The organism is Streptomyces sp. CT34 (assembly GCF_000805335.1).
Lineage (GTDB): Bacteria > Actinomycetota > Actinomycetes > Streptomycetales > Streptomycetaceae > Streptomyces.
In genome coordinates, this window is the sequence record NZ_KN708638.1 from 5,189,853 (window position 1) to 5,246,343 (window position 56,491).

General features: G+C 72.2%; 52 protein-coding genes. 29 read left to right on the forward strand and 23 right to left on the reverse strand.

The window, feature by feature from the left end; all coding sequences use genetic code 11:
• Positions 1-550 (forward strand): phosphoenolpyruvate carboxykinase domain-containing protein (locus RZ84_RS41565; RefSeq protein WP_241777815.1); only part of this gene is annotated, 550 nt, incomplete at its 5' end.
• A 110-nt stretch (positions 551-660) separates the two neighbouring features.
• Here the strand turns inward: RZ84_RS41565 and RZ84_RS22755 are convergent.
• The 4 genes from RZ84_RS22755 to RZ84_RS22770 form a co-directional block, all read right to left on the reverse strand.
• A complete protein-coding gene (locus RZ84_RS22755) occupies positions 661-1,080 on the reverse strand; it encodes an SCO4983 family protein (RefSeq protein WP_043265841.1) in 420 nt (139 codons plus the stop codon).
• 84 nt (positions 1,081-1,164) lie between these two features.
• Positions 1,165-2,376, reverse strand: coding sequence for a pyridoxal phosphate-dependent aminotransferase (locus RZ84_RS22760; RefSeq protein ID WP_043270585.1), 1,212 nt, complete (start codon positions 2,374-2,376; stop codon positions 1,165-1,167).
• Between the two features lie 133 nt (positions 2,377-2,509).
• On the reverse strand, positions 2,510-4,141 hold the full coding sequence (locus RZ84_RS22765; protein WP_043265842.1) for an N-acyl-D-amino-acid deacylase family protein: 1,632 nt from the start codon (positions 4,139-4,141) through the stop codon (positions 2,510-2,512).
• 112 nt (positions 4,142-4,253) lie between these two features.
• Complete coding sequence (locus RZ84_RS22770) at positions 4,254-5,543, reverse strand: amino acid deaminase (RefSeq protein ID WP_043265843.1); 1,290 nt, start codon at positions 5,541-5,543, stop codon at positions 4,254-4,256.
• Positions 5,544-5,880: 337 nt separating this feature from the next.
• On the opposite strand from RZ84_RS22770, the gene RZ84_RS22775 reads away from it, so the two are divergent.
• The 5 genes from RZ84_RS22775 to RZ84_RS22795 all read left to right on the forward strand — a co-directional run bounded on the left by RZ84_RS22775 (position 5,881) and on the right by RZ84_RS22795 (position 11,417).
• A complete protein-coding gene (locus RZ84_RS22775) occupies positions 5,881-7,005 on the forward strand; it encodes a sugar kinase (protein ID WP_043265844.1) in 1,125 nt (374 codons plus the stop codon).
• 267 nt (positions 7,006-7,272) lie between these two features.
• Positions 7,273-8,040, forward strand: coding sequence for an IclR family transcriptional regulator (locus RZ84_RS22780; protein ID WP_043265845.1), 768 nt, complete (start codon positions 7,273-7,275; stop codon positions 8,038-8,040).
• A gap of 20 nt (positions 8,041-8,060) precedes the next feature.
• Positions 8,061-8,471 (forward strand): RidA family protein, encoded by a 411-nt coding sequence (locus tag RZ84_RS22785; protein ID WP_043265846.1) that lies wholly within the window; start codon positions 8,061-8,063, stop codon positions 8,469-8,471.
• Between the two features lie 219 nt (positions 8,472-8,690).
• Positions 8,691-10,250 (forward strand): GntP family permease, encoded by a 1,560-nt coding sequence (locus RZ84_RS22790; RefSeq protein WP_043270587.1) that lies wholly within the window; start codon positions 8,691-8,693, stop codon positions 10,248-10,250.
• A gap of 258 nt (positions 10,251-10,508) precedes the next feature.
• On the forward strand, positions 10,509-11,417 hold the full coding sequence (locus RZ84_RS22795) for a S1 family peptidase (protein WP_043265847.1): 909 nt from the start codon (positions 10,509-10,511) through the stop codon (positions 11,415-11,417).
• A gap of 125 nt (positions 11,418-11,542) precedes the next feature.
• Here the strand turns inward: RZ84_RS22795 and RZ84_RS22800 are convergent, their stop codons facing one another.
• Entirely contained in the window at positions 11,543-12,583 is a 1,041-nt protein-coding gene (locus RZ84_RS22800; RefSeq protein ID WP_241777816.1) for a chitinase, read from the reverse strand.
• Positions 12,584-12,896: 313 nt separating this feature from the next.
• Here RZ84_RS22800 and RZ84_RS22805 point away from each other — a divergent pair, with 313 nt between their 5' ends.
• The 13 genes from RZ84_RS22805 (at position 12,897) to RZ84_RS22865 (ending at position 23,435) form a co-directional block, all read left to right on the forward strand.
• Positions 12,897-14,102, forward strand: coding sequence for a hypothetical protein (locus RZ84_RS22805; protein WP_043265848.1), 1,206 nt, complete (start codon positions 12,897-12,899; stop codon positions 14,100-14,102).
• Positions 14,103-14,184: 82 nt separating this feature from the next.
• Complete coding sequence (gene cpaB / locus RZ84_RS22810; protein WP_043265849.1) at positions 14,185-14,904, forward strand: Flp pilus assembly protein CpaB; 720 nt, start codon at positions 14,185-14,187, stop codon at positions 14,902-14,904.
• 13 nt (positions 14,905-14,917) lie between these two features.
• On the forward strand, positions 14,918-16,357 hold the full coding sequence (locus RZ84_RS22815) for a CpaE/TadZ family protein (RefSeq protein ID WP_043265850.1): 1,440 nt from the start codon (positions 14,918-14,920) through the stop codon (positions 16,355-16,357).
• A gap of 3 nt (positions 16,358-16,360) precedes the next feature.
• Positions 16,361-16,744: a TadE/TadG family type IV pilus assembly protein gene (locus RZ84_RS22820; protein ID WP_043265851.1), complete on the forward strand. Its 384-nt coding sequence runs from the start codon at positions 16,361-16,363 to the stop codon at positions 16,742-16,744.
• Positions 16,744-17,265 (forward strand): TadE family protein, encoded by a 522-nt coding sequence (locus tag RZ84_RS22825; protein ID WP_043265852.1) that lies wholly within the window; start codon positions 16,744-16,746, stop codon positions 17,263-17,265. The genes RZ84_RS22820 and RZ84_RS22825 overlap by 1 nt, the downstream gene beginning before the upstream one ends.
• Complete coding sequence (locus RZ84_RS22830; RefSeq protein WP_043265853.1) at positions 17,262-18,602, forward strand: CpaF family protein; 1,341 nt, start codon at positions 17,262-17,264, stop codon at positions 18,600-18,602. Before RZ84_RS22825 ends, RZ84_RS22830 begins: the two co-directional genes overlap by 4 nt.
• The gene (locus tag RZ84_RS22835) at positions 18,599-19,546 is read left to right on the forward strand and encodes a type II secretion system F family protein (RefSeq protein ID WP_052230106.1); all 948 of its coding nucleotides are present in this window, start codon (positions 18,599-18,601) and stop codon (positions 19,544-19,546) included. The genes RZ84_RS22830 and RZ84_RS22835 overlap by 4 nt, the downstream gene beginning before the upstream one ends.
• Positions 19,547-19,601: 55 nt before the next feature.
• Entirely contained in the window at positions 19,602-20,495 is an 894-nt protein-coding gene (locus RZ84_RS22840; RefSeq protein WP_043265854.1) for a DUF5936 domain-containing protein, read from the forward strand.
• A 3-nt stretch (positions 20,496-20,498) separates the two neighbouring features.
• A complete protein-coding gene (locus tag RZ84_RS22845) occupies positions 20,499-20,942 on the forward strand; it encodes a hypothetical protein (protein WP_043265855.1) in 444 nt (147 codons plus the stop codon).
• Positions 20,943-21,325: 383 nt separating this feature from the next.
• Positions 21,326-21,493 carry a membrane protein gene (locus RZ84_RS39905; protein ID WP_043270593.1) on the forward strand — a complete coding sequence of 56 codons (168 nt, stop codon included), beginning with the start codon at positions 21,326-21,328 and terminating at the stop codon, positions 21,491-21,493.
• Between the two features lie 20 nt (positions 21,494-21,513).
• Complete coding sequence (locus RZ84_RS22855; RefSeq protein WP_043265856.1) at positions 21,514-22,185, forward strand: pilus assembly protein TadG-related protein; 672 nt, start codon at positions 21,514-21,516, stop codon at positions 22,183-22,185.
• 52 nt (positions 22,186-22,237) lie between these two features.
• A complete protein-coding gene (locus RZ84_RS22860; protein WP_043265857.1) occupies positions 22,238-22,819 on the forward strand; it encodes a hypothetical protein in 582 nt (193 codons plus the stop codon).
• A 10-nt stretch (positions 22,820-22,829) separates the two neighbouring features.
• Entirely contained in the window at positions 22,830-23,435 is a 606-nt protein-coding gene (locus RZ84_RS22865) for an OmpA family protein (RefSeq protein ID WP_043265858.1), read from the forward strand.
• A gap of 105 nt (positions 23,436-23,540) precedes the next feature.
• On the opposite strand, the gene RZ84_RS22870 is transcribed toward RZ84_RS22865, so the two are convergent.
• Positions 23,541-23,897: a DUF192 domain-containing protein gene (locus tag RZ84_RS22870; RefSeq protein ID WP_043265859.1), complete on the reverse strand. Its 357-nt coding sequence runs from the start codon at positions 23,895-23,897 to the stop codon at positions 23,541-23,543.
• Between the two features lie 41 nt (positions 23,898-23,938).
• Between RZ84_RS22870 and RZ84_RS22875 the strand changes: the two genes are divergently transcribed.
• Positions 23,939-24,676 (forward strand): prepilin peptidase, encoded by a 738-nt coding sequence (locus RZ84_RS22875; protein ID WP_107068156.1) that lies wholly within the window; start codon positions 23,939-23,941, stop codon positions 24,674-24,676.
• 208 nt (positions 24,677-24,884) lie between these two features.
• Here the strand turns inward: RZ84_RS22875 and mgrA are convergent, their stop codons facing one another.
• Positions 24,885-25,922, reverse strand: a complete 1,038-nt coding sequence (mgrA, locus tag RZ84_RS22880) for an L-glyceraldehyde 3-phosphate reductase (protein WP_043265860.1) — start codon at positions 25,920-25,922, stop codon at positions 24,885-24,887.
• 139 nt (positions 25,923-26,061) lie between these two features.
• Here mgrA and RZ84_RS22885 point away from each other — a divergent pair, with 139 nt between their 5' ends.
• The 4 genes from RZ84_RS22885 (at position 26,062) to RZ84_RS22900 (ending at position 31,552) form a co-directional block, all read left to right on the forward strand.
• A complete protein-coding gene (locus RZ84_RS22885; RefSeq protein WP_043265861.1) occupies positions 26,062-26,841 on the forward strand; it encodes an isoprenyl transferase in 780 nt (259 codons plus the stop codon).
• 544 nt (positions 26,842-27,385) lie between these two features.
• Positions 27,386-28,723, forward strand: a complete 1,338-nt coding sequence (locus tag RZ84_RS22890) for a PhoH family protein (RefSeq protein WP_043265862.1) — start codon at positions 27,386-27,388, stop codon at positions 28,721-28,723.
• 410 nt (positions 28,724-29,133) lie between these two features.
• Positions 29,134-29,829, forward strand: coding sequence for an aggregation-promoting factor C-terminal-like domain-containing protein (locus tag RZ84_RS22895; protein ID WP_043265863.1), 696 nt, complete (start codon positions 29,134-29,136; stop codon positions 29,827-29,829).
• A 145-nt stretch (positions 29,830-29,974) separates the two neighbouring features.
• Complete coding sequence (locus tag RZ84_RS22900) at positions 29,975-31,552, forward strand: AI-2E family transporter (RefSeq protein ID WP_043265864.1); 1,578 nt, start codon at positions 29,975-29,977, stop codon at positions 31,550-31,552.
• Positions 31,553-31,663: 111 nt separating this feature from the next.
• Here RZ84_RS22900 and RZ84_RS22905 read toward each other — a convergent pair whose 3' ends face one another.
• Positions 31,664-32,197, reverse strand: a complete 534-nt coding sequence (locus RZ84_RS22905; protein WP_043265865.1) for an alkyl hydroperoxide reductase — start codon at positions 32,195-32,197, stop codon at positions 31,664-31,666.
• A 5-nt stretch (positions 32,198-32,202) separates the two neighbouring features.
• The gene (locus RZ84_RS22910) at positions 32,203-32,757 is read right to left on the reverse strand and encodes a peroxiredoxin (RefSeq protein ID WP_043265866.1); all 555 of its coding nucleotides are present in this window, start codon (positions 32,755-32,757) and stop codon (positions 32,203-32,205) included.
• A gap of 140 nt (positions 32,758-32,897) precedes the next feature.
• On the opposite strand from RZ84_RS22910, the gene RZ84_RS22915 reads away from it, so the two are divergent.
• The 4 genes from RZ84_RS22915 to RZ84_RS22930 all read left to right on the forward strand — a co-directional run bounded on the left by RZ84_RS22915 (position 32,898) and on the right by RZ84_RS22930 (position 37,009).
• Complete coding sequence (locus RZ84_RS22915; RefSeq protein ID WP_052230108.1) at positions 32,898-33,857, forward strand: hydrogen peroxide-inducible genes activator; 960 nt, start codon at positions 32,898-32,900, stop codon at positions 33,855-33,857.
• 293 nt (positions 33,858-34,150) lie between these two features.
• On the forward strand, positions 34,151-34,666 hold the full coding sequence (locus tag RZ84_RS22920) for a hypothetical protein (RefSeq protein ID WP_043265867.1): 516 nt from the start codon (positions 34,151-34,153) through the stop codon (positions 34,664-34,666).
• 82 nt (positions 34,667-34,748) lie between these two features.
• Positions 34,749-35,594, forward strand: a complete 846-nt coding sequence (locus RZ84_RS22925; RefSeq protein ID WP_043265868.1) for a DUF4097 family beta strand repeat-containing protein — start codon at positions 34,749-34,751, stop codon at positions 35,592-35,594.
• 188 nt (positions 35,595-35,782) lie between these two features.
• Complete coding sequence (locus tag RZ84_RS22930; RefSeq protein ID WP_043265869.1) at positions 35,783-37,009, forward strand: cytochrome P450; 1,227 nt, start codon at positions 35,783-35,785, stop codon at positions 37,007-37,009.
• 16 nt (positions 37,010-37,025) lie between these two features.
• Here RZ84_RS22930 and RZ84_RS22935 read toward each other — a convergent pair whose 3' ends face one another.
• The 7 genes from RZ84_RS22935 to RZ84_RS22965 form a co-directional block, all read right to left on the reverse strand.
• A complete protein-coding gene (locus RZ84_RS22935; RefSeq protein WP_043265870.1) occupies positions 37,026-39,473 on the reverse strand; it encodes an ABC transporter permease in 2,448 nt (815 codons plus the stop codon).
• Positions 39,470-40,156, reverse strand: coding sequence for an ABC transporter ATP-binding protein (locus RZ84_RS22940; RefSeq protein WP_043265871.1), 687 nt, complete (start codon positions 40,154-40,156; stop codon positions 39,470-39,472). The genes RZ84_RS22935 and RZ84_RS22940 overlap by 4 nt, the downstream gene beginning before the upstream one ends.
• Positions 40,153-40,677, reverse strand: coding sequence for a PadR family transcriptional regulator (locus tag RZ84_RS22945; RefSeq protein ID WP_043265872.1), 525 nt, complete (start codon positions 40,675-40,677; stop codon positions 40,153-40,155). Before RZ84_RS22945 ends, RZ84_RS22940 begins: the two co-directional genes overlap by 4 nt.
• Positions 40,678-40,821: 144 nt before the next feature.
• A complete protein-coding gene (locus RZ84_RS22950) occupies positions 40,822-43,200 on the reverse strand; it encodes an FtsX-like permease family protein (protein ID WP_052230109.1) in 2,379 nt (792 codons plus the stop codon).
• Positions 43,197-43,883, reverse strand: a complete 687-nt coding sequence (locus RZ84_RS22955; RefSeq protein ID WP_043265873.1) for an ABC transporter ATP-binding protein — start codon at positions 43,881-43,883, stop codon at positions 43,197-43,199. Before RZ84_RS22955 ends, RZ84_RS22950 begins: the two co-directional genes overlap by 4 nt.
• Before the next feature lie 169 nt (positions 43,884-44,052).
• Positions 44,053-44,337 (reverse strand): type II toxin-antitoxin system antitoxin, encoded by a 285-nt coding sequence (locus tag RZ84_RS22960; RefSeq protein WP_043265874.1) that lies wholly within the window; start codon positions 44,335-44,337, stop codon positions 44,053-44,055.
• On the reverse strand, positions 44,334-45,314 hold the full coding sequence (locus RZ84_RS22965) for an SPFH domain-containing protein (protein WP_043265875.1): 981 nt from the start codon (positions 45,312-45,314) through the stop codon (positions 44,334-44,336). The genes RZ84_RS22960 and RZ84_RS22965 overlap by 4 nt, the downstream gene beginning before the upstream one ends.
• 273 nt (positions 45,315-45,587) lie before the next feature.
• Between RZ84_RS22965 and RZ84_RS22970 the strand changes: the two genes are divergently transcribed.
• Positions 45,588-47,891 carry a transglycosylase domain-containing protein gene (locus RZ84_RS22970; protein ID WP_043265876.1) on the forward strand — a complete coding sequence of 768 codons (2,304 nt, stop codon included), beginning with the start codon at positions 45,588-45,590 and terminating at the stop codon, positions 47,889-47,891.
• A gap of 70 nt (positions 47,892-47,961) precedes the next feature.
• Here the strand turns inward: RZ84_RS22970 and RZ84_RS22975 are convergent, their stop codons facing one another.
• From RZ84_RS22975 to RZ84_RS23000, 7 genes are all read right to left on the reverse strand, one after another.
• Complete coding sequence (locus RZ84_RS22975) at positions 47,962-49,425, reverse strand: catalase (protein ID WP_043265877.1); 1,464 nt, start codon at positions 49,423-49,425, stop codon at positions 47,962-47,964.
• Positions 49,426-49,615: 190 nt separating this feature from the next.
• A complete protein-coding gene (locus RZ84_RS22980) occupies positions 49,616-51,928 on the reverse strand; it encodes a SpoIIE family protein phosphatase (RefSeq protein ID WP_043265878.1) in 2,313 nt (770 codons plus the stop codon).
• Between the two features lie 87 nt (positions 51,929-52,015).
• Positions 52,016-52,699 carry a class I SAM-dependent DNA methyltransferase gene (locus tag RZ84_RS22985; protein WP_043265879.1) on the reverse strand — a complete coding sequence of 228 codons (684 nt, stop codon included), beginning with the start codon at positions 52,697-52,699 and terminating at the stop codon, positions 52,016-52,018.
• Between the two features lie 221 nt (positions 52,700-52,920).
• On the reverse strand, positions 52,921-53,646 hold the full coding sequence (locus tag RZ84_RS22990; protein ID WP_043265880.1) for a cytidylyl-2-hydroxypropylphosphonate hydrolase: 726 nt from the start codon (positions 53,644-53,646) through the stop codon (positions 52,921-52,923).
• A 229-nt stretch (positions 53,647-53,875) separates the two neighbouring features.
• Entirely contained in the window at positions 53,876-55,270 is a 1,395-nt protein-coding gene (locus RZ84_RS22995; protein WP_043265881.1) for a class II fumarate hydratase, read from the reverse strand.
• An 82-nt stretch (positions 55,271-55,352) separates the two neighbouring features.
• On the reverse strand, positions 55,353-55,610 hold the full coding sequence (locus RZ84_RS35165) for a DUF397 domain-containing protein (protein WP_052230536.1): 258 nt from the start codon (positions 55,608-55,610) through the stop codon (positions 55,353-55,355).
• A complete protein-coding gene (locus tag RZ84_RS23000) occupies positions 55,510-56,424 on the reverse strand; it encodes a helix-turn-helix domain-containing protein (protein ID WP_043265882.1) in 915 nt (304 codons plus the stop codon). The genes RZ84_RS35165 and RZ84_RS23000 overlap by 101 nt, the downstream gene beginning before the upstream one ends.
• Positions 56,425-56,491 lie beyond the last annotated feature (67 nt).

Sequence of the window (56,491 nt, forward strand, 5' to 3'; positions counted from 1 at the left end):
CGTTCCGCTGGTGACCGAGTCGCTGACCTGGCAGCACGGTGTCTTCCTCGGCGCGAACGTGGCGTCCGAGAAGACCGCCGCCGCCGAGGGCAAGGTCGGCGAGCTGCGCCGGGACCCGTTCGCCATGCTGCCGTTCTGCGGCTACAACATGGGCGACTACATGGCGCACTGGATCAAGGTGGGCGCCGACAAGGACCCGGCCAAGCTGCCGAAGATCTACTACGTCAACTGGTTCCGCAAGGACGCCAAGGGCCGCTTCGTGTGGCCGGGCTTCGGCGAGAACAGCCGGGTGCTCAAGTGGATCGTCGAGCGGCTGGACGGCAGGGCCGAGGGCGTCGAGACCCCCATCGGCGTGCTGCCCACGAAGGACGCGCTGGACACCGACGGCCTCGAACTCTCCGATGCCGACCTGGAGTTCCTGCTCACCGTCGACAAGGACATCTGGCGTGAGGAGGCGGCGCTGATCCCCGAGCACCTCAACACCTTCGGCGACCACACCCCCAAGGAGCTGTGGGACGAGTACCGCGCGCTGGTCGAGCGCCTCGGCTAGTCCGCGGCGCGGCCGTGTCGTGCGGCGCCCGTCCGGGGTCCCGTGCCCGGTGCACGGGGCCCCGGCCCGTTTCCGGCGCGCCGTCAGGGGCGGGCGGTCGGGGGCGGGCCTCAGGCCGTGGCGAGGTCCCGGCCGCCGGCCTCATGGGCGGCCAGCCGCTCACCGGCCAGGGCGATGGCCGCGGTGTCGTCCCGGGAGGTGGCGACCGCCAGGGCGTTCCCGGCGAGGGTGCGGGCGCGCTGCCGGAGGGCCGGCAGGCGAGCGGGGTCGCCGCCGGTGGGTTCGGCGCGCAGCGGGTGGTGGCCGCCGGTCAGCCGCGCGACCTCCTCGGCGATGCGGTCGGCCGCGTCGGAGAGCGCGGCGCGCTCGCCCTTGGACGTCGCCAGGGCGCGCAGCTCGTCGGTGACGGTGAGCAGTGCGGTCAGCTGCCCGGCCAGCCGGATGTCCAGCTCCTCCTCGCGGGAGCGGTGCGGGACCACCGGGGTGGCGGCCATGCTGTGGACCGACTTGGTGCGGATCGGTTCGTACATGGGACGGCCTCCTGGAAACATCTAGGAGGCCATCCTAGCTTGGACAGAGTCTAAAGTTGTGGGTTGTATAGAAGTCGCTGCGGTTCAGTACTGTCCGTAACCGTCGAGGAAGGCGCCGATTCGGGTGACGGCCTCGGCCAGATCGTCCTTGCCGGGCAGGGTGACCAGCCGGAAGTGATCCGGCTCGGGCCAGTTGAAGCCGGTGCCGTGGACGATCATGATCTTCTCGGCGCGCAGCAGGTCGAGCACCATCTGCCGGTCGTCCTTGATCTTGTACACCGCGGGGTCCAGCCGCGGGAAGGCGTACAGCGCGCCCTTCGGCTTGACGCAGCTGATGCCCGGTATGCGCAGCAGGGCCTCGTAGGCCGTGTCGCGCTGCTCCAGCAGCCGGCCGCCGGGGAGCACCAGGTCGTTGATCGACTGCCGGCCGCCGAGGGCGGTGGCGACCGCGTGCTGTGCCGGCATGTTGGCGCACAGCCGCATGTTCGCCAGGATCGTCAGCCCCTCGATGTACGAGGCGGCGTGCGCCTTGGGGCCGCAGACCGCCAGCCAGCCGCTGCGGTAGCCGGCGACCCGGTACGCCTTGGACAGGCCGTTGAAGGTCAGCGTCAGCAGGTCGGGGGCGAGCGCGGCGAACGGGGTGTGGGTGACGCCGTCGTAGAGGATCTTGTCGTAGATCTCGTCGGCGCAGACGATCAGGTTGTGCCGGCGGGCGATCTCCGCGATGCCGCGCAGCAGTTCGTCGTCGTACACCGCGCCCGTGGGGTTGTTGGGGTTGATGACGACGAGGGCCTTGGTGCGGTCGGTGACCTTGCGCTCGATGTCGGCGAGGTCCGGCATCCAGTCCGCCTGCTCGTCGCAGCGGTAGTGCACGGCGGTGCCGCCGGAGAGCGAGACCGAGGCCGTCCACAGCGGGTAGTCCGGGGCCGGGACCAGCACTTCGTCGCCGTCGTCGAGCAGCGCCTGCATCGACATCTGGATCAGCTCGGAGACGCCGTTGCCCAGGTAGATGTCGTCGACGGAGAGTTCGATGCCCTTGGTCTGGTAGTGCTGCATCACCGCGCGGCGGGCGGAGAGCAGACCCTTGGCGTCGCCGTAGCCGTGCGCCGTGCCGATCGAGCGGAGCACGTCCTCCAGGATCTCGGGCGGGCACTCGAAGCCGAACGCCGCCGGATTGCCGGTGTTCAGCTTGAGGATGCGGTGACCCGCCGCTTCGAGCCGCATGGCCTCCTCGAGGACCGGGCCGCGGATTTCGTAGCAGACGTTGGCGAGCTTCGTTGACTGGATCACCTGCATGACGGCCACTTTACGGGCGCGTACCGGCGCCCGCCCGGTGTTTTTCCCCACGTCATCCGCGGACGGCGTGGGGTTCCTCACGTGGGGTGACGGTCCGGGGCGGCTGCCGGAGGTTCCGCGCACGGCGGTCGGTTCAGCGCCGTCCCGGGGTCCGCCGGACCGCCCGGCCGGCCAGCACGTCCGTGCGCCGGCCGTCGGCCATGACGAAGCGGCCGTCGATCAGGACGTGCGGGATGCCGGCGGGCAGGGTGCGCGGGGCCTCGAAGGTGGCGCCGGCGGCGACCGTGTCCGGATCGAAGAGCACCAGGTCGGCGCGGTAGCCCTCGCGGACCAGACCGCGGTCGGGCAGCCGCAGCCGGGCGGCCGGGCGCGAGGTCAGATGCGCCACGCACTCCTCCAGGGACAGCACCCCGAGCTCGCGGACGTATCTGCCGAGGTAGTGGGGGAAGGTGCCGTACGCCCGGGGGTGCGGCTTGCGGCCCTGGAGGATGCCGTCGCTGCCGCCGGTGTGGACGCGGTGCCGCATGATCCGGCGGACGTTGTCCTCGTGGCCGACGTGCTGGAGGATCGTCGAGCCCAGCCGGTCGTCGATCAGCAGCCGGCGGGCGGTGGTCCAGGGATCCTCGCCGCGCTCGGCGGCGTGCGCGGCGACGGTCCGGCCGATGTGGCCGGCCAGTGCGGGGTCGGCGACGCCGGAGATCTCGATGGTGTCCCAGGCGATGGGGACGCCGTGGCACCCGTCGGACCCCGTCACCTCCAGGGCGTGCCGGATGGCCGCGGCGGTCGCGTCGTCCCGCAGGCGCGCGAGAACCGCCTCGGGGCCGCCCTCACCGGCCCAACTGGGCAGCATCGCCACGAGAGTCGTGCAGCCGGGGGTGTACGGATAGGTGTCCAGGGAGATGTCGGCGCCGTCGTCCAGGGCCTCGTCCAGCAGGGCCAGCAGCTCGGGCGCCCGCCCCTCGTTGACGCCGAAGTTCATGGTGGCGTGCGCGAGATGCAGCGCGCAGCCGGCCGCGCGGGTGAGGGCGATCATCTCGGCGTACGCCTCCAGGGCGCCCGCCCCGTAGGAGCGGTGGTGGGGGCAGTAGTAGCCGTCGTAGCGGGCCACCACCCGGCACAGTTCGGTCAGTTCGGCGTCCGAGGCGTACATGCCCGGGGTGTAGGTGAGGCCGGAGGACAGGCCCACGGCGCCCTGCTCCAGGCCCTCGGCGACCAGCCGCCGCATCCGCGCGAGCTCGCCGGCGGTGGCGGCGCGGTCGTCCCAGCCGACGGCGAGCATCCGTACCGTGCCCTGGGGAACGAGGTAGGCGGCGTTGACGGCGATGCCGGCGCCGTCGAAACCGTGGTCGAGGCGGTCGAGGTACTCGCCGACGGTGCGCCAGGTGAAGGCGACCGAGGTGTCGCCGGGCGCCCCGCCGTTCCAGCCGGTGATCTGGGCGCGCACCTCGGCGAGCGTGCGGTCGTCGACCGGGGCGTACGACAGCCCGTCCTGGCCGAGGACTTCGAGGGTGACGCCCTGGGCGACCTTCGCGGTGTGCGCGGGGTCGCGGAGCACGGCGAGGTCGCTGTGGGCGTGCATGTCGATGAAGCCGGGGCAGAGGGCGAGGCCGGTGCCGTCCACCACGCGGGCGGCGGCCGGGCGCGGGCCGCCGTCCGTCTCGCGGTGGATCTCGGCGATCCGGCCGCCGGCCAGGGCGACATCGGCGCGGTAGGACGGCCCGCCGGACCCGTCGACGACGCGTACGCCGCGGAGCACGGTGTCCATGGGCGGGCCGCCTTTCCGGAGGGTGGGTCAGGGGCCGACCCGGAGGCGGGGTCGGGGTGGGATCAGGGTTTTTCCGGGGGTGCCGGGGCCGGCGGCGGCACCCCCGCGGGTATCAGAAGAACGTGCGGATGAAATCGACGACGGTGCCGTCCGCCTCGACCAGCGGAATCAGCTGCCACTTGTCGAAGGAGGTGCAGGGGTGCGACAGACCCAGGCCGACCCAGTCGCCGACCTCCACGTCGCCGGCGTGCTCGGTGCCGAGCCAGGCGTGCTGGTCGGACAGTCCGGTGACGGTGATGCCGGCCGCGGGCCGCAGCGTGCCGTCCCGGCCGGACCGGACGACCTGCGCCCGCGGCAGGCCGAGGTCGTACGGGGCGTCCCGCTTGCCGGCGTTGAGGAACGCCTGCTCGGGAGTGGGGCGGGAGACGACCTGGGCCCAGAGGCGGAACGCGGGCTGGAGGGCGCCCTCTTCCGGTACGCGGTTGAAGGGGGTGAGGCGGCGGTAGTGGTCGTCGTCGTGCGAGACGTAGGCGCCCGAGCGCAGCAGCTTGAGGACCGGCGCGGAGAGTTGCGGGAGCTCGGCGAAGACGTCGGAGACCGCGTCGAACCAGGCGCTGCCGCCGGCGCTGACCACGATCTCGTCGAGGTCGGCGAAGCGGCCGGAGGCGTCGAACTCCGCGGCCAGCCGGACCAGTCGGCGCAGCCAGGCGGTGACCTTCTCGTGGTCGGCCTGCGGCACCTCGCCCTCGTAGCCGGCGACGCCGACCAGGCGGAGGGTGTCCACGCCCGCGATGGCGTCGGCGAGTTCGAGGCATTCGGCCTCGGTGCGGACCCCGGTGCGGGCCCCCTCGCCGGCGCCCAGTTCGATGACGACGTCCACGGGGCGGCTGGCCTCCGCGGCGCGCAGGGCGGCGTCCATCAGCTCGATACCGCGCAGCGAGTCGACGTAGCAGATGAAGCGGAAGTCCGGGTCGGCGTCCAGTTCGCCGGCCAGCCAGCGCAGTGCGGCGGCGTCGACGACCTCGTTGGCCAGGAAGATCCGCTGGATGCCGTAGTCGCGGTAGACGCGGGCCTGGTGGGGGACGGCGGCGGTGATGCCCCAGGCGCCGTGCTCCAGTTGGCGGGCGAAGAGCTGCGGCGCCATACAGGTCTTGCCGTGCGGGGCGAAGGCCAGGCCGTGCCGGGCGGCGTAGGTCTCCATGAGGGCCAGGTTGTGCTCGACGGACTCGGCGGAGAGGGCCAGGACGGGGGTGGTGAAGCCGCCGGTGAAGAGGTTGCGGCGCTCGGCTGCCAGGTCGCCGAGGGTGCGCCCGTCGGCGTCCGGGGGGAGTGCCTTGAAGCGGTGATCGACCTTCTCGTCCGCGAGGTTCTTGAGTCCCTGCGCGAGCCGCCCGCCGGCCATGGAGCCTCCTCGATCAGTATGTTGCATGCTCTGCAACACCCGTTGCGCATATCGCTTATAGCTGTCTAACATCCGAGCCATCGCCCGGTCAATGGTGGCGAAACGCGGGGAACGGCGCCGAGAACGGCGTGCGGAAATGACGCCGGGAAGCCTGCCGGGAACGGCAGTTGACGACGGGCGGGGCGGCCCGTCGGGTGCCCGGCGGAAGTCCGGGCGGAACTCCCGTGGCGCGGCCGGACCCTGGCCCGCCCCGGCGGCACAACGGCGCAGCGGCGCAGCGAGACGGCGGTGCAGCGACACGGCGGCACAGCGGCACAGTGAGGGAGCGCAACCGATCGTGACCAGGTCCTCGAACGCCGGCGGCACCCCCGCTCCGGACGGCACCGCCGCCCCGGACGCCGATGTCGTCTGCCTCGGCGAGTCCATGGTCACCTTCCTGCCCACCGCGCCGGGGCGGCTCGCCGACGTGCCCGCCTTCGAGCGCGCCATCGGCGGCGCGGAGTCCAACGTCGCCTGCGCCCTGGCCCGCGCCGGCCACACCGTCCGCTGGATCTCCCGGGTCGGCGCCGACGGCTTCGGCGACCATCTCGTCGGGGCGATCGGGGCGTACGGCGTCGACACCGGCGGCGTCCGGCGCGACCCCGCCCGCCCCACCGGCATCTACTTCCGCACCGCCGGCGACCGCGACACCGACGCCCATGAGGTCGCGTACTACCGCTCCGGCTCCGCCGCGTCCGCGATGTCGCCGGCGACCATGGACCTGGCCGCGCTGCGCGCCGGCCGGGTGCTGCACCTGTCCGGGATCACCGCCGCGCTCTCCGGCGACTGCCTCGCCCTGCTGCGCGAACTCACCGCCCGCCCGGCGGCGGACGGCCGCCCGCTGGTCTCCTTCGACGTCAACCACCGCCACCGTCTGTGGGCCGACGCACAGGGGCCGCGGGTTCTGCTCGACCTGGCGCGCGGCGCCGACATCGTGTTCGTGGGCGAGGACGAGGCCCGGGACGCCTGGGGGCTGCACGGCGGCCGGGCCGTGCGCGCGGCGCTGCCGGAGCCGGAGATCCTGGTCGTCAAGCGCGGGAAGGGCGGCGCGACCGTCTTCCGGCGCGCCGGCGGGCCGGGCGGGCGCGCTGCCGGGCCGGGCGGGCGCGGCGCCGGCGACGACGTGGTCGGCGTTCCGGCCCTGAGGGTCGACGTGGTGGCCGCCGTCGGCGCGGGCGACGCCTTCGCGGCCGGGTTCCTCTCCGCCACCCTCCGCGGCCTGCCGCTGCGCTCCCGGATCCGGCACGGCCACCTGTGGGCCGCCGCCGCCCTCACCGTCACCGGTGACCTGGCCGCCCCGCCGTCCCGGGCCCTCGCCGACCGGCTCGCCGGGCTCGACGACGCCGCCTGGGGGACACTGCACCTCGGCCCCGGCTGGACGGACGCCATGGAGGCCGTGGACCGGGAGGTGTGTACGCCGTGAACGAGCGCAGCGAGAGAACTGCCGGGAGTTGCGTCTCCGTGGGGAGGTGCGTCTCCGTGGGGAGGTGCGTCTCCGTTGGGAGGTGCGCCCCCGTCGGGAGGTGCGTCCCAGTCGAGAGGCCCGCCCCCGTCGCATACGGGGCCGGGCGAAGCGAGGCAGGCACATGAGCGAGCGTGGTGAGCGAATCATGGAAGGGTGCGCGCTGAGCGAATGCGAGCCGAGCGAAGCGTGGGGGTACCCCCGGTCGGAGACTGGGGGAGTGTCGGCATGAGCCAGACCGTCGACCGCGCGCTCAGCATCCTGCCGCTGCTCGCCGAGGGCCCCGCCGACCTCGGCCGGGTCGCCGACCGGCTCGGCGTGCACAAGTCCACCGCGCTGCGGCTGCTGCGCACCCTCCACGAGCACGGTCTCGTCTACCGTCAGCCCGACCAGCGCTACCGCCTCGGCGCCCGGCTCTTCGCGCTCGCCCAGGAAGCCGTCGAGCACCTCGACGTCCGCGAGATCGCCCACCCCCACCTCGTCGAGCTCAACAAGCAGTGCGGGCACACCGTCCACCTCGCGGTCCACGAGGAGAACGAGGTCCTCTACATCGACAAGGTCGAGAGCCGCTATCCGGTCCGGATGTACTCGCGGATCGGCAAGCCCGTCGCGATCACCGTCGCCGCGGTCGCCAAACTGCTCCTCGCCGACCTGCCCGAGCCCGAGCGCCGCGCCCTCGCTTCGAGGCTCGACTACCCCCGCCACACGTCCCGTTCGACACCCGATGCCGCGGCCTTCCTGGCCGAGCTGGCCAAGGTGCGCGAACAGGGCTGGGCCACCGACCTCGGTGGCCACGAGGAGTCCATCAACTGCGTCGGCGCCCCGATCCGCGGCGCGGACGGCCGCGCGGTCGCCGCCATGTCGGTCTCCGCGCCGAACGTCGTCGTCAGCGCGGAGGAACTCCTCACGCTGCTCCCGCTGGTGCGCCGGACCGCCGACGCCATCGGCCGGGAGTACTCCGGTACCGCCAACGCCGGCCCCCGGCCGGCCCCATGAAGGACGTCCGAAGGACACGCATGAGCGAGAAGACCGCCCTCACCCCGGCCACCCACACCACCCCGCCCGCCAAGTTCTCCCACGGCGTCAAGAAGGGCAACATCCTCCAGGTCGCCGGCCAGGTCGGCTTCCTGCCCGCCGTCGAGGGCCGGGCCCCCACCCCGGCCGGCCCCACCCTGCGCGCGCAGACCCTCCAGACCCTCGCCAACGTCAAGGCCGTCCTCGAAGAGGGCGGCGCGAGTTGGGACGACGCGATGATGGTGCGCGTCTACCTCACCGACGTCGCGCACTTCGCCGAGATGAACGAGATCTACGACGCCTACTTCGAGGAGCAGGGGCTCAAGGAGGCCCCCGCCGCCCGCACGACCGTCTACGTCGGTCTGCCCAAGGGCCTGCTCATCGAGATCGACGCCCTCGCGGTGCTGGGCTGAGGCACCGGATTCCCCGGGCCTGACCCATCGGATTCCCCGGGCCTGACCCACCGGACAGGCCCTGGCCCGGCCGGCCGTCGGCGCTGACCTCCGCGCACCGTTCGCCGCACGGCACGGCGTCCCGTACCACCGGGACGCCGTGCCGCGGTCCCCCCTGCCTGGACCGTGCTCACCAGGGCCAACCCGGTCTCCGGGCCCCTGCCCGACAACGGAGTCACCATGTTCCTCGCTGCCGCGGCCCCCACCCCACCGTCCCCGCCGCACACCGGCGGACTGCTCGCCCTGATACCGGGCACCGCGGGGCTGCTGACGGTCGCCGCCCTCGGTATCGCGCTGCTCCTCGTCCTGATCATCAAGGCCCGGCTCCAGCCATTCGTCGCGCTGCTGGGCGTCTCCATCGCCGTGGGACTCGCCGCCGGCCTCTCCGTCACCGAACTCTTCGGCACGGTCCAGAAGTCCGATGTCGTCTCGCTGATCGAGTCCGGTATGGGCGGGATCCTCGGGCATGTCGCCATCATCATCGGCCTGGGCACCATGCTCGGCGCGATCCTCGAAGTCTCCGGCGGTGCCGAGGTGTTGAGCTCCCGGCTGCTGGCCCTCTTCGGCGAGCGGCGGGCCCCGTTGGCGATGGGCCTGACCGGCCTGGTCTTCGGCATCCCGGTCTTCTTCGACGTCGGCATCTTCGTCCTGGCACCGATCGTGTACGCCGCCGCGAAACTCCCCCAAGCATCTCCGACAGGCTCCGATGCAGGGGGGACCCCCACCAGCCGGTCCATGGTGCTGTACGCCATGCCGCTGCTGGCCGGGCTCTCCATGACGCACGCCTTCCTGCCGCCGCACCCGGGTCCGGTGGCCGCCGCCGGACTCTTCAGGGTCGACCTCGGTTGGCTCATCCTCATGGGCGCGGTCTGCGGTCTCCCCGCGGTCCTGGCCGCCTGGGGCTACGCCGCCTGGATCGGCAACCGCCTCTTCGTCCCGGTTCCGCACGAGATGGCCGAGGCCGCCGCGGAGGCCAGGGCCGCGGTCGACGCCGAGCGGACCGCTGCCGGGGGCCGGCACCGGGAGAAGCCGGTCTCCCTGGCCACCGTCCTCGCCGTCATCGGTACGCCGCTGGCGCTGATCCTCCTGGCGACCTTCTCCTCCGTCGTGCCGGCCCCTCCCCCAAGTACTTCGACAAGCTCCGTGCAGGGGGGACCCCCACCACTTGCGCTCTCGGTGATCGAGTTCTTCGGCCACCCCTTCGTCGCCCTGACGATCGCGCTGCTGCTCGCGTACTACCTGCTCGGCATCCGCCGCGGCTGGTCCCGCACCTCCCTGGAAGCGGTCTCCACCGCCTCTCTCAAGCCAGTTGGCAACATCCTGCTGGTGGTCGGCGCGGGCGGGATATTCGGCGCCGTGCTCAAGGGCAGCGGGGTGGCCACCGCCCTGTCCGACACCTTCCACGACGTCGGACTGCCGGTCATCGTGCTGGCCTACCTGCTCTCGCTCGTGCTGCGGGTGGCCCAGGGCTCGGCGACGGTCGCGATCGTGACCACGGCCGGGATCGTGTTGCCGCTGGTGGCGGGACAGGGGCTGTCCCAGGCCCGTCTGGCGCTGGTCATCACGGCGATCTCTGCTGGCTCGATCTTCGCCTCGCACGTCAACGACGGCGGGTTCTGGATGGTGTCGAAGTACTTCGGGATCTCCGAGCGCGACACCCTGAAGTCGTGGACCGTACTGGAATCGGTACTGTCCGTCGTCGGATTCGCGATGGCCGGGGTCGTCAGCCTGCTCGTCTAGGGGCAACGCCCTGGCCAGGAGGACGAGTTCGAGGAGGGGGCGCGCGGCCCGGCCGAGGTGGCGGAGGGGCGGGTGCGGGGTAAGGAGAACGTGGTATGCGCCGTACGCGGCGCCGGGTATCCGTCAACTTGCCATCGATTACCGGAAATTTGTTGCCGGCCGGACCGCCGCGGCCAACAATGCGCACGACAAAGCCGAAGTGGCGGCACGGAATTGTCGCCAACGGACTTCGGAACAGAAGCTGAGAGGACCCCCCACATGTATCGACCTCTCGTCGGCACCCTGGCCACCACCGTGCTGGGAGCCGCAGCCCTGGTGAGCGGTGCCGCACCCGCAGGCGCCGCACCCGCGGGTGCCGCACCGGCGGGCACCGCCCCGCACCACGCGCCGGCGCACCACAAGCCGGCGCTCCGGACGAAGGCGGTCGACTTCGCCGGCACCGTCGCGCTGGACGACTGCTCCGGCTCGATCGTCAAGATGCCCACCTCGAAGGAGAGCGACCCGGCGCTGGTGATGACCAACGGCCACTGCCTGGAGAGCGGTATGCCCTCCGCGGGTCAGGTCATAGTCGACCAGCCGTCCAGCCGCTCCTTCACCGTCCTGGACAAGTCGGCGGGTGAACTGGGCCAGATCCAGGCCACCAAGGTCACGTACGCCACGATGACCAACACCGATGTAACGCTGTACCAGACCGGCTCGACGTACGCGGAGATCGCGCAGAAGTACGGAGTCAAGCCGCTGGAGCTGGCCACCGACCACCCGGCCAAGGGCGCCGGGATCACCGTGGTGTCCGGCTACTGGAAGAAGACCTACACGTGCAGCATCGACGGCTTCGTGCCCACCCTCAAGGAGGGCGACTGGAGTTGGAAGGACTCGGTCCGCTACACCCCGGAGTGCAAGACGATCGGCGGCACCTCCGGCTCGCCGGTGGTCGACAACAAGACCGGCAAGGTCGCCGCGATCAACAACACGGGCAACGAGAACGGCGAGCGGTGCACCGAGAACAACCCCTGCGAGGTGGACGACCAGGGCAATGTGACGGTCCACAAGGGCACCAACTACGCTGAGGAGACCTACGGGATCCCCAAGTGCTTCGGCGCCGGCAACAAGCTGGACCTGAACGCCGCGGGCTGCACGCTCCCCAAGCCGTCGGGCGTCCGCCGCTGACCCGCGGGCCCGGCCGGGGGTAGCCCGCAGCGGCACCGGGGGCAGCCCCGAGCGGTACGGAGCCAGGTCCCGCGCACCGGGTGCGCGGGACCTGGCCATTGGGGGTGGCGTCCTGGGGAGCCGGGCTACGGCAGGCCGTGGACGTGCCCGCCCACCTGGCTCGCGAACTCGTTGCCGTTCGCGGCGTCCCAGTTCGTGGACCAGGCCATCGCGCCGCGCAGCCCCGGATAGGTCCTGGACGGCTTGAAGGAGCCGCAGTTGGTGCCCGCGGTGAGGCAGTCCAGGGCGGCGTTGACCACCGACGGGGCGACATGGCCGCTGCCCGCCGCGCTGGCCGAGGCCGGTACGCCGATGCCGACCTGGGACGGGTCGAGCCCGCCCTGCAACGGGATGCAGGCCAGCGAGGTCAGGAAGTCCACCGAGCCCTGGGAGTGGACCTTGCCGTCGCACCCGTTCATCGAACCGCTGTTGTAGTACTGCGTGTTGACGACGGTCAGGAAGTCCTTGATGCCCAGGGCCGTCTTGAAGTACTCGGTCTGCGCCGACTGCATGTCGACGGTCTGCGGGGCCATGGTCACCACGACGTCGCTGTGCTTGGCGTGGATGGCCTTCAGGGCCTGCGTCATGTAGGTGGAGTTGACGCCGTTCTCCAGGTCGATGTCGACGCCGTTGAAGCCGTACTGGTCCATCAGGCCGTTGATCGAGTCGGCGAAGTTCCCGGCGGAGGCGGCGTCGCTGACGGACACCGAGCCCTTCTCGCCGCCGACCGAGATGACCACCGACTTGCCGGCCGCCTGCTTGGCCTTGATGTCCGCCGTGAAGTCGGCGGCGGAGGCGTAGCCGACGGCCGGGTCCAGGTTGAAGGTGACCGCGCCGGGCTTTCCGGCCGCGTCGGCGAAGGCGACCGCGATGATGTCGTAGGCGGGGTCGACATCCTTGAGTTTCTGCACCTTTGCGCCGTTGTTGAAGTTCTGCCAGTAGCCGGTGACGGCGTGCTTGGGGACGGCGGCGGGGCGCCCGGCCGGGTGCCCGGCGGGGTGCGCTCCGTACGCGCTCGCGGTGCCCGCCGCGGCGGTGCCGGCCGTTGCCAGCAGCGCGGCGGTCAGCCCGGCCAGCAGCCTTCCGGCGGCTCCTGCTGTCCCTGTTCCTTTTCGTGCGCGGACCACGACTGCCTCCGTGTGGGGGGAAGTTGGGGGTGGTGCGGTTGCGCGCTCAGGGGCCCCTGGGCTTGCCGTACAAGGTGGTCCAGACCAATGCGGCTGTCAAGGGTCCGTACGGAAGCGGGTGTTCCGATGGATGCCGCTTCGGCGGTATGCGGTGTTTCCCTGTCGGGCAAGCGGCCGAGACGAGTAGCCCAGAACGTGTTCTCCGGGACGTATCTCTGTGGATAAAGTGCTGAGCGTATGGCGCCGATGGCGCAGAGCTGTGCCGATCCGCGGTCCCGGGAGCCCCGGAGGCCGGAGGAAGTGGGGGAGCGACGTGCCGACCGCGATTGCAGTCACCAGCCCGGATCTCGCGCTGCCCGCGACCGACCGGCAGACCCCCGCCGCCGTCGTGCTGCGGGCCCCGCATCTCCAGCCGCTGGACGAGGCGTTGACCGAGACCAGCGCCGTGCTGGAGCACCACGGGCATCTCGTGGTGCTGTATTCCTCGGCCTGCCCGCCGGAGCACATCAGACGGCTGCACATGCTGCGCGCCGTGCTGGAGAGCGACCGGATCGCCATCCTCCGCACCGCCCTGCCGCCCCTCGGCGTGGCCGTCCTCGCCCGCCAGCTGCGCCAGTTGTCGCTCTACGGCCTCAGCCCCGGCGTGCTGGCCTGCGCCGCCCGGCTGCTGGCGCACTACGTCCACGCGGGCGCCCTGCTGGGCAGCGTGAGCGGGCTGGACCGGGTCGAGGTGGACCTCCGCTCGCACATGAAGTCCTGGCTGCCCGGCGCCCACTTCGCCGTACTGGCCAACCCCCGGCCCCAGCTGCTGCACCTGGACCGGCACGGTACCCAGACCGGACTCCGGCCGCCCGGCTTCGCCACCCAACTCGCCGTCGCCCGCGGCCAGCTCACCGCCGACTGGGTCACCTCCGCGCTGGCGCCCTCCTGGCAGGTGCAGGGCGTGTACGAGGCGCGGCTGCCCGCCGAGTCCGCCCGCTGGTGGGGCACCCAGAAGCTGATCGAGTTCGCCGCCGCCATTCCGGATCCGTCCCTGCTGCACCAACTCGTGGCGTCCGTACGGCGCGAGGAGTGCGGCTGGTGCGGCCGGGAACTCATCGGCGACCGCTGCGCGTTCTGCGCGGCGCCGCTGGCCCGGGACCGGGCGGGCGGCGGCCCGGGGCGCGAACCGGCCGCCATAGCCGGGGCGCCGGCCGCCGCCACGGCACCGGCGCCCGCACCGCCGCCCACCGCCCCGCCCGACTGCCCCGCCCCCGCCGACCACGCCGCCGCGCCGCTGCGGCAGCGCGGGCTCTCGCCGGTGGCGCCGTACGGGGTCCAGGGCGGCCGGGGACCCGGCGATCCGCGCGGCGGAGCCGGCCGGATCGACGTCCGCGGACCCAACATCATGAGCGGCACCGAGGAGCCGGCGCCCGGCGCACCGCAGCCGCCCGGCGGCTGGGACCTGCCCGGCCACCCCGATCTCCCGGGCCGCCCGGACGCCCCGGGAACCGCGCGGGCGGTGGCTCGCGTGCGCTGAACCGCCCGGCAGCCGCCGGCACCTGACCCACCACCGACCGCCCGACCGCCCGCCGCACCGTCCCGATCGAGGTCCCCCACCCATGAACTCACGCCAGCGCCGCGGAGTGATCCTGCTGCTCCTGTCCGTCCTCTGTGCGGTCGGCGCGTTCGTCGGCGTGCTGGCGGTGATCCGGAACGTCGAGTCCGAGATCGGCCCGCAGAAGACCGCGTACCGGCTCAAGACGGACGTCGCGGCCTATAAAACGCTGGATCCCGGGCAGTTCGAGGAGGTGAAGATGCCCCAGCGGTGGCTGCCGCCCACCGCCGTGACCGACCTGGACAAGGTCAGCGGCAAGATCGCGGTGACCCCGCTGAAGAAGGGGTCGCTGCTCCAGGACGACATGATCGTCGACCGGCCGGCGCTGAAGGCCGGACAGCAGGAGATCGCCATCATGATCGACGCGTCCACCGGCGTGGCCGGCAAGATCAACCCCGGTGCCCGGGTGAACATCTACGCCACCTTCGACGGCCGGCGCCCCGAGGACAAGCCGGTCTCCAAGGTCATCGTGGCCGGCGCCCAGGTCATCGACGTCGGCAAGCTGACGCCCCTGGAGGCCAAGGACCCCGGCAACACCACCGCCGGCACCCGCCAGGCCGGCCAGGCCGTCCCGATCACCTTCGCGCTGGACACCGAGGACGCCCAGCGGGTCGCGTACGCCGAGTCGTTCGCCTCCCACGTGCGGCTCGCCCTGCTCGCCCCCGGCACCGAGGCCACCATCCCGCCGGCCGAACGCACCTACACCCTCGACGGCGACAAGTGACCCGGAGGCACAGGTGACCATCCGCATCCTCCCGGCAGTCGGCGACCCGGACGCCGCGCGGGCCGTCTCCGCGCTCCTCGGCCAGCTGCCGGACGCCGAACCGGCGCCCGCGGTCGCCGACTCCACCGCGCTCCTCGACGCGCTGGCCGGGGCCGCAGGGCCCGGAGCGGGCGCGCCGCCCGCTGGCCAGGGCCCGCCCCCCGCCGGTGCGCCGTCCGGCGTCGAGGCGCTGCCCGAGGTCGTCCTCGTCCACGAGCGGATCGGCCCGGTGCCGGCGCTGGAGCTGATCCGCGAGGTGGCGCTCCGCTTCCCCGCCGTCGGCGTCGTACTGATCACCACGGACGCCGGGCCCGCGCTGTTCTCCGCGGCGATGGACGCCGGCGCCCGCGGCATCGTCGGACTGCCCCTCGGCTACGACGAGTTGGCCGCCCGGGTGCAGGCCGCGGCCCAGTGGGCGGCCGGGGTCCGCGTCCACCTGGGAGGCGGCCCGGACGCGGCCCCCGGCCCGGCCGGCACGCTGGTGACCGTCACCGGCGCCAAGGGCGGGGTCGGCACCACCGTCGCCGCCGTCCAGCTGGCGCTCGCCGCGCGGGCCGCGGGCCGCAGCGTCGCACTGGTCGACCTGGACCTCCAGTCCGGCGACGTCGCCTCCTATCTGGACGTCCAGTTCCGCCGCTCGGTCGTCGACCTGGCCGGGATCCAGGACATCTCCGGCCGGGTGCTCCAGGACGCGGTCCACGCCCACCACACCGGACTCGGGCTGCTGCTGGCCCCCGAGGAGGGCGAGCGCGGCGAGGAGGTCGACGACCGGGCGGCCCGCCAGATCGTCACCGCGCTGCGCTCCCGCTACGAAGTGGTGATCGTCGACTGCGGTTCCCAGATGCAGTCCGCCAACGCCGCGGCCGTCGAACTCGCCGACGTGGCACTGCTGGTGGCGACCCCGGACGTGGTCTGCGTACGGGCCGCCAAGCGGCAGGTGCGGCTGTGGGACCGGCTCCAGATCCGCAAGGCCGAGGACACCGTCACGGTCCTCAACCGCCTCACCCGCAACACCGAGATCCAGCCGCCGCTGGTCGCCAAGGCCACCGGCACCCAGGTCGCCAGGACCGCGGTCCCGGCCGCCTTCAAGGAACTCCAGCCGTGCGTCGACGCCGGCCGGATGCAGGACCTCGACGGCCGCTCGGTCGTCAAGCAGGCGCTGTGGACGCTCGCCGGCGAACTGGGCCTGGTCGACGCACCGGCCGCCCGGCAGGGGAGAGGGGGCCACCGGGCGCGCCCGACGCTGACCGGACGCAAGCGCAAGGCCATCACGGCGGGCGCGGCGCCGGGATCCGCCCCCGGCCCGGCCCCGGCAGCGGCGGGTGCGGGCCGGTTCGGCGTCCGGCGGGGCGCCCCGACCCCGCCCGGCGGACCGGGCCCGTTCGATCCGGCCAGCCCGTACGAGGAGGGCTGACCGGTGCGGCGTCCGGTGGGCGGCAGCGACCGCGGCCAGGTCACGGTGGAGTTCCTCGGGGTCCTCCCGCTGATCCTCCTGGTGCTGGTGCTGCTCTGGCAGTTCGCGCTGGTCGGCTACACCTACTCGCTCGCCGCCGACTCCGCCGACCGCGGCGCGCGGGCCGCCACCGCCACCGAGGGCGGCGGCGCCGGCGCCTGCCGCACCGCCGCCGAGCACGAGCTGCCGCGCGCCTGGCACGACGGCGCCGAGACGGACTGCCGGACCGGGGCGGGCCTGTGGAAGGCGACGGTCCGGATCAGGGTCCCGGTGCTCTTCCCGGGCGCCGGCCGGTTCCCGTGGACGGTCACCGGCACCGCCGGCGCGGCCGAGGAGGCGCGAGGGTGATGGCCCGGAACTCCCGTATCCCCGCCCGGAAGTCGTGCCTCCCGGCCGGCCGCCGTGCCCGCTCCCGGGGGTGCGACCGGGGCTCCGCCTCCATCGAGTTCCTCGGCGTCCTGCCGATCCTGCTCGTGCTGGCCCTCGCCGTCATCCAGCTGGGCCTCGCCGCCTACGCCGTCCAGCAGGCCGGCACCGCCGCCCGCGCCGCCGCCCGCACCGCCTCGATGGACCGGGCCGACCGGCAGGCCGATCCGCAGGACGCCGGCCGGGCCGCGCTGACCGGCTGGGTCGCCGACCGCGCCTCGATCACCGTCGGCGGCTCGGGCGGCACGGTCCAGGCGACCGCGACCGTGCGGATCCCCTCGGTCATCCCCGGCACCGACCTCGGCTCCGCCAGCCGCACCGCCACCATGCCCCGCTCCGAAGGAGCGCCCGGAGCGTCGGCGCAAGCACCACGCACAACGACAGGAGCGCCCGGAGCGTCGGCGCAACTACCAACAACAGCGGCAGGAGCGCTACCGCGATGAGCCTCAAAGCCAGAATCGTCGCACCCGAACCGGCCGGTGAGGCACGCCAGGACGGCCATCTGGTCGCTGTCTACCGCGCCAAGCTGCTGGAGGAGATCGACCTGGCCGAGATGTCCTCACTGGCCGCCGTGGAGCGCCGCTCGCGGCTGGAGCGCGTTCTGGGGCACATCATCAGCCGCGAGGGCCCGGTGCTGTCCACCGCCGAGCGCGCCCAGCTCATCCGCCGGGTCGTCGACGAGGCGCTGGGCCTGGGCGTGCTCGAACCGCTCCTCGAAGACGCCTCGGTCACCGAGATCATGGTCAACGGCCCGGACCAGGTGTACGTGGAGCGGTCCGGCCGGGTCGAGCTGGTCCCGGTGCGCTTCGCCTCGCACGAGCAGCTGATGCAGACCATCGAGCGGATCGTGTCCACCGTCAACCGGCGGGTGGACGAGTCCCATCCGATGGTCGACGCCCGGCTGCCGTCCGGCGAGCGGGTCAACGTCATCATCCCGCCGCTGGCCCTCAACGGCGCCACCCTGACCATCCGCCGCTTCCCGCGCGCCTACACCCTCGCCGAACTCATCGGCATCGGCACCCTCGACGAGCAGATGCTGATGCTGCTGGCGGGGCTGGTGCGCGCCAAGTTCAACGTGGTGGTCTCCGGGGCCACCGGCGCCGGCAAGACCACCCTCCTCAACGCCCTCTCCGGGCTGATCCCGGACGGCGAGCGGATCATCACCGTCGAGGACGCCGCCGAACTCCAGCTCCAGCAGAGCCATGTCATCCGGCTGGAATCCCGCCCGCCCAACGTGGAGGGCAAGGGCCGGATCACCATCCGCGACCTGGTCCGCAACTCCCTGCGGATGCGCCCCGACCGCATCATCGTCGGCGAGGTCCGCGGCGGGGAGACCCTCGACATGCTCCAGGCGATGTCCACCGGCCACGACGGCTCGCTCGCCACCGTCCACGCCAACAGCGCCGAGGACGCCCTGATGCGGCTCCAGACGCTCGCCTCCATGTCGGACGTCAGCATCCCCTTCGAGGCGCTGCGCGACCAGATCAACAGCGCCGTCGACTGCATCGTCCAGCTCACCCGGCACGCCGACGGCTCCCGCCGGATCAGCGAGATCGCCCTCCTCGACTCGCGCGGCCACGAGGACTACCGGATCGTCACGGTCTGCCGCTTCGCGGCCGAACCGATGGGCGCCGACCGCGTCGTGCACGGCGTCTTCCGCTACTTCCCGCTGCCCCGCCGGTTCGCCGAACGCCTCTTCATGGCCGGCGAGCCCACCCCGCCCGCCTTCGGCGTGGCGGCCACCGACGACCAACTCGCCACCCGGAAGGCCACCACATGACCGGCGGGGACCCCCCCCCCCCGCTCGCCATCGGGGCCACCGTGCTGTGCGGTGCGCTCGCCATCGCCGGCGCCCGGACGTACGCGTCCGGGCGCGCCCAGCGGCAGGCCGTCGTGGACCGGCTCGCGGACGAGCGCCGGCTGCCGGTGGCCGGCCGGCGCCGCCGCTTCCCCTCCGTCGACCGCACCCTGCGCAACACCCGCCTCGGCCGCCGCCTCGCACTGCGGCTGACCGCCACCGGCCTGGACCTCACCCCCGGCGAGTTCTTCGTCTACATGGTCGCCGCGGTGCTCGTCCTGTGGGTGGTCGCGCAGGCCGTCCTCGCCCCGTTCTTCGGCCCGATCGCCGCGCTGGTCGCCGTCTGGGCCGCGTTCGCCTTCCTCAACTGGCAGCGGCAGAAGCGGATCGAGAGGTTCATCAACCAGCTCCCCGAGCTCTCCCGGATCCTCGCCAACGCCACCCAGGCCGGCCTGGCGCTGCGCACCGCCCTGGGAATGGCCGCCGAGGAGCTGGAGGCCCCGGCCGGCGAGGAGCTCGCCAAGGTCGCCGACAAGCTCGCCGTCGGCCACTCCGTCGACGAGGCCCTGGGCGAGCTGGCCGAACGGCTGCCCTCGCGCGAACTGGTCGTGCTGGTCACCACGTTGGTGCTGGCCAACCGCGCCGGCGGCACCGTCGTCGGCTCGCTGCGCAACCTCACCAAGACCCTGGAGGAGCGCAAGGAGACCCGCCGCGAGGTCCGCACCCAGCTCTCCCAGGTCGTGGTCACCGCGTACGTCGTCCCGCTGCTCGGCATCGGCACCCTGCTGCTGATGAACCGCATCGCCCCGGGCGCCATCGACCGGATGACCTCGTCCTTCCTCGGCCAGCTCGCGGTGGTGGCGGCCTTCGTCCTCTACGGGCTCGGCTTCTTCTTCATCCGCCGCCTCTCCAAGATCGACGTGTAGCACCCGCCCCCGACGTCCCGCCCCCCGACGCCCAGGTACAGAAGCCGGTCTCGCCATGACACTCGGAATACTGCTGGCCCTCGCCCTCGCCCTCTCGGTCGCCGGCATCTGCTGCGGTATCGCGCTCTACCGCCGCGAGGCCCGGCTCCCGCCCGACCTCGCACTGTCCCTGGAGGTCGGCTCGACCCGTACGACGGCCGTCGGCTCGGCCGTGGACCGTACGGGGATGCGCTACGCCCCGTTCGTCCTGCGGCTGATGGGCGACAAGCGGGTCGCCAGGGTCCGCCGGCGGATCGACCTCGCGGGCAACCCCGGCGGGCTGACCGTCGACCGCTACGCCGCCCGCCGGGCCGTCTACGGGGCGCTGGGCTTCTTCGGGGCGCTGGTGATGTTCCTGCGCGGCCAGCCGCTGCTGGGCGTGCTGATGGTGCTGTTCGGCCTGTTCTGGACCGAGGTCGGCATCTGGGCGGCGATCCGGCAGCGCAAGGACACCATCGAACGCACGCTTCCGGACTTTCTGGACGTGCTGGCCGTCGTGGTGAGCGCGGGGCTGGGGTTCCGCCAGGCGCTCGACCGGGTCGCGGAGAAGTACGAGGGCCCCTGGGCCGATGAACTCCGCATCACGCTACGGCAGATGGACATGGGCGTCAGCCGCCGCGCCGCCTTCGAGGAGCTGCGCAAACGCAACGACTCCGAACAGGTCGCGCAGTTCGTCACCGCCCTGCAGCAGGGCGAGGAGCTGGGCTCGCCGATCGTCGAGACGCTGATCCAGATCGCCGACGACATGCGCCGTACGGACGCCCAGAACGCACGCCGGCGGGCCGCCCGCGCGGTCCCCAAGGCGACCATGGTCGTCACCACGTTCATGGTCCCGGCCACGATGATCCTGCTGATCGCCGGCTTCTTCCTCGGATCCGGCACCAACTTCGGCTCGCTGATGGGCCGTTGACCCATGGACCCCACCGCGTCCCGCACCGCGACCCCCTCCGTGGCCTGGCGCCGCCGGACCGGCCTCGGCGTCCCCGGTCTGGTCCTCCCCGGCGCCGGTCTCGTCGTCCTCCAGGCCGCCGCCTTCGCCCACGACACCTCCCACAACTGCCACTACTTCGGCCCGTCCTTGCGGATGCACATCGCCGCCTGGGCCGGTCTGGCCTGCGGTCTCGCGGCGCCGGCCGCCTGCGCGCCGCTCTCCCGCGGCGCGGTCCGACGAGGCCGGCGCCCCCAGTGGACCCGGGCCTTCGGGGTCGCGCCGGCCTTTGTGATCCTGGGCGTACTCCCGCTGTTCCTGGAGGCGTTCGGGGTATGGGCGCTGTACGCCCCCGACCCGTCCGGCGGCGACGACTGTGCGGGGCTGGCGTACGCCCTCGGCGGCGCGTTCCGGTATCCGGCCGGATGAGGACGGTCGCGGCGCCCGCTTCTCGCCAACGCCTTCGCAGGAGCAACGAGTTGTGCCACAGTGGAGGCGCCGGGCGGGGCCGCGCGCGCCAGGGGCGCGGCGCGACCGGCCGGACCGCATGGGCATGGACGCCGGGGCAGTGAGAGACGTGTCAGGTGTTTCCGGAGGGGGAACGGGGGTGGCCGAGGTGCCGCGCAGTGGCCGAAACGCACCGGGGTATCCACCGCTCGTGGTTTCGACCGAGGATGAGGTTCGGAATCCCTGTTCCGGGAACGCTGTTCCGGCGTACTTTTCTCGTGTCACGCGCGCGGACGACCGTGCCGGCGCCACGGGGGCAGACCAGCCGGACCAGATCGGGACGGCGGCCCATGGAGGGGAAGACGATGGCGAAGCGGATCGTGGGGAACGACGACCGGGGACAGACCTCGATCGAGTACCTCGGCATCATCGCGGTGGTCGTGGCCATCGTGCTGGTCCTGTCGACCACGGACTTCGGCAGCCAGATCGCGAACGCCATCGCCAACAAGATTTCCGACGTCGTCGGAATCTAGGCGCAGCCGCCGCCACTCCCGTGCCGGCCACCCTCACGCGCCGCCGCCGGCGCGACGCGGGGCAGACCCTGCCGATCTACATCGTCGCGATCGGGGGCCTGCTCTTCCTCGCGCTCGCCTTCTTCGCCGTCGGCCAGGCGGCGGCCACCCGCAACGGTGCCCAGACCGCCGCCGACGCCGCCGCGCTCGCCGCCGGCCAGAAATACCGCGACGAGCTCGGCAGGAGCTTCCTCGACGCGCTGCGCAACGACGCCGGCGACCCCACCGCCTGGCAGGACCTCCTCAACGGCCGCGGCGCCCCCTCCGCGGCGGCCTGCCGCAGCGCGGACTGGTACGCCGGACGCAACGACGCCGCGGTCTCGTCGTGCACCCCGGACTCCTGGCCCACCTCCTTCGCGGTCACCGTCAAGACCCTGAACACGGTGGGCCGTTCGGTCATCCCGGGCACCGAGAACGAACACGCCGCGGCCCGCGCGAAGGCGATCGTCGAGCCCCGCTGCACGCTCGGCGGGCCCACGCCCCCGCCCGGCCGGCAGCCCACCCCCACCCCCACACCCGGCGGCGACGGCAAGGGCACCGGGTCCGCCCCGGTCACCCTCACCTGCGACGGCAAGGGCCGGACGCTCGACCCCGCGCACCCCAGCGATCTCCCCGCTGCCGCCGACCTGTTCTCCGTACGGCTGGCGCAGTGAGCCGCCCGAGCGCCCCCGGCCCCCCCGACCTCACGATCAAAGGAACCCTGCCATGAGCATTCGGCTCCCCACGAAGGCCGCCAGGCGAGCGGTCGCCCTGGCGAGCGCGGTCGGCCTGGCTCTCGTCGCGGCCGGCTGCGGCGACGGCGGCGGCGCGCAGGCGTCGGACGGCAAGAAGCCCGCGGCCCACGCCTCCACCCGGAAGGACGGCGGCGCCGGCAGCCCCGCGGCCGACTCCACCAAGGTCATCGGCGAGATGAAGGGCGCCGACGGCATAGTGGTCACCCTGCACTCCGTCATCCGCGACCCCGGCGGCTTCGTCACCGTCAACGGGACCGTCTCCAACCACGGCACCCGCCCCTTCAACGCCATCGGCTGGGGCCCCCACGAGACTGAGCTGAAGTCCCGTTCGTCCATCTCCGGCGCCACCCTCGTCGACGAGGCCGGCAAGAAGCGCTATCTCGTCCTGCGCGACACCAATGGCGAATGCCTCTGTACGACCGGCCTCAGCGGCCTCATGCCGGGCGCCAGCCGGCCCGTCTTCGCACAGTTCCCGGCGCCGCCCGCCAAGGTCACCGAGGTCGACTTCCAGTTGCCGACGATGCCCCCGGCCACCGTCCAGATCACGGATTGAGCCGCCACCGATGACCGCCTCCCGTAGGGCCCTCACGGCCACCGCCGCGCTCCTGCTGACCGTCGCGCTCGCCGCCCCGGCCGCGCACGCCGACCCGCCCGGCATCACCGAGGGCACCGACGCACCCGTACGCATCGACCCCACCAACCCCAACCTGCGGATGGTCCAGGGCGCCAAGCTCGCCCCGCCCAAGGTCCTCAACATCAAGTCCGTCGTCGAGAGCGACGACGGCTCCGAGCGCCGCCAGGACACCAACGCCAACGTGACCTTCGCGCTCCAGGCCGAGGTGCTGTTCGGCAAGGACAGCGCCGAGCTGTCGCCGGACGCGCTGTCCCGGATCGGCGCCATCGCCGACGAGGCCAAGAAGCAACACGCCACCAACCTGCGGGTGTTCGGCTTCACCGACAACCTCGGCTCCGCCGCGCACGGCCTGGTCCTCTCCAAGCAGCGGGCCAACGCCGTCCAGCGCGAACTGGCCGACGACCTCGGCTCGTCGGTCACCTTCCAGATCCGCGGCTACGGCGAGCAGTACCCGATCGCCGACAACAGCACCGAGGAAGGCCGCAAGAAGAACCGCCGCGTCGAGGTCAGCTTCCCACGCGGCACCGGCTCGTGACGAGGCACGGCACCGTGGCGGGGCGCGGCACCGGCTCGTCACCTGGCCCCGGCGCAGCCTTGCTCCTTCCCGGGAAGGCTCAACAGGCGTGCGTCCCAGGGGCGTTCACCCGCCCTCCGCGCCCAGCCGCAGCCGCACGCCCCGGCGCACCCCCCACCGCGCCATCGCCCCCGCCTCCGCCTCCAGCACGTGCCGCGCCCGCAACCGCGGGCGCCCCAACCGCCCCGGCCGCATGGTCCGTACGCCGAGCACCGTGAAATCCCGCCCCAGATACGCGACATCGATCGCGAACCGCATCCCGAAGGTGTGCACCCCGCTCGCCGGTGTCAGCAGCAGCGCCCCGGCGACCCCGTCCCGGCCCAACAGCCCCCGCGTACGGGCCCGGTGCGAGGCCGCGACCTCCACCGGGACCTCGACGTCCGCCCCGTGCAGCACACCCCGGCCGTTCTCCCTGCGCGCCATGCCCGCCGTTCTATCAACCCGCGCGCTCTAGGGTCTGTCCGGTGTCCGTCCTTCTGATGATTCTCGCCGCCGCCTACGGGGCCGCCGCCGGGCTGCTCCTGCCGCGGCCCGCGCACCGGATGTCCGTGGAGCCGCAGGACGACTGGCGCGCGGGCTGTCCCGCGGGCCATCCGATCACCGGTGTGCTGCGGGGCTGGCTGGGCCCCGGCCGCTGCCCGGCCTGCCGGGCACCGTACGGTCCCGGGGCGCTGCCGACCGCGGCGGCCGGCGCGCTGGTCTGCGCGGCCCTGGCGGCGGTCGCGGGCGCCCGCCCGGAACTCGCCGGCTGGCTGCTGGCGGCACCGGTGGCCGTGCTGCTGGCGATCGTCGACTGGCGGGTACGCCGCCTCCCGGACGTACTGACCCTCCCGCTGGCCGCGCTCCTCGCCCTGGCCCTCGGCCTCGCCGCCTGGTGCACCGGCGCGCCCGGCCCCTGGCTCCGCGCGCTGCTCGCCGGCGCCGCACTCGCCGCCGGCTACCTGGTCCTCCATCTCGTCAACCCGTCCGGCCTCGGCCTCGGCGACGTCAAGCTCGCGATCGGGCTGGGGGTCGCCCTTGGGTGGTACGGCTGGCGCACGCTGATCACCGGAGGCGCGGCCGGAATCCTGCTGGGCGCCCTCTACGGCGCGGGCCTGCTGCTCACCCGCCGATCCGGCCGGAACACGACCATGCCGTTCGGCCCCTTCATGATCGCCGGCGCCTTCTGCGCCCTCCTCCTGGGCGCCGCCGCGGTCCGCTGAGCCCCGGCTGCCCGCTCCCGCCGCCGGCCCGAGCCACGCCGCGAGCCCGCGCGATGCACGAAGCACCCCTCTCGCGGGGTTATGGTGGAAACCCCCCCTCGGGCCGGTCCGTATCCCCCCCCACGGACCGGCCCGCTTTTTTGCCCGCTCCGTCGCCGCCCCGGAACCTGGCCGAAAACCGGCGCCCACCGGCCCCGCCCGGGTCCGCTCAGCTCCGGCGGGCCCAGATGTTGATGCCCTCGGTGGTGCGCGCGAACGCGTCGATCTCGGCGAGCTCGGCATCCGTGATCTTGGGCGCGTCGAGGGCCGCCACATTGGCCTCCAGCTGGGCGACGCTGCTGGCGCCGATCAGCGCCGAGGTCATCCGCTCGTCGCGCAGCACCCAGTTCAGCGCGAGCTGGGCCAGGGACTGGCCGCGGCGCTCGGCGATCTCGTTGAGGCCGCGCAGCCGGCGTACCACCTCTTCGGAGAGCAGGTTCGGGTCCAGGGACTTGCCCTGGGAGGCGCGCGAGCCCTCGGGGATACCGTTCAGGTACTTGTCGGTGAGCATCCCCTGCGACAGCGGGGCGAAGGAGATGCAGCCCATGCCCTCGTCGGCCAGCGTGTCCAGCAGGCCGTCGTCCTCGATCCAGCGGTTGATCATCGAGTACGAGGGCTGGTGGATCAGCGGGCGCACCCCCATGCCGCGCAGCAGCCGGGCCGCCTCGCGGGTCTGCTCGGCGTGGTACGAGGAGACGCCGACGTAGAGCGCCTTGCCCTGCTGGACGGCGGACGCCAGTGCGCCCATCGTCTCCTCCAGCGGGGTGTCCGGATCGAAGCGGTGCGAGTAGAAGATATCGACGTAATCGACGCCCATCCGCTTCAGCGAGGCATCCAGCGAAGAGAGGAGATATTTCCGCGAGCCCCATTCGCCGTATGGGCCGGGGTGCATCAGATATCCGGCCTTTGTCGAGAGAACGATCTCGTCGCGGTGGCCGCGGAAGTCCTGGGCGAAGATCTTTCCGAAGTTCAGCTCGGCGGACCCGGGCGGCGGCCCGTAGTTGTTGGCCAGATCGAAGTGGGTGACGCCCAGGTCGAAGGCGCGGCGCAGGATGGCCCGCTGGGAGGCGAGGGTGCGGTCGTCCCCGAAGTTGTGCCAGAGTCCGAGGGAGATAGCGGGAAGTTTGAGGCCGCTGCGGCCGGTACGCCGGTACTCCATGGAGGCATAGCGTGAATCCGCGGCGCGGTAGTCAGTGCCAGTGGTCATGCTCATCTCCCTATCACGGACTTGTGACCTACCTGATTGGGCTGTTGAGACAGCCGAGAAGTAAAGTTGGCCCCTTAGGCGACGGGGCGATGGCCATCGGCACGGAGGGGCTGGACCACACATGCTGCGATCTTCCGGGATGCGCATCCCGTATCCGCCTGCACTGCGCGATCTCGTCTACCGGCTGTACGCCCGCCGGGTGGAGGGACGCCTCGACCACAGCCAGGTGCCGAAGCACATCGGCGTCATCCTGGACGGCAACCGGCGCTGGGCGCGCGCCGACGGGCGGACCACCGAGCAGGGCCACCAGGCCGGCGCGGCCAAGATCGACGAGCTGCTCGGCTGGTGCGCCGAGACCGACGTCGAGGTCGTCACGCTCTGGCTGCTGTCCACCGACAACCTCGACCGGCCCGAGGACGAGCTGACCCCGCTGCTGGGGATCATCGAGAACACCGTGCGCGACCTGGCCGCCGACGGCCGCTGGCGGGTGCACCACGTCGGCAACCGCGATCTGCTGCCGGACGCCACCCAGCGGGTGCTCAAGGAGGCCGAGCAGACCACGCTCGGCAACAAGGGCATCCTGGTGAACGTCGCGGTCGGCTACGGCGGCCGGCAGGAGATCGCGGACGCGGTGCGGTCGCTGCTGCTGGAGCACGCCGAGCGCGGCACGTCCTTCGAGGAGCTGGCCGAGATCGTCGACATCGACCTGATCTCCGAGCACCTCTACACCCGCGGCCAGCCGGACCCGGACCTGGTGATCCGGACCAGCGGCGAGCAGCGGCTGTCCGGCTTCATGCTCTGGCAGAGCGCTCACTCGGAGTACTACTTCTGCGAGGTCTTCTGGCCGGCGTTCCGGAAGGTCGACTTCCTGCGCGCACTGCGCGACTACGCCGCCCGGCACCGGCGCTACGGCTTCTAGACACGTCCGGGGCCGTCCGACCCCGACCCACCGGACAGACCCCGGGCCCGTCCGACCCCCTGGGACGGGCCATGGAACGGGCCATGGGACAGGACAAACGGGCCATGGGACAGGACACCGGACCGGCCCCAGGGGGAGGACTTCCGGACGCCCCCTGACGCTCCCTCGGACGGCTGCTCCCCGCGGGTGCTCCTGGCCCGCGGCCGGGTCGCTTCCGGTGGCTTCGCCCGCGTTCCCGCCGGTCAGCCGTCACCTGTAACCAAAGGTTCATCGAGCGTGCGTCATATGCCGTGGCATGGGTGCGGGGGTTCGAGGGAATATCCCTTCCAGGTCGGCGTCCGGAAACAAGCCATCGGGCGCCGGATCTCAGCGGACGGCATGGGGCCGTCCGCCCGGGAGGCCCTTTGCGCATCACGGAGGATCGTGCGTACCGCACGGACGACGCGAGGGGCCGGCGTTCGGCCCGCGCAGCGCGGCCAGAACCCGGTCCCGTCCCCGGCGACGCCGTCGCACCCCAACCTCATCCGAGGGGGTTCGTCCACCCGTGGTGAACAGCAAGAAGCGCCGTGAGAACGACCGGCGCACCTATGTCCTCGACACCAGCGTCCTGTTGGCCGATCCGGCCGCCATGTCCCGCTTCGACGAGCACGAGGTGGTGCTGCCGGTCGTCGTGGTCACCGAGCTGGAGGCCAAACGGCACCACCCCGAGCTCGGGTACTTCGCGCGGCAGGCGCTGCGCCGGCTGGACGAGTACCGGGTGCAGTACGGGCGGCTGGACGCCCCCATCCCCATCGGGGAGCTCGGCGGGACGCTCCGGGTCGAACTGAACCACTCCGACCCGGGACTGCTGCCCGCGGCCTTCCTGAACGGCCACAGCCGGCTGGGCGACAACGACTCGCGGATCCTCGCGGTCGCCCGCAACCTCCAGGCCGAGGGGTTCGACGTCACGGTCGTCTCCAAGGACCTGCCGATGCGCATCAAGGCGTCCTCGGTGGGGCTGCTGGCCGAGGAGTACCGGGCGGAGTTGGCGATCACCGACTCCGGCTGGACGGGCATGGCGGAACTGGCCATCGCCGCCGACCAGGTCGACGACCTCTTCGCCGCCGAGACCGCAGACGTACCGGGCGCATCCGAACTTCCGGTGCATACGGGACTGGTGCTCCAGTCCGAGCGCGGCAAGGCGCTCGGCCGGGTCACGGCGGAGGGCGCGGTCCGGCTGGTGCGCGGCGACCGGGAGGCGTTCGGGATCCACGGCCGCAGCGCCGAGCAGCGGATCGCGCTGGATCTGCTGCTGGACCCGGAGGTCGGCATCGTGTCGATGGGCGGGCGGGCCGGCACCGGCAAGTCCGCGCTGGCGCTGTGCGCCGGGCTGGAGGCGGTGCTGGAGCGCCGGCAGCACAGCAAGGTGATGGTGTTCCGCCCGCTGTACGCGGTCGGCGGGCAGGAGCTGGGTTACCTGCCGGGCAGCGAGGCGGAGAAGATGAGCCCCTGGGCCCAGGCCGTCTTCGACACGCTGTCCGCGGTGACCACCAAGGACGTCATCGAAGAGGTGGTCGGGCGCGGCATGTTGGAGGTGCTGCCGCTGACCCATATCCGCGGGCGGTCGCTGCACGACGCGTTCGTCATCGTGGACGAGGCCCAGTCGCTGGAACGGAACGTCCTTTTGACGGTTCTGTCCCGTATCGGCGCCAACTCCCGGGTCGTACTGACCCATGACGTCGCCCAGCGAGACAACCTCCGGGTCGGGCGGTACGACGGGGTGGTCGCCGTCGTCGAGAAGTTGAAGGGCCATCCGCTGTTCGCCCATGTCACGCTCAACCGCTCCGAGCGTTCGCCGATCGCGGCGCTGGTGACCGAAATGCTGGAGGACGGCAGGATCTGACCTGTTGTGATGGCGGCGCCGCCCGGCAAAGCGTAGGAGCTTAGCCGGGCGGCGTTCGTCTGCGCTCGGATATCCGGAAATCCCCGGCGGTAAACGAGGTGTGAGCTTTCACACCCGGCGGAGAATTGATTCCCGGTAGCCCGTTCGGGCAGAGTCTGGGTCCTGTCAGGCCCCGCATACGGCCCAACAGCACCCTCCGGGGTGTAGTGGACGACCCGAACTTCATAGCGAGTTGCCGTATGCCGCCCGAGCACCACGCGGACCCCCGAGGGGGACGTACCGGGCCAGTGCCTCCCGTGGCCAGCCGGCTCCCCCCCGCTCAACGGGGGCCGGAACAAGGGGAGGTCAGCGCCAGGGGCACGATTGCGTCCGCGAGGTCACCTAAGCGGGCGATGCTGGAAGGAAAACGTGTGAGCCGGATCTCGGTCCGGGGATTCGCCGTGGCGTCCGCCACCGCGGTCACCACCGTCGGCGCCGTGGTCGGCGTCGCATCGGGCAGCCAGGCATCGGTCGGCAACACCGAGGCCACCGCCGCCGACGCGACGATCGCCGACATCCCCGCGGGCCAGCAGGCCCAGGTGCAGACGGCTTCGCTGACGCAGCAGGCGGACACCGCGTCCACCCAGGCGGACGCGGCAGCGCTGAAGTCCGCGCAGGAGTCGGCCCGTAAGGCAGCCGCGGAAACCGCGCAGAGCAAGAAGGACGCCGCGGACCAGGCGAAGGCCAAGAAGGACGCCGAGCAGCGCGCGAAGGAGCAGGCCGCGTCCCGCTCCGCGGTGCGCGACGCCAGCGACTTCCTGGTCAAGGCGTCGTACAGCATCGCCGAGACGCAGGCGATGGCCCGCCAGATGATGGCCTCCGACCAGTTCCAGTGCTTCAGCCACATCGTGAGCAACGAGTCCGGCTGGAACTACCGCGCCACCAACTCCTCCTCGGGTGCCTACGGCCTCGTGCAGGCGCTGCCCGGCTCGAAGATGTCCTCCGCGGGCTCCGACTGGCAGACCAACCCGGCCACCCAGATCAAGTGGGGCCTCAACTACATGAACGACCGCTACGGCAGCCCCTGCGGTGCCTGGTCGTTCTGGCAGGCGAACAGCTGGTACTAGGCCGCCCGGCAGCTGGTACTGGCCCGCGTGGCAGCTTCACAGCGCTCCGAAACCCCCGAACGCGACGCGTCGGGGGTTTCGCGCATCCGGCACAGGTAACGTCGTTACGTCAGTTGTGCCGCGAGGGCGGGGAAGAGGAAGCGACATGTCCAGATTGCCTCAGTGGGTCGGCGGGCTAGGTGCCGGTCTGACGCGGCTCTCGCAGCGGCTGGAGGAGCAGCGCCGCCGTGCGGAGGCCATGGGGGTCCCCCCTGGAGGGAGCTTGTCCGACTCCTCGGGGGAGGTGGACGACCCGGGTGAGCTGTCGCCCACCGGGCCGGCGGGCGGCCTGGGCGGGTACCGCGTCCGCGCGGCGGTGGACGGCGAACCGGCGGGCGGCCGGCGGGCCGACATGCTCACCGCGACCCGGACGCGGCTGCCGGACGCGACCGACGGCGTACCGCGGCCCGGGACGGCGGAGGCGGCAGAGCCGGCTGCACCCGCCGAGCCGGCGGAGAGCGCCGCGCCGGCCGCCGCCCGGGCGCCGGAGTCGGTCCCCGCGCCGCCCTCGTACGCCCCGGCCGTGGCGGCGCCCCCGGACCCGGTGGCGGCGGTGCCGTGGGGGGTCCGGGTCGCCGCCGAGGCCGGCTGGCGGCTGCTGGTGCTGGCCGGGACGCTGTGGGTGCTGGCGAAGGTGATCACCACCATCCAGCTGGTGGTGCTCGCGTTCGTCGCCGCGCTGCTGATCACCGCGCTGCTCCAGCCGACCGTCGCCTGGCTGCGCCGGCGCAACGTGCCGCGCGGGCTGGCGACCGCGCTGACCTTCATCGGCGGCTTCGTCGTCATGGGACTGGTCGGCTGGTTCGTGGTCTGGCAGGTCCAGGACAACATCGACTCGGTCTCCAGCCGGATCCAGGAGGGCATCACCGAGCTCAAGGGCTGGCTGCTGAACAGCCCGTTCCATGTGACCACGAGTCAGATCAACCACATCGCCAAGAACCTCCAGGACGCGGTCGGTGCCAACACCGAGGCCATAACGTCCGCCGGACTGGAGGGCGTCACCGTCGTCATCGAAGTGCTCACCGGCATCCTGCTGGCGATGTTCACCACGCTCTTCCTGCTCTACGACGGCAAGCGCATCTGGAACTGGCTGCTCAAGCTGGTCCCGGGCGCGGCCCGCGAGGGCGTGGCGGGCGCCGGCCCGCGGGCCTGGCGGACGCTCACCGCCTACGTCCGCGGCACGGTCCTGGTGGCGCTGATCGACGCGTTCTTCATCGGCGTCGGCCTCTACTTCCTCAACGTGCCGCTGGCCGTGCCGCTCGCCGTCTTCATCTTCCTCTTCGCCTTCATCCCGCTGATCGGCGCGGTGGTCTCGGGCGCGCTGGCGTGCGTGGTCGCGCTGGTCACCCAGGGCACCGGCGTCGCGCTGCTGGTGCTGGCGGTGGTGCTGGCCGTGAACCAGATCGAGAGCCATGTCCTCCAGCCGTTCATCCTCGGCCGGGCGGTGCGGGTCCATCCGCTGGCGGTGATCCTGTCCGTCGCCGCGGGCAGCCTGATCGCCGGTGTCGGCGGTGCGGTCGTGGCGGTGCCGCTGGTGGCCGTCACCAACACCGTGGTCGGCTATCTGCGCGCGTACTCCAGGGAGCAGGCGCTGCGGATGACGGTGCCGCCGCGCGGTGCGACGGCGATCGCGGTGGCGCCGACGCCGTCTCCGGTGCGTACCGAACGGCGCGGGGAGGAGTAGGGCCGGTCCGAGGGCCGGGGGCGGACCGGCCCTCGTCCACGGCTGCCACAACGCGCGGAACCCCGCGGACGCGATGTCCGCGGGGTTCCGCGCGTTGCGAGGGGTTGCCGATTACTCGGCGAGCGCGGCCTCGGCGTCGAGGGTGGCGCCGACGGCCTGGAGGACGGCCGCGATCTTGACGGCCTCCTGGATCGTCTCGCGGTCGACACCGGCCTTGCGGAGCACCTGCTCGTGCGAGTCGAGGCACATCCCGCAGCCGTTGATGGCCGAGACGGCCAGCGACCACAGCTCGAAGTCGACCTTGTCCACGCCCGGGTTGCCGATGACGTTCATCCGCAGACCGGCGCGCAGGGTGCCGTACTCCGGGTCGGAGAGCAGGTGGCGCGTCCGGTAGAAGACGTTGTTCATCGCCATGATGGCGGCGGCCGACTTGGCGGCCGTGTACGCCTCGGCGGAGAGGTTCGCCTTCGCCTCGGGCTCCAGCTCACGCAGCACCTTGGGGGAGCGCGAGGCGATGGCACAGGCCAGCACCGTGCCCCACAGCTGCTGCTGCGGCAGTTCGGAGTTGCCGATCACCGAACCGAGGTTCAGCTTCAGGTCCTTGGCGTAGTCCGGAACGGCGGACTTGAGGTCATCGAGAGCCATGGGTGTCACTCACCAGCCAGCAGCGCGACCGGGTCCAGGGTGTCCTCGCCCTTGCTCCAGTTGCAGGGGCACAGCTCGTCGGTCTGGAGCGCGTCGAGGACCCGGAGGACCTCCTTGGGGTTACGGCCGACGGAGCCGGCGGTCACCATGGTGAACTGGATCTCGTTGTTCTGGTCGACGATGAAGACGGCGCGCTGCGCGAAGCCGTCCTCGCCCTCGATGCCCAGGTCGCGCATCAGCTCGTGCTTGGAGTCGGCGAGCATCGGGAAGGGCAGGTCGGTCAGGTCCGGGTGGTCCTTGCGCCAGGCGTGGTGCACGAACTCGGAGTCGCCGGAGAAGCCGAGGATCTGCGCGTCACGGTCGGCGAACTCGTCGTTCAGCTTGCCGAACGCGGCGATCTCGGTCGGGCACACGAAGGTGAAGTCCTTGGGCCACGCGAAGACGATCTTCCACTTGCCCTCGTAGGTCTTGTGGTTGATCTGCTCGAATTCCTTGCCCTTCTCCAGCGAGACACAGGCAGTCAGGTCGAACTCGGGGAACTTGTCACCGACAGTGAGCACGCGCTCTCCTTGTTGCAAGAAAGTCCCTTTTGGGGTCTTTCGGGTCTTTCCTTGAGGCTTGGACGGGTTACACAGTGCCACAGCAGGCATTGATCAGGGAAATAGCTAGACTGGTTGATGTTGATCGGAGGTGGTTATCAGTGGCTTCCCCCACGAGCCCCGGCGGACGGCCCCGCCAGCCCAGCCTCGCCCAGCTGCGGGCCTTCGCCGCGGTCGCCGAGTATCTGCACTTCCGGGAGGCGGCGGCCGAGATCGGCATGAGCCAGCCCGCGCTGTCCGGTGCCGTCTCCGCGCTGGAGGAGACGCTCGGGGTGCAGCTCCTGGAGCGTACGACGCGCAAGGTGCTGCTCTCGCCGGCGGGTGAGCGGGTGGCGGCCCGCGCCCGTACGGTCCTGGACGCGGTCGGCGCCCTGATGGAGGAGGCGGAGGCGGCCCGCGCGCCCTTCACCGGCGTCCTCCGCCTCGGCGTCATCCCGACGGTCGCGCCGTATCTGCTGCCGACCGTGCTCCGCCTCGTCCACGACACCTACCCCGACCTGGACCTCCAGGTCCACGAGGAGCAGACCGCCTCGCTCCTCGACGGCCTGGCGCACGGGCGGCTCGACCTGCTGCTGCTCGCGGTCCCGCTGGGTGTTCCCCAGGTCACCGAACTCCCGCTCTTCGACGAGGACTTCGTGCTGGTCGCGCCCAAGGAGCACTGGCTCGGCGGGCGCGGCGACATCCCCCGCGAGGCGCTGAAGGAACTCGATCTGCTGCTGCTGGACGAGGGTCACTGTCTGCGCGACCAGGCGCTGGACATCTGCCGCGAGGCGGGCCGGGACGAGAACACCCCCGTGACGACCAGCGCGGCGGGCCTGTCCACCCTCGTCCAGCTGGTGGCCGGCGGGCTGGGCGTGACACTGCTGCCGCGCACCGCGCTCCGGGTCGAGACGGCCCGCAACGACCAGCTGACCACCGGCTACTTCGCGGACCCGGCCCCGGCCCGCCGGATCGCTCTGGCGATGCGCAGCGGCTCGGCCCGCCAGCGTGAATTCGAGGAGTTCGCGGAGGCGTTGCGGGGTGCGCTGCGGGGGTTGCCGGTGCGGATGGTGAAGGGGTGAGGCGGTAGCCCCGGAGGCGGCCCTCTTGGGACATACCCCCGGAGGCGCCCTCTTGTGGCATCGCGTGGCGTCGCGTGATGCCGGGTGGCGCGGTTTGGCGCCACCCGGTGCCGGCCGGTGTCACCGGGCGCCATTCCGCACCCCTGGAAGTCGATGAGCGCGTGTGGTGCCATGCTGGCTCAGGTCGCTCATCTCCGGCTTTCCACAGGTCAGAGCGGTCATCCTGCATCTCGCGCCACGCAAGGCGCGGTTTGGGCTTGCCTGTGGCGCCATGGTGGTGCCATCATGACGTCATGGACCTCACTCCGTATGTCGACACGCTGCGTCGCGAACTCGCGGTGGCCGCCGAGGCCGGCGGCGAAGACGCCCGCGAGCTGGCCGACCGGCTCACCGCTCCGCTGGAGTCGGCGACCCGTCTGACCATGCTCAATGTGCTCTCCGCCGCGATGGACGAGATCACCCGTGAGCTCGCGCCCGGCTCGGTCGACGTACGGCTGCGCGGGCTGGACCCCGACTTCGTGGTGACGCCGCCGCCCGCCGGCGGCCCCGCGGAGTCGGCCGTCGCGCCCGTCGAACCACTCAGGGCGCAGCCGCCCGCCGACGGCGACGAGGGCGGCACCGCCCGCGTCAATCTGCGTCTGCCGGCCCACCTCAAGGCGCGCGCCGAGGAGGCCGCGAGCCGCGAGGGCCTGTCGGTCAACGCGTGGCTGGGGCGGGCCGTGTCGGCCGCGGTCGACGGCGGCACGCAGCCGCGTACGGCGGAGCGGGCCCGCACCATCGGACAGAACTTCACGGGCTGGGTGCGCTAGTCGCGCCCCCGCCCGCACCACTTCACCCACACCACGTCCCACCAGCGGGGACGCCCACCAGACCCATGAGGACGGTACAGCCATGCCTTCTTTCGACACTCCCGGGCCGATCACGACCACCGCACACGTGGAAGCCGGTTCCATCCAGTTCATCGCGGGCGACCGCCCTGACACCCTCGTCGACGTACAGCCCCGCGACCCGAAGAAGGACCTGGACGTGCGGGCGGCCGAGCAGACCGAGGTCACCTACGCGAACGGCACGCTGACCATCAGGACGCCCAAACCGCGCTATCGCGTCGGGCGCACCGGCTGCGTCGACGTGACGGTCGACCTGCCCACGGGCTCGCACATCGACATGACCGGCGCCTGGGCCCAGGTGCTCGGCGAGGGCCGGCTCGGCGAGGTCCGGGTCAAGACCTCCGCGGGCGATGCGCGCTTCGACACCGCCGGGCCGCTGTACCTGACCGCGTCGCACGGATCCATCTCCGTGGACCGCGTCGAGGGCGCGGCCGAGATCACCACCAGCTCCGGCAGTGTGCGCGTCGGCACCGTCGACGGTGCCGCCGTCCTGAAGAACTCGCACGGCACCACGACCGTCGGCGCCGTGACCGGCGATCTGCGGGTGAGCGGCGCCAACGGCGACATCGACATCACGCGCGCCGAGAGCTCGGTCACCGCCACCACCGCCCACGGCACCCTGCGGGTCGCCGAAGTCGCCTGTGGCACCGTCCAGTTGGAGACCTCCTACGGCGCCATCGAGGTCGGCATCCGCGAGGGCGTCGCCGCCTGGCTCGACGTCAGCTCCGACAACGGGCAGGTGCGCAACACGCTCGCCACCTCCGGGGCCCCGGGGGAGACCGAGGACACCGTCAAGGTCCGCGCCCGAACCCGCTACGGCAACATCGACGTGCGCCGCGCCCGGGTGTAAGGCCAGAATCCGCCAAATCGCCCAGTTCCCGGGGTACTTCAGCCCCCGAACGGGATGGCTCCATCCGTTGATTGTGTGATCTGTCATGCCCACTTCAGGCAGCAGCGTGACCGCCGTGCGGTGGTCACGCCGCCGCCCCTGACGCACCGCCCCACCCCACTGCGACAACCGCCACGGAAGGAAGTTCGATGAGTCAGAACGCTCCCGTCCCGCACGGCCTCCCCATGGAGCGCGATGCGGGCCCCTTCGACCCGCCGCGGCAGATCACCGGGCTGCGCGAGGCCCGCCCGGTCAGTCCCCTGATCTTTCCCGACGGGCACGAGGGCTGGCTCGTCACCGGGTACGACGCGGTCCGCCGGCTCCTGGCCGACACCCGGTTCAGCTCCCGCCAGGACCTCGGCGTCATCCACCTGCCGTACGAGACGCCCGGCATGCCCGTCATGACCGAACCGTCCCCGCAGGTGCCGGGCCTGTTCGTCGCCATGGACCCGCCGGACCACACCCGGCTGCGGCGCAGGCTCACCGGCGCGTTCACCGTCAAGCGCATGAAGCGGCTCGAAGAGCGCATCGTCGAGATCACCGAGCGGCAACTGGACGAACTGGCGCGCCTTGCCCCGCCGGTCGACCTGGTCAGGGAGTTCGCGCTGCCGGTGCCCTCGCTGGTGATCTGCGAACTGCTCGGCGTCCCCTACGAGGACCGGGACACCTTCCAGGCCAACTCCGCCCAGATGATGGTCAAGGACCAGTCGCTCGACGAGAAGACGGCCGCGTACGGCGCGCTGTCCACGTACCTCGCCGAACTGGTCGCCCGCAAACGCGCCGAACCCGGCGACGACATCCTGTCCGATCTGGCCCGCCAGGACGACCTCACCATCGAGGAGTTGACCGGGATAGCCTTCCTGCTGCTGCTCGCGGGCCATGAGACCACCGCCAACATGCTGGCACTGGGCACCTTCGCGCTCCTGGAGCACCCCGAGCAGCTGGCCGCACTGCGCGCCGACCCGGACCTGCTGCCCGACGCCGTCGAGGAACTCCTGCGCTACCTGTCCGTCGGCGACGTCTTCTACCGCTACGCCACGGAGGACATCGAACTCGGCGGTGAAACCATCGGCAAGGGATCGACCGTCGTCGTCTCGTTGCTGGCCGCCAACCACGACCCCCGACGCTTCGCCCACCCCGACACCCTGGACGTCCACCGCAAGGCCCGCGGTCACCTGTCCTTCGGCCACGGCGTGCACCAGTGTCTCGGCCAGCAACTGGCCCGCGTCGAGATGCGCGCCGGCTTCGCCGGGCTGCTGCGCCGCTTCCCGACCCTCGAACTCGCCATCCCCGCCCGCGAGGTGAAGCTCAGGACCGACATGAACATCTACGGCGTCCACGCACTGCCGGTCACCTGGACGGAAACGGCCCGGTAGCGCCGCCGGCCCCGCCTCACTCCGTGCGCAGGCCCTCCGGGCGCATCATCCGCCACAGCGGCGGGAGGCTCAGGGCCGTGACGAAGAGGATGACCGCGGCGCCGATGCCGGCCATGCCGGCGACCACCGGCCAGTCGACGGTGACACCGCTGCCGATGATGACCAGCAGCAGTGTGCCCAGGGTCAGGCCGCAGGCCAGGGCGAGGGCCAGGCCGAGGACCACCGGGAGCGCGGTCTGCCACAGGACGGACCAGCCGAGGGTGGCGCGGCGGGTGCCGTGGGCGTCGAGGGCGGAGAGCAGCCGGCGGCGTTCGTGGAGCTGCTCGACGGTGGAGATGATCAGTCCCGCGCCGATCAGCAGCAGGGTGATCACCGCCCCGAGGAAGAGCGCGTTGCGGACGCCGTCGTACTGCTTGTCGTGCGGGTTGTCGACGGAGGAGGACTCGTACATCAACGGGTTGATGCGGGCCGCGGTGTTGCGGATGTGCTCGACGGCGTCGGGGGTGGCCCGGTCGAAGCCGACCCGTAGCTCCAGGTCGGGACTGCCGAGCCGGTCGGCGTCGAGGGCCGCCGGGGTGACCAGCAGGTCGTGGGCGACGGGGTGGGCGTCGGAGAGCGCACGGGGCCGGGCGGGGCGGGCGGTCCGGGGGATCGTCCAGGGCCGGGGCGTGGTCGGCTCGCCGTAGTCGCTCGCCGGGTTGAGGTCGACGGTGGCGCCGGGTGCGAGGCCGATGTCCCGGCTCGTCTCGCGGGGGGGGGCGGCGAGGAAGACGTCGCCGTCGCGGCAGGAGGGGAGGTGGGCGAGCCGGTCGAGTTCGGCGCAGCTGCCGAGGGCGGCGGTCGCCGGGATGTCGCCGCTGGTGTCGACGCCGGCGCCGGGCAGCCGGCCGATGCGGCCGATGACGGTGCCGTGGGCCTCGGTCACCCCGGGGGTGGCGCGCAGTGCGGTCAGCGCCTGCTGGGTCTGCTGCCAGCTGACGGCGTTGCCCCAGAAGCCGATCTGGGGGATCCGCCCGGACTTGGCGTACGCGGCCTGGTAGCCCACCTGCATGCCGGTCATCAGCATGTGGATCGCGATCGCGCCGGCCACCGCGACGGTGATGCCGCTGACCGCGCGGGTGGCCGGGCTACTGCTCAACTGGAGGCGGCGGACGGCCAGTTGCCAGGGGACCGGGCCGCCGCGCAGCCGGCCGACGACCGCGTCGACCAGCCAGGGCAGCAGCGCCGTGACACCGAAGAGGAGGAGCGTCGAACCGGCGGCGAGCAGGACGGTGTTGAGCGGGGTGTCCTTCCAGGGATGTTCCCGGGCGAGCGGGAACAGCAGCAGGACGCCGGCGAACGGCAGCAGCAGCCGCCACCACAGGCGGCGGCGGACCGGCGGGCGGCGGCGCACGATGCCGAGCGGTTCGACGGTGATGCCGCGCTGCGCGAGCAGGGTGACCAGGACCGCCGCCGCCGGGACGAGCAGCACGATCAGCGCGGCGGGCAGCGGGGCGGGGGTGACGTCCGCGGGGAAGACGTTGATGTCCCAGAGGGTGATCACCGACGCCAGCTGCCGGACCGCGAGGAACAGCGCGCCACCGCCCAGCAGCCCCAGCAGGGAGCCGAACAGCGCCTCACCGGAGGCGATCCGGCGGGTGGTGGGGACGTCGGCGCCGACCAGCCGGAGGGCGGCCAGCCGGCGTTCCCGGCGCTCGTTGCCGAAGCGTACGGAGGTGCCGATGAAGACCATCACCGGCGTCATCAGCGCCACACACGTCATGATCACCAGGACCACGGCGGGCGCCCGCAGCGGCTGCGGGTCCCAGTTCTTGCCGAAGTGGTCGACGCGGTAGCCGTCCGGTTCGCGCAGGGTGCCGCTCTGTGCGACGTAGGTGAGTTCCCGGGGGCCCTGGAGGCCCTCGTCGCCGATCAGCCCGGCGGTGGTGTAGTGCAGGCGCTCGCGCAGCAGGGCGCCCTCGGGGGAGGCCAGCAGCTCGTGCAGCGCCGGGGAGACCAGCATCCGTCCGGGGCCGGGGAGTTGGCGGATGCCGGGCGGTACGGGCGGGTGCGCGCCGTCCGGGCGGATCAGCCGCCCGCGGATCTGTGCGCCGTGGAACGTGGTGTCCGCCGAGGCGTAGAGCACGGTGCGGTCGCCGGCCTTCGGCGGATGCCGCTGGCCGAGGTTCTCGCGCGCCTTCTCCCGGCCGTGCCAGGCGTCCATCAGCGTCGGCACGGACGCGCCGATCAGCAGCACGGCCACGCCCAGGGCGACACCGGCGGCCGTCAGGGCGGTACGGATCCAGCCCTCCCGGCCGCCGCCGGCCGCGAACCGCATCCCCATCGCGAGGTCGCGGGCCCAGTCGAGGGGGCCGGACCGGCGGCGGTCGGGCGGGAGAACGGGGGCCGCGGGCGGTGGGGGAGCGGTGGCCGCGGAGGTGCCCCGTCCGCCGGCGCCGCCGGCCTCCGGGCGGAGCGGACTCATATCCGGCCCGCCATGTCCTTCACCCGGCCGTCGCGGACGACGATCTCGCGGTCCGAGTACGCGGCGACCCGCGCCTCGTGGGTGACCAGCACGACGGCCGCGCTGGTGTCCCGGGCGGCGTTGGTCAGCAGGGTCAGCACCCGCTCGCCGTTGAGCGAGTCCAGCGCCCCGGTCGGCTCGTCGGCGAAGATCACCCGGGGGCGGGTGGCCAGCGCGCGGGCGACCGCGACCCTCTGGCCCTGGCCTCCGGAGATCTCACCGGGCCGCTGCCCGGCCGCCCCCTCGACCTCCAGCCGCTCCAGCCAGTCGCGGGCCTGCCGTTCGGCGTCCCTGCGCCTGGTGCCGTTCAGCCGCAGCGGCAGTGCGACGTTCTCCAGGCAGGTCAACTCCGGTACCAGCTGGCCGAATTGGAAGACGAAGCCGAAGTCGGTGCGGCGCAGCGCGCTGCGCCGGGCGTCGCTGAGTTCGGTCAGGGTGTGCGGGCCGTAGCGGACGGTGCCGCGATCCGGCGGGACGATGCCGGCGAGGCAGTGCAGCAGCGTCGACTTGCCGGAGCCGGAGGGGCCCATGACGGCGACCACCTCGCCGGGGTGGACGGAGAAGTCCGCGCCGTCCAGGGCGGGCGTCGGCCCGTACGCCTTGGACAGCCCCTCCGCCGCGAGCAGGGAACCCTCGGGCGTCATGGGCGGACCGCCTCCGCCAGCTTGTCCAGCCGGGCGGCGGTCAGCTCCAGCCAGCGCAGATCGGCTTCGAGGTGGAACAGCGCATGGTCGCAGATCAGCTGGTCGGCGAGGTCGCCGGAGCGCTTGCGCTCGGTCAGTCCGCGCATCAGCCGCAGATGCTCGGTGCGCTGGGTGTCGAGGAGTTCGGCGGCGTCCCGGCCGGTCAGCAGGGCCAGCACGATCTTGGTGTAGAGCGTCGACTGGAGGTACGGCTCGGGCTTCTCCGGGCGGGCCAGCCATTGGGCGACATCGGTGACCCCGGCGTCCGTGATGGCGTACCGCTTGCGCTCCGGACCCGCCCCGGCCTCGACGCCGTCCACCTCGACCAGGCCGTTCTTCAGCAGCCGGGACATCGTGGAGTAGACCTGCCCGTAGTGCAGCGGGCGGTCCTGTCCGAAGTGCTCGTCGAAGGCCCGCTTGAGGTCGTAGCCATGGCGGGGACCGGACTCCAGGAGGCCCAGCAGCGTATGACCGATTGACATGCGGACCACCTTACTCGGCGGTGTATCGCTGGTGTATACGTGCCGTGTATAGGTGGGGTGGCGGGTGGTGAAGGTGCCGGTCGGAGGCAGCGGGGGGCGGTGGCCGGGTCTTTTCCGGCCAACCGCCCCCCGCACCGCCCGCGTTCACTCCGTCCGGAGGCCGTCCGGCCGCATCATCCGCCACAGCGGCGGGAGGCTGAGCACCGTCACCACCAGGACCAGCGCACCCCCGGCGGCGGCCAGCGGCCAGACCACCGACCAGTCGAAGGCGGTCTTCCCGGCGATGCCGAGCAGCGTCAGGCCGAGCCCGGCACCGCCGGCCAGCGCCAGGCCCAGGCCCAGGGCCACCGGGACGGCGGTCTGCCACAGGACCGACCAGCCCAGCGTGGCGCGCCGGGTGCCGAAGGCGACGAGGACGGACAACAGCCGGCGGCGCTCGCGCAGCTGCTCCAGCGTCGTCACCAGCATGCTGGCGGCGATCAGCGCCAGGGTCGCGAGGGCCGCGGTCCGCAGGCCCTTCTGGATACTGGCGAACTGCTTGTCGCGTTCCGTGTTCTGCACCGGCGAGACCCGCATGCGCGGGTCGATCCGGGCGGCGGCGTTCCGGACGTGTTCGACGGCGTCCGGGACCCGCCGGTCGATCTGGATCATGGCGCGGGCGGTCGGGTGGTCCAGCAGCTTCAGGTCCAGCGCACCCGGCGTGGCGAAGATGCCGAAGGCCATCTGCCCGGTGGCGTCCGGACGGGAGGCGACCGTGCGGGCGGCGGCCGGGATGGTCCACAGCCGGGGGCCGGTCCGCCGGCCGTCGGCCTCGTCGTCCCGGGCGAAGTCCACCGTGGCGCCGGGCCGCGCGGTCTCGGTGATGTAGTCGCCGTCGACCGCACCGGTGCTGTCCTTGACGATGAAGACATCGCCGTCCTTGCAGGAGCCGGTGTGCGCCAGTTCGCCCAGGGTGGCGCAGTCGCCGACGGTGAGCCGTGTGGTCGGGCGGAACTCCTCGCCGGTGCGGAGCGGGCCGGGCCGCGTGGCGGAGGCGTCGATGGCCGCCATGACGCGCCGGACCCCCTCGGCCGAACGGAACCGGCTGATCATTTTCCGGATCGTTCCGATGTCGCGGGACGGCAGCGACGTATGGATCTGCGCCCGGCCGGAGTCCATGCCGGTGACCTTCGTGAAGTCGCCCTGGATCGCGGAGAAGAACAGCTGGAGCGCGATCGCCCCGGCGACCGCGACGGTGATCCCGCTGACCGTGCGGGCCGCGGTGTCACCGCCGAGCTGGAGCCGCCGCACCGCCAGCTGCCAGGGCACCGGCCCGCCCCGGACGCGCGCCACCGCGGCGTCCACCGCCCACGGCAGCAGCAGTGCCACCCCGAACAGGAACAGCGCCGCGCCGCCCGCGATCAGATACGGATCGACTCCGCCGCCACCGCGGCCGACCCTCCCGTTGAGGAGCAGCAGCGCCAGCCCCACCGCCGGGAGCGGCAGCCGCCACCACAGCCGCCGACGGCGCCCCGAGCCGCTGCGGGCCACACCCAGCGGCTCGATGCTCACCCGGCGCAGCGCGAAGAGCGTGACGGCGACCGCGGACAGCGGCACGGCGAGCAGCACCAGCGCCGCCAGCCCGGGAACCGGCGTCACATCGGACGGGAAGACGTTGATGTTCCAGACGGTGGCGCCGCCGACGAACTGCCGGGCCGCCAGGAAGATCCCGGCCCCCACCAGCAGCCCGCACAGCGCCCCGAAGAGCGCCTCGCCGGCCGCCGTCCGCCGGGTCGTCCGGACATCGGCGCCGATCAGCCGGAGCGCGGCCAGCCGCCGGTCGCGGCGCTCGCCGCCGAACCGCACCGCCGTGGCGATGAAGACGGCCACCGGCATCAGCAGCACCACACAGCCGACGATCAACAGCGTCAGCACCAGCGGGTCCAGTGGGTCGGCCACACTGCGGGCGCCGAACCCGGCGGTCCGGTGCCCCCCGTTCTCCGTGGTCAGCGTGGCACTGCCCGCGTAGTAGGCCAGCTCGCGCGGGCCGACCAGACCGGGCTCGCCGATGGTGCCGACGTCCTTGTAGGGCAGCCGCTCCCGCAGCAGTCGGCCCTCGGGCGAGCCGATGAGGTCGCGCAGCGCCGGGGAGACCACCATCTCGCCCGGTCCGGGCAGCGCGCTCACCCCCGGCGGAACGGGCGCCTCGGCACCGTCCGGGCGCAGCAGCCGTCCGCGCACCGGATCGCCCCGGAAGCTGGTGTCCGCGTCCGCGGAGACCAGGGTCGCCGCCGACCCGTGCACCGTCTCCGGCGGATCGGTCAGGAGCCGGGCGTCGCTGCGCTGCGCCCGGCTCTCCAGCATGGTCGGGATGGACGCCGCGCCGAGCAGCAGCGTCACGCCCAGCCCCACGCCGAGCGTGGTCAGCAGGGTGCGGATCCAGCCCTCGCGCCCGCCGCCGACGGCGAAGCGCATGCCCATCGCGAGGTCCCGGGCCCAGCCGCGCGGCCCGCCCCCGATGATCGTCGCCGTCCGGGTCCTCATGCTCTGCCCGCCATCTCCCGCGCGATCCCGTCCCGCACCACGACCTCCCGGTCGGCGTACGCGGCGACCCGTGCCTCATGGGTGACCAGCACGACGGCCGCATCGGTGGCCCGCGCCGCGTCGGTGAGCAGGTCCATCACCCGCTCGCCGTTGAGCGAGTCCAGCGCCCCGGTCGGCTCGTCGGCGAAGACCACCCGCGGGTGCGGGGCCAGCGCGCGGGCGACCGCGACCCGCTGGCCCTGGCCGCCGGAGATCTCGCCGGGCCGGTGTGCCGCGACGCCGTCCACCTCCAGGCGTGCCAGCCAGTCGGCGGCCTGCCGTTCGGCGTCCCTGCGCCTGGTGCCGTTCAGTCGCAGCGGCAGTGCGACGTTCTCCAGGCAGGTCAACTCCGGTACCAGTTGGCCGAATTGGAAGACGAACCCGAAGTCGGAACGGCGCAGCGCGCTGCACCGGGCGTCGCCGAGTTCGGTCAGGACGTGGGTGCCGTACCGCACCGTGCCGGAGTCCGGGCGGACGATCCCGGCGAGGCAGTGCAGCAGCGTGGACTTGCCGGAGCCCGAGGGGCCCATGACGGCGACCACCTCGCCGGCGCGGATCGAGAAGTCCGCCCCGTCGAGCGCGGGCGTGGGCCCGTACGCCTTGTGCAGCGCGCGGGCTTCGAGCAGGGAACCGTCCGGGGTCATGCGCGGGCCTCCGGGAGTGCGGGCAGGGGGTGGTGTCGTGGCGACATGCCGCGCACTCTACACGAGGTGTATACGCACGATGTATAGACAGGATTTCCGGCTCACGTCCTGGCCGTGGGCGTCCGGGCCGGGCGTCCGGGACGCGGGTGCGGTCCGGACGCCCGCGCGGTCACTCCCCGGTGGCTGCGTCCTCCGGGCGCGGCGCCTTGGGCGGGCGCCCCCGCCGCGGTGGCTCGCCGGCCCCCCGCGGCAGCCGTCCCGCGTCGGCCAGGGCCTTGCGGAGCAGAAACTCGATCTGCGCGTTGGTGCTGCGCAGTTCGTCGTTGGCCCAGCGGGTGAGCGCGTCGTGGATCAGCGGGTCCAGCCGCAGCAGCACCTGCTTGCGCTGCTGCGGCCGGCTTCCGGCGGGCCGTTCGGGGCCGGCGCCGGCTCCCCCTGTGGATCCCTTGCTCACTGGTACAGGGAGCCCGTGTTGAGGACCGGCTGGGCGGCCCGGTCGCCGCACAGCACCACCATCAGATTGCTGACCATGGCGGCCTTGCGCTCCTCGTCGAGCTCGACGATGCCCTGCTCGTTGATCCGCTCCAGGGCCGACTCGACCATGCCGACCGCGCCCTCGACGATCTGCTGGCGGGCCGCGACGACCGCACCGGCCTGCTGCCGCTGGAGCATCGCGGAGGCGATCTCGGGGGCGTAGGCGAGGTGGCTGAAGCGGGTCTCGATGATCTGGACGCCGGCGGCCTGCACCCGTGCGGTCAGCTCCAGCGCCAGCTTCTCGGTGATCTCCTCGGCGTTGCCGCGCAGCGAGAGGCCGCCCTCGTCGTGGGCGTCGTAGGGGTACTCGATCGCGATGTGCCGGACGGCCGCCTCGGTCTGGGTGGCGACGAACTCCAGGAAGTCGTCGACCTCGAAGAGCGCCTGCGCGGTGTCCTCGACCTTCCAGACCACGATCGAGGCCAGCTCGATGGGGTTGCCGTAGGCGTCGTTGACCTTGAGGACCGCGGTCTCGTGGTTGCGCACCCGGGTGGAGATCCGGCGGGCGGTGGTCAGCGGGTTCACCCAGCGCAGGCCGTCGGTGCGGATGGTGCCGACGTACCGGCCGAAGAGCTGGATCACCCGGGCCTCGCCGGGCGCGACCATCTTCACGCCGGTCATGCAGAAGAGCGAGCCCGCCAGCAGCAGGACGCCGGCGATGACCATCGGGACGGCGACGGCGTTGTTGCCGCCGTTGCCGATGACGCCGCCGACGGCGATCAGCGCGACCCCCAGGGCGACGCCGAGGACGGTCAGCAGCAGGGCCAGGCCGCCGGGGATGCTGTGCGCGGTCCGCTCGCGGACCTGCGGGGCCGGCATCTCGGGGGCGTCGACGGTGTCCGCGGCGGCCCGGCCGGCCGGTGCGGAGTCGGCGGAGAGGGGTGTCGGTTCGGGCATGGGGTCCCCGTTTCTCAAGGAAGGCGCACCGCACGGCGCGTGATGTGCGCCGCAGTGCATGCTTTCGCTGGTCTAGCAAAGTGCTATCACTTTAACGCCTTGGCCCGGCCCGGTCCAGGCCCGTACCGCGCAGTCCCCGGATGGTTGCGTTCCGGGCCCGTGCTGTATGTCACGTCGGGAAAAGCCTTGATCGATGAGGATTTGTTGACAGATGCGGTGTTAGCTTCAACAGCTGAGTTATCCGGGGGCGGAACGACTGGAGTTACTGGAGCGATGGGCCGAGCGGACGCGAGACGGGCGCGGCAGGGGAGCGCCCGCCGGGGCAAACCGACGCAGAAGAGGTCCGGCATACGCCGGTTCTTCACCTGGAAGAAGATCCTCGGGACGTTCCTCGGCGCCTGCCTGCTGGGCATCCTCGGCTTCATCGGCCTCTACCTGTACGTGGACATACCGGCCGGCAACAAGCAGGCCCACCTCCAGAGCAATGTCTTCAAGTACGCGGACGGCTCGGTCATGGCGCGGGCCGGCGCGGTCAACCGCGAGACCGTCCCGCTCAGCCGGATACCGAAGGACGTCCAGCACACCTTCGTCGCCGCCGAGAACAAGACCTTCTACCAGGACTCCGGCGTCGACCTGAAGGGCACCCTCCGCGGCGTCCTGAACACCCTCCGGGGCCGGGGCAAGCAGGGTGGCTCGACGATCACCCAGCAGTACGTCAAGAACTACTACCTGAGCCAGGAACAGACGGTCTCCCGCAAGCTCCAGGAGATCGTCATCTCCCTCAAGGTGGACCAGAAGTACTCCAAGGACGACATCCTCGCCGGCTACATCAACACCAGCTACTACGGCCGCGGCGCCTACGGCATCCAGGCCGCCGCGCAGGCGTACTACGGCGTGGACGTCGACAAGCTCACCGTCTCCCAGGGCGCCTACCTCGCCTCGCTGCTCCAGGCGCCGAGCCAGTACGACTGGGCCACCGCGACCGACGCCGGCAAGGAGCGGGTCAAGGAGCGCTGGGCGTACACGCTCAACAACATGGTCGAGATGAAGTGGCTGTCGCCCGGGGACCGCGCCAAGCAGAAGTTCGAGATTCCCGAGCCGCCCAAGCCGCTGCCCGGCCTGAGCGGCCAGACCAGCTACCTCGTCGCCGAGGCCAAGAAGGAGCTCTTCGCCCAGGGCGTCGACGAGACCGAGTTCGAGGCCGGCGGCTGGACCGTCACCCTCGGCATCGAGAAGGACAAGCAGAAGGCGTTGGAGCAGGCGGTCAGGCGCAAGCTGACCGATGACCTCGACCCCAAGAAGCGCTCGGTCGACGCGGACGCGCAGCTCGGCGCCACCTCGGTGGACCCGAATACCGGTTACGTCGTCGCGATGTACGGCGGCGCCGGCTACCCGAAGCACTACACCGACAACGCGACCCGCGAGGACTACCAGGCGGCCTCCACCTTCAAGCCGCTGATCCTGGCGTCCGCGATGGAGAACCACGCACAGACCCAGAGCGGCGTCCCGATCACCCCGAACACCGTCTACGACGGCCACAACCGCCGTCCGGTCGTCGGCGGCACCATCCCCTTCGCGCCGCCCAACGAGGACGAGCACGACTACGGGAAGATCACCGTCCAGACGGCCACCAACAACTCCGTCAACGCGGTCTTCGCGCAGATGGGCGCCGACGTCGGCCTGGACAAGGTCAAGCAGACCGCGTCCAGTCTGGGCCTGAACGGCGCCAGGATGGACGTCAAGCCGGCCATGACCCTGGGCACCATGGGCGCCAGCCCGCTCCAGATGGCCGGCGCGTACGCGACCCTCGACAACCACGGCACGAAGGTCACCCCGACCCTGGTGATGAAGGCGGTGCACAGCACGAACGGCACCGACAAGAGCGTCCAGCTGAAGAACCCGATCGGCGATCGGGTCCTGTCCCGCAGGACGGCCGACACCGTCACCTCCGTACTGACGGGCGTGGTCAACGACGGCACCGCCGCGGACGCCGTGAAGAACACCTCCTACAAGGCGGCGGGCAAGACCGGTACCTCCGACGACAACAAGTCGGCCTGGTTCGTGGGCTACACGCCCAAGCTGGTCACCGCGGTCGGCATGTTCGGCGAGGCCCCGTCCGGAGGCGCCCAGGTCTCCCTGAAGGGCACCGGAGGCGGCGGCCGGGTCAACGGCGGCGGCTACCCGGCGCGGGTGTGGGCCGACTACACGCAAAGCGCGCTGGGCGACGGCACCGGCGGCGAGTTCGAGCTGGAGACGGACCTCGGTGCCGGGGTGCCCGCGACGCCCACGCCGACGCCCAGCCGCGTCCCCTCGGCGACGCCGAGCCCGACGCCCAGCCACACCCCGTCCGGCACCCCGTCGCCGTCCGGCTCCCCGTCGAGCAGCGAGTCCGGCCGCCCGTCGGGCCGCCCGTCGCCGTCCACCGGCGGCTCCTCCGGCCCGCCCAACGGCGGTACCAACGGCACCGGTGGGTCCCACGGGATCGGCGGCGCCAACGGCACCGGCGGGAACGGGACACCGGGCGGCGCCAACGGGAACAACGGCGGCAACCCGGTGCCGAACAACTTCGGCGGCTGACGCCCGCCCCGTCGCGGCACACCGCGGCCCCCACCCGTCCGGGAGGGGGCCGCGGTGCCGTGCGGGGGGCTCAGCCGCCGTTGACCTTGGCGGCGATCCGGTCGCCCAGGTTCTTGTCGATGTTGCGCCAGTACTGGAGCGCCCGGTCCAGCACCGGACGGCTCACCCCGTTCCGCAGATGCCCGGCGACATTGCCGACCAGCCGCTCCCGGGCCGCGTCGTCCAGCACGCTGCGGACCATCGTCCCCGGCTGCCCGAAGTCGTCGTCGTCGCTCCGCAGGGTGTACGCGTGCCGCACCATCTCGCCGCTGGTCTCCCAGCCCGCCGGCTCCCCGAAGTTCGCGGTGTCGGCAGCCGGGCCGCCGTAGGAGTTCGGGGCGTACGGCCGGGCCGCGCGCGCCGGGTCGAAGCGCATCGGGCCGTCCTTGGCGTACGAGTGGACGGGCACATGCGCCCGGTTGGGCGGCAGCTGCGCGTAGTTCGGACCGATCCGGTACCGGTGGGTGTCCGGGTAGGAGAAGAGCCGGCCGAGCAGCATCTTGTCCGGGGACGGGCCGACGCCCGGCACCATGTTGGACGGCTCGAACGCGGCCTGCTCGACGTGGATGAAGTAGTCCTCCGGATTCCTGTTGAGGGTCATCCGGCCGACCTCGATCAGCGGGTAGTCGCCGTGCGGCCACACCTTGGTCAGGTCGAACGGGTTGAACCGGTAGTCCACGGCGTCCTCGAACGGCATGACCTGCACGTACAGCGTCCACGACGGGGCGTTCCCGCTGTCGATCGCCTCGTACAGATCGCGCCGGTGGCAGTCCGCGTCCTCGCCGGCGAGCCGGTCCGCGTCCTCCTGCGTGAGGAAGTCGATGCCCTGGTCGGTCTTGAAGTGGTACTTGATCCAGAACTTCTCGCCGCCGGCGTTGATCCACATGTAGGTGTGCGAGCCGTAGCCGTTCATGTGGCGGTAGGTCTTCGGGATGCCGCGGTCGCCCATCAGCCAGGTGACCATGTGGGCCGACTCCGGCGACAGCGTCCAGAAGTCCCACTGCATGTCGTTGTCGCGCAGCCCGTTGTCCGGGCGGCGCTTCTGCGAGCGGATGAAGTCCTGGAACTTGATCGTGTCCCGTACGAAGAAGATCGGCGTGTTGTTGCCCACCAGGTCGTAATTGCCGTGCTCGGTATAGAACTTGAGGGCGAAGCCGCGCGGGTCGCGCCAGGTGTCCGGGGAGCCCTGCTCGCCCGCCACGGTCGAGAAGCGGGCCAGCATCTCGGTTTCCTTGCCGGGCTGGAAGAGATCGGCCTTGGTGAACTGGCTGACGTCGTTGGTGACCTTGAAGAATCCGTACGCGCCGCTGCCCTTGGCGTGCACCACCCGCTCGGGGACCCGTTCGCGGTTGAACTGGGCCATCTTCTCGATGAGGTAGTGGTCATGGAGCAGGATGGGGCCGTCCGGACTCACGGTGAGCGAGTGCTCGTCGCTCTCCACCGGGATGCCGGTGTTGCTCGTCGTGCGCGGGACGTTCTGGGCGGTGCTGGTCATTGGAGGAGTGCCTCCCGTTCGATGACTGGCCGTGGGGCGGGGAGCAGGGGCGAATGGCCCTTTAGCCCCTTTTGTCCCACCCAAGCAGTCAACGCCGTCCGCGGCATGTCGGCAAGGGCGAAAGGGTCCGCAACGCCGGGGACCCCGCCCGGTCCGGACGGGGTCCCTGCCCACGGGGAGGCGGCTCAGGTCAGCCGCGCGGCGCCCCCGGCGGCATCGACAGCTCGAACCAGACGACCTTGCCCATGCTCAGCCGGGTCGCGCCCCAGCGCCGCGCCATCCGGTTGACCAGGTAGAGCCCGCGCCCGCCCTCGTCGGACGGCCGGGCCTGGCGCAGCCGCGGCAGCTGCGGAACGTCGTCGCCGACCTCGCAGCGCAGTACGTCCGTCCGCAGCAGCCGCAGCGTCACCGGCCGCTCCGCGTACCGCACCGCGTTCGTGACCACCTCGCTCACCAGCAGCTCCAGCTGATCGGTCAGCTCGTCCAGGCCCCAGCGCGCCAGCGCCCGGCGGGCCAGCCGGCGCGCCTGCCCGGCCGTCTGCGCCTTCGGGTCCAGATACCAGTACGCGACATCGCTCGGCGCGATCCCGTCGAACCGGGCCGCCAGCAGCGCGATGTCGTCATCGCGGTCGCCGGGCCCCAGCATGTCCAGCACCTCGTCGCACATCGGCTCCAGCGGCGGCGGATTGAGACCGGTCAGCCGGGCCGTCTCGGCCAGCCGCTCCCGCAGCTGCTCGATACCGGTCCACACGTCCCGGATCCGCGACTCGACCAGGCCGTCGGTGTAGAGCACGAGGGTGGCGCCCGCCGGGGCGTCCAGCTCCACCGCCTCGAAGTCCACCCCGCCGACCCCGATCGGCGCCCCGGACGGCACCCGCAGCACCTCCGCGCGCCCGCCGCGGTGCAGCATCACCGGCGGCGGATGCCCGGCGTTGGCGATGGTGATCCGGTGCGCCACCGGGTCGTACACCGCGTACAGGCAGGTCGCCATCCGGTCCGTGCCCAGCCGCTGGGCCTGCTCGTCGAGATGGTGCAGCACCTCCTGCGGCGGCAGGTCCAGCCCCGCCAGCGTCTGCGCCGTCGTCCGCAGCTGGCCCATGATCGCCGCCGAGGTCATCGAGTGCCCCATGACGTCGCCGACCACCAGCGCCACCCGGCTGCCCGGCAGCGGGATCGCGTCGTACCAGTCGCCACCCACCCGGGCGGTCTCCGCGGCCGGCAGATAGCGGCTGGCGAGCCGGACCCCGGTCGGCTGCGGCAGCGAGTCGGGCAGCATGGTGCGCTGCAGCGCGTCGGCGATGTACGCCTCCCGGCCGTAGAGCACCGCCTTGTCCACGCCCAGCGCGGTGTGCGTCGCCAGCTGCGCCGCCACCAGCAGATCGTCCGGCTCGAACGCCGGCCGGTCCGGGCGGCGCAGGAACACCGCGGCGCCGATCACCCGCCGGCGCCCGCGCAGCGGCGCCAGGATCACCCGGTGGCCGCCCGGCAGCCGGGTGTCCGGCCCCAGCAGCTCGGGCAGCGCGGTGCGCGCCGCCTGCGCCTCACCGAACAGCGGGCGCACCCCGCGCAGCACCTCGGCCAGCGGCCCGCCCGGCCGCACCTCCGACAGCTCCGCCGCGGTACCGCCCATGGCGGGCCCCAGATCCGGCTGTGCGGGCAGCACCGGCAGCCGCAGTCCGTTGGTGTCCGGTTCCTCCGGGATCCGGTCGGTACGCCGCAGCCGCAGCACCACCGGACCGGTCGGCCGCTCGTCGCCCACCGGCAGCGGATCGCGCAGATAGACCAGGATCGCGTCGGCGAACGTCGGCACCGTCGCCCGGCACAGCCCCAGCACGATCTCGTCCAGATCGATACCGCGGGCGATCCGCCGGGTCGCCGCCCCGATGAACCGCAGCCGGTCACCGCTCGCCTGCCGGGCCGCGGCCACCTCGCTGCTCTCGCCCGGATGCGCCGAGCGCGCCGGCGGCACCGTCGGCGGCCCCTGTGGCGGCCCCTGCGCCCCGGCGGCCTGCGCCCCCTCGCCGTCCGGCCGCGGGCGCTGCTGTCCGTGCCCCGGGTCGTCGCCCGGCACGCCTCCCGGCCGCCCGTCAGCGGGCATGGCCACCTCCCCGTACGAGTCGTACGACCCGCCGTACGAGCCCCCGTACGACGCGCCGTAAGAACTGTCGCGGGCATCGCCGTACGCCCGCGAGGCGTCACCGGCCGGGCCGTGGTCCGCGGCCGGTTCCGCGTCCCGCCGGGTGGCTCCCTGCCCGTCCGGCGGACCCGCGGAGGCGGTGACGGGACGGTCACCGCCGATGCCGATGTCGTTCCCGCCGCGCACCGCGAAGCCCGTCCCCGGCACCGGGACGAACCCGGTGGCGGCGGGCTGCTGCAGGGCGCTGCGCGGGTCCGGTACGCCGCCGGGCGGCGCCGTCCCGGCCGTCCCCGAGGAAGGGGACGCCGAGGGCGCGGCGGTCGGGGCCGACCGCCGCGATTCGTGGGAGGTGGGATGCTCCGTCACGCGTGGGATTCCATCCGTCCGGGGCTGGCGCCTACGCGCCGCGTTCCCGGCGCGCCGCTGGGGCGGGCGCGCCTGACGCGGTGCGGGTCAAGCGCGTCGCAGGTGCATAAAGAGCTGGATTTCCGGTGGTACGTCCGTACTCGCCGGGGCATACGCATACGAGTCCTCCCCGACGACATCGAATCCCGCGTCGCGCACGACCCGGCGCAGGTCGTCCCGCAGGTATCCCGATACCCGGATCGACTTGCCCAGGAACGGAATGGTGAAGTCGTCGACATCCGCCTCGACCATTGCCAGGGCCAGCAGCCCGTCGGGTCGCAGCAGATCATGCAGCAGGCCCAGCGCGTAAGGGATTTCCGCACGAGGCATCATCAAGAGCGAGAAATAGGCGGCGATTCCGTCGAAGGAACCGGTCCCGCCGAGCCGGCCGGCACGCAGATCGGCGATGTCCAGCCGGTGGAATTCGGCGCCCGGGGCGTTGTCCCGGGCCAGTTTGACCATGGTGGGGGAGAGGTCGATTCCCACGACCCGGTGGCCGGCGTCGGACAGTTGACGGGCGGTCGGCAGGCCCGTACCGCAGCCCGCGTCCAGGATCCGCGATCCGGCGGGCAGCGCGCCGGCCAGCCAGTCGCCGGAGGCGATCTGTCCTTCCTTGTGTGGAAAGGCCGCTTCGTATTCGTCGCCGATCGCGTCGAACGCCTCGGCCTGCCCGGCTCGGTCCAGTGCTAACCGATTCAGACCCTCGTACGCGTCGTAGCTTGTCGCGCTCACGACCTCGCCCCTCCTGCGACCGCGGTCAAGTTCGTTTTCCCGTTCTGGAGTTGCGCCTGTGCAGTCCTGCGGAGGACGATCCTACGTTTGCGGACCCAGGGCGCAGCAAGGGGGCTGGGTACCGCTTCTCGCGGGGCGGGAAACAGCTTTGCCCATAGGCGCACCTTTCCACCGTTCGCCCCCTTCACTCGCTTCAATCTCTTCTTTTCCCGTTTGCTGCCTCACGAGCGCAAACGATCGGGTGGCCGGTCCCAGTTCTCCGGCAGCTCCGGAACGCCCCAGGCCGGATCGGGCCGCCAGCTCTCCCAGCCGTCACAGAACGGCCCGGCCCACGCCGCGATCTGTGCGACCGCGGCGCGCCCGGCGCATCTGACCGCGTCTGCCTGCACATCCGTCACCAGCCCGTCCCGCCGCGCCTGGGCGAACTCGTCCTCGTCCCGCCACTCCCAATGCCGGTCCGGATAGACGCAGATGTCCAGGAAATGATCGAGTGAGTCGATTCCGCCCGCCCAACGGCGGCGCGGCTCCTCCAGATTGACGTACCAGTTCTTGAAGTGCCAGCCGCGCTCCCAGAACAGCCACACCGACCAGGGGACGCCCGGCCGGGCCAGCTTCAGCACACCGCTGCCGAACCACCGGTCGCGGACGGTGCGCCGCGGTTTGGTGTAACGGGTGGCCAGCGGCTCGCGGTGCACCGGCGTTCCGTCGGCGAGCGCCGGCTTGATGCACGAGGTGCCCGGCGCCATCCACACCGCGAGCAACTCCTCGGTGTCCTGCACGACGGTCACCGGACGACAGATGTGGAACCGGCCGGCCTCGGCGTTGTCCCGGTAGCGCCACAGGATGTGGTCCCCCGGTGCCCAGCGCCCCGGCCCCGCCGCGGGTCGCCCCGCCCCGGCCGCCGTCGCACCCCTGCCGGCCGCATCGCCTTCCGTCGTCTCCACCATGTCCGCCGTCATGAGCAGATCTTAGGCGCGGCGCGTTACGCGCGTGGTGACATGGGCCGCACCCGCGGTTACGGACGGGGCACCGGCACCGTCACGGACGGGGCATGGGGGACGCCACGGACGCGGGCGGAACGGCCGTCACGGACGCGGCCAAGGCGGCGGCCACGGACGGGTCGACGGTCGCGCTCGCACCCGTCACGCACCCGTCACGCACCCCTCACGGGCACCGCTACGGACGGGTCATCCGCAACACGTCCAGCGCCTCGTCGAGCTGTTCCTCCGTCAGCAGTCCCCGCTCGACATAGCCGCCCTCGATGACCACCTCCCGGATCGTCTTCCGCTCCGCCAGCGACCGCTTGGCCACCTTCGCGGCCTCCTCGTACCCCAGGTACGTGTTCAGCGGTGTCACCACCGACGGCGACGACTCGGCGTACTCCCGGGCCCGTTCGGCGTTCGCCGTGATGCCGTCCACCGTCCGGTCCGCCAGCAGCCGCGAGACGTTCGCGATCAGCCGGATCGACTCCAGCACGTTCCGCGCGATGACCGGCAGCATCACGTTCAGCTCGAAGTTGCCGGCCGCCCCGGCCGCCGCCACCGTCGCGTCATTCCCGGTGACCTGCGCGGCGACCATCAGCACCGCCTCCGGAATGACGGGATTGACCTTCCCCGGCATGATCGACGACCCCGGCTGGAGATCCGGCAGACTGATCTCCGCGAGCCCGGTGCGCGGCCCCGACGCCATCCACCGCAGATCATTGGCGATCTTCGTCAGCCCGACCGCGATGGTCCGCAACTGACCACTGGTCTCCACGATCCCGTCCCGCGCCCCCTGCGCCTCGAAGTGATTGCGCGCCTCCGTCAGCGGCAGCCCGGTGGTCCGCGCCACCTCCGCGATCACCGAGGCCGAGAACCCCGGCGGCGTGTTGATACCGGTGCCCACCGCCGTGCCGCCCAGCGGGAGTTCGGCCAGCCGCGGCAGCGACGCCCGCAGCCGCTCCACGCCGTACCGCACCTGCGCGGCGTACCCCCCGAACTCCTGCCCCAGCGTCACCGGCGTCGCATCCATCAGATGCGTCCGCCCCGACTTCACCACCCCGGCGAACTCCTCCGCCTTGCGCTCCAGCGCCGCCGCCAGATGCTCCAGCCCCGGAATCAGGTCGTTCAGCACCGCCGACGTCGCCGCGATATGGATCGACGACGGGAAGACGTCGTTCGACGACTGGCTGGCGTTGACGTGGTCGTTGGGGTGCACGTCCTTCCCCAGCCGCTCGGTCGCGAGCGTCGCGATGACCTCGTTGGCATTCATGTTCGACGACGTCCCGGACCCGGTCTGGAACACATCGATCGGGAAGTCCTCGTCCCACCGCCCCTCGGCCACCTCCGCGGCGGCCTCCGCGATCGCCCCCGCGATCTCCTTGCCCAGCACCCCCAGCTCGGCGTTGACGACCGCCGCCGCCCCCTTGATCCGCGCCAGCGCCTCGATATGCGCCCGCTCCAGCCGCTGCCCCGAGATCGGGAAGTTCTCCACGGCACGCTGCGTCTGCGCCCGCCACTTGGCATGCGCGGGCACCCGCACCTCACCCATCGAGTCGTGCTCGATCCTGTACGCGCTGTTCTCACTCATGTCTATGACAGTGCCCGAGAACACCGATCTGTTCCCGGGCCTGGTGCTTTGTCACCTGCCTGCGGGGCGCAGGCCGGCGGCGTCAGCCCTTCAGGGCGCGTATGAAGGCGGTCCAGGCGCCCCCGGGGAAGACCAGAGCGGGGCGCTGCGGGGCCTTCGAGTCACGGACGGGAACCAGACCGGCGCTGCCGTCCGCCACCTCGACGCAGTCGCCACCCGCCTGATTGCTGTAGGTGGACTTACGCCAGGCCGCGACGCCGGGAAAGCCTTCCGCTACCTCTACGCAGTTGCCACCGGCCTGATTGCTGTAGCTGGACTTGCGCCAGACGGCGGCGCTCAGATCGGGACGGGACGCGCTCACCACGATAAGTGCCTTCCATTGCGGATCGGATCACGTCGAGCGACATATTCGGCGGCAGGGCCAGGACCCCGAGCCGTTCATAGGCCACACGGTACGCCTTCACTTCCCCTGGTTCCTCGGTCAGTTGGCCGTAGTCGGCGCTTTCGAGATATGCGGCATCGCAACCGTCCGCCGAGGTCAGTACGGTGAATGACCCTCCCATTGCCTCGTGCTTGTCGCTGCTGAAGGGCAGCACCTGCACCGTGATGCGGGGATTGTCCGCGGCCTCCAGCAGGCGCGCGAACTGCGCCCGCATGATGGCCGCTTTGCCGACGGGCCGCACCAGCACGGCCTCGTCGAGAACCACGGACAGTTCAGGGCCGTCGGACTGCTCAAGCCGGGCCTGCCGCCCGAGCCGGGCGGCCACCCGTTCCTCCAGCTGTTCGTCGGAGACGAGTGTGCGGTCGAGGCTCAGCAGATCCCGCGCATACTCCTTGGTCTGAAGCAGGCCCGGCACGACAGCCGGCATGTACTGCCGGATGACCACCGCCCGTTCCGACAGCGCCATGAACTTCCGCGACCAGTCCGGGAACGTCTCCCGGTAGACGTACGGCCATAGGTCCACCAGCAATCCATCCGCGCCCACCGCCCCGTCCAGCGCCCGCGCCAGCTCCAGCGTCGGCTTGGCGCCCGTGCACCGCTCGACCTGATTGGTGCGCGTGCTGTGCGTGCTCACCGCCGCGCCGAGCGCGGTCTGCGTCAGCCCGGCGTCGAGCCGCAGCTTCCGCAGCCGCGTCCCGAACAACGCGGCCATCGATGACGCCGGATCAATCTCCCTGCGCACGGCCCCACTTCCCCTCCCGGCGGCTTACGACTGAAGG

Bases quoted from the DNA above. Each gene is read 5' to 3' on its own strand.
- RZ84_RS22870 (WP_043265859.1), bottom strand. From the start codon at position 23,897: ATGGCGCGCAGGGAGAACGGCCGGGGTGTGCTGCACGGGGCGGACGTC.
- RZ84_RS22785 (WP_043265846.1), top strand. From the start codon at position 8,061: ATGAGCGAGAAGACCGCCCTCACCCCGGCCACCCACACCACCCCGCCC.
- RZ84_RS22950 (WP_052230109.1), bottom strand. From the start codon at position 43,200: ATGAGGACCCGGACGGCGACGATCATCGGGGGCGGGCCGCGCGGCTGG.
- RZ84_RS22790 (WP_043270587.1), top strand. From the start codon at position 8,691: ATGTTCCTCGCTGCCGCGGCCCCCACCCCACCGTCCCCGCCGCACACC.
- RZ84_RS23000 (WP_043265882.1), bottom strand. From the start codon at position 56,424: ATGGCCGCGTTGTTCGGGACGCGGCTGCGGAAGCTGCGGCTCGACGCC.
- RZ84_RS22975 (WP_043265877.1), bottom strand. From the start codon at position 49,425: ATGACCAGCACCGCCCAGAACGTCCCGCGCACGACGAGCAACACCGGC.
- RZ84_RS22825 (WP_043265852.1), top strand. From the start codon at position 16,744: ATGGCCCGGAACTCCCGTATCCCCGCCCGGAAGTCGTGCCTCCCGGCC.
- RZ84_RS22885 (WP_043265861.1), top strand. From the start codon at position 26,062: ATGCGCATCCCGTATCCGCCTGCACTGCGCGATCTCGTCTACCGGCTG.
- RZ84_RS22930 (WP_043265869.1), top strand. From the start codon at position 35,783: ATGAGTCAGAACGCTCCCGTCCCGCACGGCCTCCCCATGGAGCGCGAT.
- RZ84_RS22780 (WP_043265845.1), top strand. From the start codon at position 7,273: ATGAGCCAGACCGTCGACCGCGCGCTCAGCATCCTGCCGCTGCTCGCC.
- RZ84_RS39905 (WP_043270593.1), top strand. From the start codon at position 21,326: ATGGCGAAGCGGATCGTGGGGAACGACGACCGGGGACAGACCTCGATC.
- RZ84_RS22935 (WP_043265870.1), bottom strand. From the start codon at position 39,473: ATGAGTCCGCTCCGCCCGGAGGCCGGCGGCGCCGGCGGACGGGGCACC.
- RZ84_RS22860 (WP_043265857.1), top strand. From the start codon at position 22,238: ATGAGCATTCGGCTCCCCACGAAGGCCGCCAGGCGAGCGGTCGCCCTG.
- cpaB (WP_043265849.1), top strand. From the start codon at position 14,185: ATGAACTCACGCCAGCGCCGCGGAGTGATCCTGCTGCTCCTGTCCGTC.
- RZ84_RS22925 (WP_043265868.1), top strand. From the start codon at position 34,749: ATGCCTTCTTTCGACACTCCCGGGCCGATCACGACCACCGCACACGTG.
- RZ84_RS22965 (WP_043265875.1), bottom strand. From the start codon at position 45,314: ATGCCCGAACCGACACCCCTCTCCGCCGACTCCGCACCGGCCGGCCGG.
- RZ84_RS22755 (WP_043265841.1), bottom strand. From the start codon at position 1,080: ATGTACGAACCGATCCGCACCAAGTCGGTCCACAGCATGGCCGCCACC.
- RZ84_RS22845 (WP_043265855.1), top strand. From the start codon at position 20,499: ATGGACCCCACCGCGTCCCGCACCGCGACCCCCTCCGTGGCCTGGCGC.
- RZ84_RS22795 (WP_043265847.1), top strand. From the start codon at position 10,509: ATGTATCGACCTCTCGTCGGCACCCTGGCCACCACCGTGCTGGGAGCC.
- RZ84_RS22940 (WP_043265871.1), bottom strand. From the start codon at position 40,156: ATGACGCCCGAGGGTTCCCTGCTCGCGGCGGAGGGGCTGTCCAAGGCG.
- RZ84_RS22835 (WP_052230106.1), top strand. From the start codon at position 18,599: ATGACCGGCGGGGACCCCCCCCCCCCGCTCGCCATCGGGGCCACCGTG.
- RZ84_RS22770 (WP_043265843.1), bottom strand. From the start codon at position 5,543: ATGGCCGGCGGGCGGCTCGCGCAGGGACTCAAGAACCTCGCGGACGAG.
- RZ84_RS22945 (WP_043265872.1), bottom strand. From the start codon at position 40,677: ATGTCAATCGGTCATACGCTGCTGGGCCTCCTGGAGTCCGGTCCCCGC.
- RZ84_RS22905 (WP_043265865.1), bottom strand. From the start codon at position 32,197: ATGGCTCTCGATGACCTCAAGTCCGCCGTTCCGGACTACGCCAAGGAC.
- RZ84_RS22970 (WP_043265876.1), top strand. From the start codon at position 45,588: ATGGGCCGAGCGGACGCGAGACGGGCGCGGCAGGGGAGCGCCCGCCGG.
- RZ84_RS22865 (WP_043265858.1), top strand. From the start codon at position 22,830: ATGACCGCCTCCCGTAGGGCCCTCACGGCCACCGCCGCGCTCCTGCTG.
- RZ84_RS22830 (WP_043265853.1), top strand. From the start codon at position 17,262: ATGAGCCTCAAAGCCAGAATCGTCGCACCCGAACCGGCCGGTGAGGCA.
- RZ84_RS22995 (WP_043265881.1), bottom strand. From the start codon at position 55,270: ATGAGTGAGAACAGCGCGTACAGGATCGAGCACGACTCGATGGGTGAG.
- RZ84_RS22765 (WP_043265842.1), bottom strand. From the start codon at position 4,141: ATGGACACCGTGCTCCGCGGCGTACGCGTCGTCGACGGGTCCGGCGGG.
- RZ84_RS22840 (WP_043265854.1), top strand. From the start codon at position 19,602: ATGACACTCGGAATACTGCTGGCCCTCGCCCTCGCCCTCTCGGTCGCC.
- RZ84_RS22990 (WP_043265880.1), bottom strand. From the start codon at position 53,646: ATGGTGGAGACGACGGAAGGCGATGCGGCCGGCAGGGGTGCGACGGCG.
- RZ84_RS22955 (WP_043265873.1), bottom strand. From the start codon at position 43,883: ATGACCCCGGACGGTTCCCTGCTCGAAGCCCGCGCGCTGCACAAGGCG.
- RZ84_RS22900 (WP_043265864.1), top strand. From the start codon at position 29,975: ATGTCCAGATTGCCTCAGTGGGTCGGCGGGCTAGGTGCCGGTCTGACG.
- mgrA (WP_043265860.1), bottom strand. From the start codon at position 25,922: ATGACCACTGGCACTGACTACCGCGCCGCGGATTCACGCTATGCCTCC.
- RZ84_RS22920 (WP_043265867.1), top strand. From the start codon at position 34,151: ATGGACCTCACTCCGTATGTCGACACGCTGCGTCGCGAACTCGCGGTG.
- RZ84_RS22760 (WP_043270585.1), bottom strand. From the start codon at position 2,376: ATGCAGGTGATCCAGTCAACGAAGCTCGCCAACGTCTGCTACGAAATC.